The following is a 57,671-nucleotide window of genomic DNA, read 5'->3' on the forward strand; positions in this document are numbered from 1 at the left end:
GTCCAAGTCTCGGGGGTCACTTCACCTTGGGGGCTTGGCCGCGGCATCCATGCCGCGGACACCCCGCAACCCGACACCGCCCCGCCCCTGACAGTTCCCCGATGACGGTGGGTCAGCTGCGGTTGCTGTAGGTGTCGACCTTGGTCGACACGCTTGATCCACGCCATGCGTGGATGCGAGCGAAGCGACCGGCGTTTGCTTTTGATTTTCTTTTTCTTCTCCGTGGCTGGACAGCACACGGAAACTGTCAGAGGTCGGGCGGGTGGGTGGCGCAGGGGCGTGAGCCGCATGGATGCGGCGATCGAGCTTACATGGGTGAGGGCGCTTTGCTTGCGAAGCACTGCTTCGCGAGCGACCGAACGCACAGCCGCCAGCGGCTGGGCTGGGCCCCGGAGGGGGACTTGCAGCGTCCCCTGCGCCACCCACCCGCCCGGCCAATCGCGGCTTTTGATCTTGCTTCTGCCTTCAGCGACCAACCCCACAGCCACGAGGGGCTGCGCCGTTGGCTGGAACAACGTGTTACCCATACGGGGCATGTACCCGTCACAGCTGCATGCGATGCTCACCACCTGATCCCTGCCAGCGAGAACGCCCGCATGACCACCATCATCGCCCCGCGCGTGCACGACATCGGCGGCCTCGAAGTCCGTCGCGCCGTCCCCACCCTGCAGGCGCGCAGCATCGGCTCGTTCGTGTTCGTCGACCAGATGGGCCCGGCACTCATGCACCCCGGCACCGCCATCGACGTGCGCCCGCATCCACATATCGGCCTGGCCACCGTGACCTACCTGTGGTCGGGCGCGATCGGCCACCGCGACACGCTGGGGTCGGACCAGGTGATCCGTCCCGGCGACGTCAACTGGATGACCGCTGGTCGCGGCATTGCCCATTCCGAGCGGACACCGCAACCGGACCGCGCCCACGACAACCCGATCCACGGCATGCAGACCTGGGTGGCGCTGCCGAAATCGCACGAGGAAATCGAACCGGCCTTCTACCACCATGCCGCGGCTACGCTGCCCGAGCAGCGCCGCAACGGTGCCTGGCTGCGGGTGATCGCCGGCCGCGCCTATGGCGAGGAATCGCCGGTGAAGGTGTTCGCCGATACCCTCAACGTGGCGATCGATCTCGACCCGGATGCGGAGATCGATATCGATGACGGCCACCGCGAGCGCGCGCTGTACATCCTCGAAGGCGACGCACAGCTGGATGGCGTGGACATCCCTGCACAGCATCTGGTGATTCCCGAGGCCGGCGCACGCGGCCGCCTGCGCGCGAAGACGCCGGTGAAGGCGATGCTGTTCGGTGGCGAGCCGCTGGATGGCCCGCGCCACCTCTGGTGGAACTTCGTATCCAGCTCGAAGGAGCGCATCGAGCAGGCCAAGCACGATTGGGAGGCCGGCCGATTCGGCACCATTCCGGGCGACGACAAGGAGTTCATTCCGCTGCCGCAGTATTGAACATCGCGTGTTGCACACATCCGAGGGTGTATCCCTGCACCCGGCGTTGACGCTACAGTCACCCGCTGATCACTGAAATGTGACATAAATCACACTTTCGCCCTCAAAGGAGTGCAACACATGAGCATGGGTAAACGCTTGTCCGCCGAATTCCTCGGCACGTTCTGGCTGGTGTTGGGCGGCTGTGGCAGCGCGGTGCTGGCCGCCAAGTTCGGTGGCGACGGCAATCCGCTGGGTATCGGGTTCCTCGGCGTCGCCCTGGCCTTTGGCCTGACCGTGGTGACCGGCGCCTATGCGTTCGGCCATATCTCCGGCGCGCACTTCAATCCGGCAGTCAGCGTCGGCCTGTGGGCCGGCGGCCGCTTCCCGACCAAGGACCTCGTGCCGTACATCATCGCCCAGGTGGCTGGCGGCCTGCTGGCCGGCTTCATCCTGCTGCAGATCGCGTCGGGGGCCAGCGGCTTCGCCAACGATGGCAGCCAGGCCGGTGCGTTCGCCAGCAATGGGTATGGCGCGCTGTCGCCTGGCGGTTACAGCGTGGCAGCGGCCTTCCTGTGCGAAGTGGTGCTGACCGCCGTGTTCCTGATCGTGATCATGGGCGCCACCCATGGCAAGGCGCCGGCTGGCTTTGCGCCACTGGCGATCGGCCTGTCGCTGACCCTGATCCACCTGATCAGCATCCCGGTCACCAACACCTCGGTGAACCCGGCCCGTTCCACCGCCGTGGCCTTCTTCGCCGGCAGCGGCGCAGTAAGCCAGTTGTGGCTGTTCTGGGTCGCCCCGCTGCTGGGCGGCGCGATCGGCGGCATCATCTACAAGTGGATCGGCAACGACCGCTGAGGCCTGTGCGCACCATTGCGGCCGACCATCGGCCGCAATGGTTACGTCTGCAACTTCGATTTGTGCGATCGCTCACGTTCCGTTAAGGTTGAGTTGACCGTCCGTGCACACGCCGGGCGGGGCGGCATCCGGGGATGGGATGCCACGGCCGCCAGTCCATCTGGTGGAGCCACACGACCGACCACCTTGGGGGATGCATGAAGTTCGCGCCTGTAGTGTTGTCGAGCCTGCTGTTCGCCGCGGCCCAGGCTGCCGCGCAGGCTCCCGCGGAATGTCCTTCGTTGCCGGCCAGCAGTGGCCTGCAGTGGCAGCAGCAGGTGTTGGCCGACCTTCTGGTCTGCCGCGCCAGCACCGGGGATGGACGCGAGGTACTGAGCCTGATGCTCAGCGCGCGTGACCCTGATATTCCGTTGAACCGGGCACTGCGCCAGGAAAAAGGCAGCTTCGGCGGTGAACCGCTTTACTGGTACCAGCCCGATCTCGGTGGCCAGCAGCCGCCCGGCTATGCCGAGCGCCGCATCAGCGTGGTCAAGCTGGACAAGAAGCGCTACGCGCAGATTTCGCTGTACCCGGACAGCGCCCAGGAGCTGGGCTCGCTGCAGCAGTTGGCGCAGGGCATGAGCCTGACCCCGTCAGCCGTGGCCGCGGGGCGCTGAAGGTGACGGGGATGACTGCCTGGCAGCATCCCCGCAGGATCCGACTCGCGGGACGTCCGCCGGGCGTGGCCCGGCGGCGTTGCCGGCTTCTTTCGACGGGCCATGCCCGGCGCAATCCATCAGAACTTGCCTTCCTGGAAGTCGACGAAGGCCTGCATCAGTTCCTGCCGCGTGTTCATCACGAAGGGGCCATGGCGCATCACCGGTTCGCGCAGCGGACGGCCGGCAACCAGGATCAACCGCGCGCCTTCACTGCCCGCCGAGAGGTGCAGTTGCTCGCCTCCGCCCAACACCGCCAGTTCCTGGCGTGCAACGTCGCGCGCAGCGTCCTGCTCGCCCACCGTCAGCCCGCCCTCGAACACGTAGGCAAAGGCGTTGTGCCCTTCCGGCAGCGTGTAGGTCCAGGCCCGATCAGGCACCAAGGTGATGTCGAGGTAGAGCGGATTGGTGGCCGGTTGCACGATCGGACCCCGGGTGCCGTCCACGCTGCCGGCAATCACCTTCACTGTCACACCCGGCTCCGGCTGCACCACCGGAATCCGCTCGGGCGCGAATTCCTGGTACTTCGGGTCAGTCATCTTCTCCTTTGCCGGCAGGTTCACCCACAGCTGGAAGCCGCGCATCTGCCCGCTTTCCTGCTCGGGCATCTCCGAATGCACCAGGCCACGCCCAGCGGTCATCCACTGCACGCTGCCCGGGGTCAGCAGGCCTTCGTTGCCGTGGTTGTCGCGATGCCGCATGCGCCCGTCGAGCATGTAGGTGACGGTCTCGAAACCGCGGTGCGGATGTTCCGGGAAGCCGGCGATGTAATCCTCGGCGCGGTCGGTTCCGAATTCATCGAGCAGCAGGAACGGATCCAGATCGGGCAGCGTGGGGCCGCCGATGACGCGGGTCAGGCGCACGCCAGCACCGTCGGAGGTGGGCAGGCCGCGGATGGTGCGCAGCACGCGGGCCGGTTCGGGAAGGCTCATGGCGACTCCTGTTGGATGGATGCCAGTGAAGATGGACGCCATACGGCCGTACGCCAATGGATGGCGCCGCAACCGATTGTTCCATCCCTGATGTTCGCTGCACGTCAGCACAACGAACGTACGACCAAAGTACTACCGCCGATTCGTCCTGCGCCAATTGACCCTGTCGAAGGCAAGCGGGACTCTTTGACTGTCTTTCCGGGAGAGAGCACCTCATGAAAGGGTTTTCAAAACTGGGCTGGGCGGTACTCGCCCTGCTCGGCGCATTCTGTCTGGGCACCGTGGCACTGCGCCGCGGCGAGCACATCAATGCGCTGTGGATCGTCGTCGCCGCGGTTTCGCTGTACCTGGTCGCCTACCGCTTCTACAGCCTGTTCATCGCCAACAAGGTGATGCAGCTGGATCCGACCCGGGCCACCCCGGCGGTGATCAACAACGATGGCCTGGACTACGTGCCGACCAACAAGCACGTGCTGTTCGGCCACCACTTCGCCGCCATTGCCGGCGCCGGCCCGTTGGTCGGCCCGGTGCTGGCCGCGCAGATGGGCTACCTGCCCGGCCTGCTGTGGCTGGTGGTGGGCGTGGTGCTGGCCGGCGCAGTGCAGGACTTCATGGTGCTGTTCCTGTCCAGCCGTCGCAACGGCCGCTCGCTGGGTGACCTGGTGCGCGAGGAGATGGGCCAGGTACCCGGCACCATCGCCCTGTTCGGTGCGTTCCTGATCATGATCATCATCCTGGCGGTGCTGGCGATGGTGGTGGTCAAGGCGCTGGCCGAAAGCCCGTGGGGCATGTTCACGGTGATCGCGACGATGCCCATCGCGATCCTGATGGGCGTCTACATGCGCTATATCCGCCCTGGCAGGATCGGCGAGATCTCGGTGGTCGGCCTGATCCTGCTGCTGGCCGCAATCTGGTACGGCGGCAAGGTCGCCGCCGACCCGGTGTGGGGCCCGGCGTTCACCTTCACCGGCACCCAGATCACCTGGATGCTGATCGGCTACGGCTTCGTCGCCTCGGTGCTGCCGGTGTGGCTGCTGCTGGCCCCGCGCGACTACCTGTCGACCTTCCTCAAGATCGGTACCATCATCGCGCTGGCCGTCGGCATCCTGATCGTGATGCCGGAACTGAAGATGCCGGCGCTGAGCCAGTTCGCCGCCAGCGGTGATGGCCCAGTGTGGAAGGGCGGCATGTTCCCGTTCCTGTTCATCACCATCGCCTGCGGTGCGGTGTCGGGCTTCCATGCGCTGATTTCGTCCGGCACCACGCCGAAGCTGCTGGCCAATGAAGCGCACATGCGCTACATCGGCTACGGCGGCATGCTGATGGAATCGTTCGTGGCGGTGATGGCGCTGGTCGCGGCCTCGATCATCGATCCGGGCATCTACTTCGCGATGAACAGCCCGGCGGCGGTGATCGGTGCCGATGCGGCCTCGGCGGCGCACTACATCACCAACACCTGGGGCTTCACCATCACGCCCGAACAACTGACCGCGACCGCGGCGGCGATCGGTGAACCGACCATCCTGCATCGCGCCGGTGGTGCGCCAACGCTGGCGGTGGGCATCGCGCAGATCCTGCACGAAGCGATTCCCAGTGGCAGCGACGCGATGATGGCGTTCTGGTACCACTTCGCGATCCTGTTCGAAGCACTGTTCATCCTGACCGCAGTGGACGCCGGCACCCGTGCCGGACGCTTCATGCTGCAGGACCTGCTGGGCAATTTCGTGCCTGCCCTGAAGAAGACCGAATCGTGGACCGCCAACATCATCGGCACTGCGGGTTGCGTGGCACTGTGGGGCTACCTGCTCTATACCGGCGTGGTCGATCCGTTCGGCGGCATCCAGACGCTGTGGCCGCTGTTCGGCATCTCCAACCAGATGCTGGCGGGTATCGCACTGATGCTGGGCACCGTGGTGCTGTTCAAGATGAAGCGTGACCGCTACGCATGGGTCACTGCGGTACCGGCAGTGTGGCTGCTGATCTGCACCACCTATGCCGGCTTCATCAAGATCTTCGACAGCAACCCGGCACAGGGGTTCCTGGCCCAGGCACACAAGTTCCAGGCTGCCATTGCCAGCGACACCATCACCGCACCGGCCAAATCGGTGGCGCAGATGAAGCAGATCGTGGTCAACGCCTACGTCAACACCGGCCTGACCGCGCTGTTCCTGCTGGTGGTGGGCGCTGTGCTGGTGTATTCGATCAAGACCATCCTGGCGGCACGCCGCAATCCGCAGCGCAGCGACCGCGAGACCCCTTACGTGGCACTGAAGCCGCACGAAATGGTGGATCTGTGATGAGCACGCAACTGGTTCCCGCCGGCCAGTACCAGGCGCACCGCCGCATCTGGCGGCGCCTGGTGCAGACCGCACGTCTGTGCTGTGGCATTCCCGATTACGACAACTATGTCCGGCACATGCTGGAAAAGCACCCGGACCAGGAGCCAATGGACTACAAGACGTTCTTCCGCGAACGCCAGGAAGCGCGCTACGGTGGGCGCAATGGTGGCCGCTGCTGTTGAGGGTTGGGTGTGGGTGCCGGGCTTGCCGCCCGGCGCCCGCAGAGGCCGGAGCAACGGCAACAGCTGAGGCGTCGGCTCTGGGTTTCTGTGTGCTTGGCGAGGTGGTGTCGGATGGCGGGGACGCCGTAAACCCATCCCTGGGGGCTTGGCCGCGGCATCCATGCCGCGGACACCCCGCCATCCGACACCACCCCACCTTCGACAGATTTCCGGTGACGGCGAGATGCATCAGGGGTCAGATCCGTTTCCTCCGGGAAACGGGTCTGACCCCTTCCATGTTCATGGAGGCCCATGAAATGCATCCACGCATGGCGTGGATCTACGCAAGCATGACGCCGGGGCGGCCCGGACTCAGCCGTTGGCCATCCACTTCAGGATCAGGCCAGTGACATAGGCCAGCCCGGTGCCGGTGGCGTAGCCCACCGTGCCCAGCAGCACGCCCACCGGAGCCAGCGTCGGATGGAACGCTGCGGCCACCACGGGGGCCGAAGCGGCTGCGCCGATGTTGCCCTGCGAACCGATCGCGAAGAAGAACAGCGGCGCGCGCAGCAGCTTGGCCACCACCCACAGCACCAGCACATGCGTGGCCATCCAGATCGCGCCGAGCAGGAACAGCCACGGCCGGTCCAGCAGCGACAGCAGGTTCATCTGCATGCCGATGCAGGCGATCAGGAAGTACAGGAACACAGTGCCCAGCCGCGAAGCGCCTGCGGCTTCCAGCCGGCGCGCACGAGTGAAGCTCAGGCCCAGGCCCATCGCTGTCGACAGCAGGATCACCCACACGAACTGGCTATCCAGGCTGAACTGGCTGGCCCAGCTGACATTGGTCTTGAACCAGCCCGCCAGCGGCGCGGCGATGGCATGGGCCAGGCCGACGCCGCCCAGTGCCACGCCGACGATCACCATCAGGTCGGTCATGCTGGGAATGCGCGCGTTCTGCGCCTCGTAGGCACTGATGCGCGCCTTCATCTCGTCGATGGCGCGGGTGTCGGCCCCGTTGCGGGTATCGATCTGCTGCGCGCGGTTGGCCAGGAACAGCAGGATCGCCATCCACAGGCTGGCACAGGCCACGTCGACCACGGCGAACTGGCCGAAGGTGGTGGCGTCGGTGCCGAACACCTCGCGCATGGCCACCATGTTGGCGCCGCCACCGATCCAGCTGCCTGCCAGCGCGGCCATGCCGGCCCAGGTATCACCGGCCACGGTTTCCGGGTGGATCAGCTTCATCAGCTGGAACGAGACGATTGCGCCGAGCATGATGCCAGCGGTACCGGCACAGAACACGAGCAACAGCTTCGGGCCGAGCTTGATGACGCCTTTCAGATCGATCGACAGGGTCAGCAAGACCAGTGCAGCCGGCAGCAGCACGTCACGCGCGACCGGGTTGTACAGCGAGGTGTTGTGGCCATCGATGACACCGGCGGTGTTGTAGATGGCGGGAATGAAGTAGCACAGCAGCAGCGCCGGCACCCAGGCGAAGATCTTCTTCAACAAGGGGGTCGGACCACTGGCAGCCCAGAAGATCAGGGCCAGGGTGGCGGCGATCAGGCCCAGTCCAACGATATCGTTGCTGATCAGGGCGGTAGCGGGTTCGGTCGGCATGGGATCCTCTGTCGATCGAAAGAGCGGAAAAAAAAGCGCCGCATAAAGCGGCGCAGGTCCAGATTAACACTGTCTTCACGCCGGGTCATGCCGCAGCGCGGAGCAGGTCGGCCGCTTGATCAGGCGGGGCGCGAAGCGCCAAAGTCCAGGGTGACGCGTGTCCCGCGCGGCTCGCAGGGCTGCAACTGCAGTGTCCAGCCCAGGTGTTCACACAGCCGCGCGATCAGGTCCAGGCCGATGCCGCTGCCACGGTCGGCACGCCCGCCGCGGGCCATGCGTGCATGGATCGCCGCGATCTCCTCCGGGCTCATGCCGTGCCCGGGGTCCTGCAGGGTCAGCACCGCCGACGGACTCAGCTGCAGTTCGATATGGCCGCGACCGCTGTTCTCGATGGCATTGCGCAGCAGGTTGCCGATCGCCGCCTGCACCACCGCCATCGGCGCGACGATATCCACCGGCGCGGCCTGGATACCGATGCTCAGGTCCTTGTCGCCGAGGAGGTGGCGATGGTCGTCGACGATCTCCGGCAGCAGCTGGTCCAGCGCGATGCGCTCGGCACGCGCCGCCAGGCGCGCCGGATCGCGCGCCAGCACCAACAGCAGCTCGATCAACTGCTCCACGCTCTGCGCCGTGCGCAACACCCGCTGCATCTGCTGGCGGGCGCGCTCGGGCAGGCCCGGTTGCTCCAGTGCCAGTTCGGCGGCACCGGTCATCACGGCGATCGGCGTGCGCAGTTCGTGGCTGGCGGTGCTGATGAAGACCCGCTCACGCTCGACGAACTGCTCATTGCGGTCAAGGTAATCGTTCAGTGCATCGGCGATGGTATGCAGTTCGGAACTGCCGCGTGGATCGACCTCGATGCGCTGGCCCTGCACGCCCGGCCGCAACGCGGCGATGTGCTGTGCCAGCAGGCTCAGCGGGCGCACCATGCGTTCCATGCCGAACGACGCCATCAGTACGGTGACGAAGATCATGATCACCCCGGCCAGCATCACCCAGCGCGTGGCGAACTGTTCCAGATCATGAAAATCGGAAATGTCCAGAACCAGCGCGACCCGGCCCATCGACTCGGTTTCGCGCACCATCACCGCCGTCTCACGGCCCTTGATCATTACGCCGTCATGCAGCCCCGGATGCAACGTACGCAAAGCGTCGGGCAGGTTGACCGCATCGAAGCGATACAGGCTGAGCGTGTCCGAATCCTGCCAGCGGTAATGCGGCTCATGCTCGACGTGCTCGACGATGCTGTCCAGTTCGGAGTTGAGCAGTGCGCGCCAGGCGGCGTGCTCGGCATGCTCGTGCACATAGTTGCCAACGCTGAACACCGCCAGTGAAAGCAGCGCCAGATAGCCCAGCAACCACCACACGACCCGACGGTACAACGGGCCCGGCTTACGCGCCTTCATCGTCATCCTTGCCGGCATCGCTGGTGGAACTCACCGCCAACCGGTAGCCCACCCGCGGCAGCGTGTGGATCAGTTTCTTGGCGAACGGGCCGTCGACGCTGCGACGCAACTCGTAGACGTGCGAGCGCAGCAGGTCACCATCCGGCGGCTCATCGCCCCACAGGGCGAACTCCAGCTGCTGTCGTGTCACCGCCCCCGGGCTGGCCCGCATCAGCACTTCCAGCAATTTGCGGCAGGCCGGGTACAGGTGCAGCAGCTGGCCCCCACGCTGGGCCTCCAGCGTTGCCAGATCCAGTACCAGGTCGCCCACCTGCAGGCGCTTGCGCGGGTTGCGGCCCTGCGCACGCAGCAACAGCGCCTCCAGCCGCACCTCCAGTTCTGGCAGCGCGAACGGCTTGGTCAGGTAGTCGTCGGCACCGGCGCGGAAGCCGGCAATCTTGTCCGGCAGCTCGTCACGCGCGGTCAGCATGATCACCGGCACTTCCGATGCTCGCTCGGCGCGCAGCCGGCGCAGCACCTCCGGGCCCTCCATGCGCGGCAGCATCCAGTCCAGGATCACGGCGTCGTAAGGGTGGCTGCCGGCCAGGTGCAGGCCGGTGATGCCATCCGGGGCCACGTCAAGCACATGCCCGCGCGACTCGAAATAGTCGAACAGGTTGGCTACCAGCTGGCGGTTGTCCTCGATCACCAACAGACGCATGCACGAAACACCCACGGAAGTTCGTACCATGGTAGCGCCGCGCATGTCGGAATGCGGTCGCCCCGGCCCCGCTCTGACGCTTTTCCCACCCCTGCCACCTCAGAATGGCCGTTTTGCTCCCGGAGCCTGCCGTGCCCGTAGCCCTGCCCCGCCGTTGGCGCCTGCCCCTGTTGTGGCTGTTGATCGTTGCTGCGCTGGCAGCGGGGATCGGCCTTCGGCAGCCGCAGCCACCGGACGAGCCGCGCTTCGTGCTGGCGGCCCGGACCATGGTCGAAAGCGGGCAATGGCTGCTGCCGCACCGGGGAGTGGAGCTGTATGCGGAGAAGCCGCCGGTCTTCATGTGGCTGCAGGCGGCGGCCTACGAGATCGTCGGCAGCTGGCAGTGGTCGTTCCTGCTGCCGTCGCTGCTGGGCGCCCTGCTCAGCCTGTGGCTGGCGTCGGATCTCGCACGCCGGCTGTGGTCACCACGGCATTCCCTGTATGCCTTGGCGGCGCTGTTCTGCACCCTGCAGTTCGGGCTGATGGCCAAGCGCGCGCAGATCGACATGGTGCTGGTGGGCATGACCACGGTGGCCCTGTGGGGCCTGATGCGCCATCTCTGCGAGCGCTGCAACCTGCCCGCACTGTGGCTGGCGGGTTTCGCGGCCGGCCTGGGGACAGTGACCAAGGGTGTGGGTTTCCTGCCGCTGTTGATGGTGCTGCCATGGTTCGGCTGGTGGCTGTACCAGCGTTGCCGCGGCCTCAGGGGGGATGGTCCGCACCCGGCAACGCTGCTGTGGCTGATCCCGGCCTTCCTGCTGGGCGTGTCGGTGTGGCTTGCGCCGCTGGGCTGGGCCCTGCTGCACACGCCCAGCGCCGAACTGCAGGCCTACGCGCATGAGCTGTTGTTCAAGCAGACCGGTACCCGCTATGCCAACGCCTGGCACCACCGCCAACCGGTCTGGTACTACCTGCAGGTGATCCTGACCCTGTGGCTGCCCGGCAGCCTGTTGCTGCCGATGCTGTTCAGACCCTGGTGGCGCCGCCTCCGCCGAGGCGACCGCCGGCAGTGGCTGCTGCTCGGCTGGGCCATTCTGGTGCTGGTGTTCTTCAGCGCCAGCCCGGGCAAGCGCGAGGTGTATGTGCTGCCGATGCTGCCGGCAATGGCACTGGCGGCGGCGCCACTGCTGCCGGGCCTGCTGCGCCGGCTGTGCGTGCGCCGCTACCTGTTCGGCTACAGCGTGGTGCTGATGCTGGCCACCGGCGTGCTCGGCGTCATGCTGTTGACCGAGCACCCCTGGGCCCTTGCGCAGCTTGAGCGCCGGGCAATGCCCGATACGCTGCTGCCGGTGCTGGGCGATGGCCTGCTGACCTTCGCCATCGCCCTGGCCACGCTGATCGTGTGGCTGCGGGTGCGCCGCGCCGCAACGCTGGTGCTGCTGACCCACGGCATGCTGTGGATGCTCTACGGCCTGGTGTTGATTCCGGCGCTGGATCCCTACGCTTCGGCGTCGGCGCTGATGCGCCGGGTCGGCGCACGGATCGGGCCGGACGCCGAACTGGCGCTGGTCGCCTGGCGCGAGCAGAACCTGCTGCAGGCCGACCGCGCGGTGCGCGAGTTCGGCTTCAAGCGGCCTTGGGCCGAGCAATGGCACGATGCCGGCCCTTGGCTCGCCGAAGCGCCGGACAAGCGCTGGCTGCTGGTGCTGGACGATGCAATGAGTCCCTGCGTGGACCCGGCCAAAGTGATCGACATCGGCATGGCCAACAGGAATCGTTGGCAACTGCTTCCCGGTACGGCCTGGGACCCGCAATGCCACGCCGAACGGGCCGGCTCGACCGCCGAAGAAGACTGAACGTTGACTCGTGCCGGGGAATCATTAACCCGGTGCGAACGGGCGTCCGACCCTTCTCCGACATGCAGGTGACGAGCATGACTGCGGATTCCCAAACCGCCCTCCCCCAGCATGCCCGTCCGTCCCCTTGATGCGGTAGCGCCGCTTGCGACACCACTGGCGTCTCGATTTGCCGTAACTCACCTCTGGCTGCCTGTCGCAATCGGTCTGCCATTGTTTACGCTGCTGATGGACTTCGGCGGTGATCAATGGGTGGCCGATCACCTGTTCCGTCTTGAAGGCAGCCACTGGGCGCTGCAGGACGCCTGGATCACCCGCAGCGTCGTGCACAAGGCCGGCAAATGGTTGAGCACGGCGGCGGCGCTGGTCGTGATCCTGCTGTGCTTCCACCACTGGCGTAAGGGTCGCGATCGCACCCTGCAATGGGCGCTGCTTTATGTCGTGATTGCCATGGCATTGGGCACCGGCGCGATCTCCCTGCTGAAGTCGCTGGTGCCGATGGAATGCCCGTGGGACCTGCTGCGCTACGGTGGCCACCAGCCTTTTATCGGGCTTTTCACGGCGCGCCCCGCTGGCATGGCCGCGCAGGCCTGCTTCCCGGCCGGTCACGCCAGTGCTGGCTACGCCTGGCTGTGTCTGTACTATTTCGCCCTGCTATGGCGCCCGTCGTGGCGCTGGACCGGGTTGTGGATCGGCCTCGGCGCCGGCCTGGTGTTCGGCATCAGCCAGCAGCTGCGCGGTGCACATTTCCTTTCGCATGACGTTGCCACTGCATTGATCTGCTGGTTGCTTTCGCTGGGCCTGTATCTCATCGTCAAGTGCGTCCTGACACACCGTCAACCGAACCATGCCAACCGCCAGGAGGCAAACGCATGAGCGCATCGGTCCAACGGCCCGCCCGCCTCCCCGCCCTTGCGGGTCTACGCCACTGGCGGCCGCAGCTGTCCACCGAAGCGCTGATCGCGCTGACCAGCCTGTTCTTCGCGGTGGCCGGCAATGGCCTGTTCTGGCACAGCGCGATGGCCAGCCATCCAGGCAACCTGCGCTACGCGCTTTCACTGCTGCTGTTGCTGCTGGGCGCTCACGGCGTGCTGCTGGGCATCCTGGTCTGGCGCTGGAACGCCAAGGTGGTGATCAGCCTGTTGCTGCTGGTGACCGCATTCGCCGCGCACTACATGAGCCGCTACCACATCTACCTGGATGCGGACATGCTGCGCAACGTGCTGGCGACCGACCCCAAGGAAAGCCGCGAGCTGATGACCGTGTCGCTGCTGTGGCCGGTGCTGTTGCTTGCGGTGCTGCCGATGATCGTGCTGTGGCGCGTGCAGCTGCGCCGCCGCAGCTGGGGCCGCAGCCTGATGTCGCGGCTGGGCTTCCTGGCGGTGGCCGCAGTGACCGCCATCGGCGGTGCCCTGATCTCGTTCCAGGATGTCTCGGCACTGATGCGCAACCAGCGTGAAGTGCGCTATCTCGCGACACCGGCCAATGTCCTGTTGGGCATGCCGCGTGCATTGCGTAGCGACAATCCGGTGCAGCGCGCGCCGAAGCTGCCGATCGGTACCGATGCCAAGGCCACCCCGCGCGCGCCGGCCAGCAAGCCGCGCCTGCTGGTGATCGTCATGGGCGAGACCGTGCGTGCGCAGAACTGGGGGCTCAACGGTGGCCGCAACACCACCCCGGAACTGGCGCAGGCCAGCGTGATCAATTTCCCGGACATGCACTCGTGCGGCACCAGCACCGAGGTTTCGCTGCCGTGCCTGTTCTCGCCGTGGGGGCGCCACGATTACGACGAGAAGAAGATCCGCGCACACCAGTCGCTGCTGCACGTGCTGAACCGCGCCGGCATCGCGCCGTTGTGGCGTGACAACCAGTCCGGCTGCAAGGGCGTGTGCGAGGGCCTGGACTTCCAGTCGCTGTCCGATGCCACCACGCCGGGCCTGTGCGCCGATGGCCGCTGCATGGACGAGATCCTGCTGCAGGACCTGGCCACCCAGGTACGGGCCAGGCCCGGCGACCGGGTGGTGGTGCTGCACCAGCTGGGCAACCACGGACCGGCCTACTTCGAGCGCTATCCGCCTGCATTCCGTCGCTTCACCCCGACCTGCGATACCCGTGACATCGGCCGCTGCTCGCGCGAAGAGATCACCAACAGCTACGACAATGCCGTGCTGTACACCGATCACTTCCTGAGCAAGACCATCGGCACGCTGCAGGGCATGCAGGACTACGACACGGCGATGATCTACCTGTCCGACCATGGCGAGTCGCTGGGCGAGAAGGGCCTGTTCCTGCACGGCGTGCCCTACGCCATCGCCCCGGCCGAACAGACCCGGGTACCGATGACGATGTGGTTCTCCCCGGGTTTTGCCAGCAGCCGCGGGTTGGACCTGCAGTGCGTGCGCAAGCGCTCGGCGGCCTATACCGACCACGACAATCTGTTCCCGTCGGTGCTGGGCCTGATGCAGGTGAAGACCTCGCTGTACGAGCGCGACCGCGACGTGTTCGCCAACTGCGAAGGTTGAGGGTTGTTCGGCAGGGCTTGCAGCCCTGCACCCGCGGTAGTGCCGGCCGCTGGCCGGCAGCCTCGACAGCAACAGCAACAACAAAAGCTGGCATTCCGTGGATTGGCGGGGTGGGTCCGGTTGCGGGGGACGCTGCAAGTACGTCCATGTAAGCTCGGTCGCCGCATCCATGCGGCTCACGCCCCCGCAACCGGACCCACCCCGCCTTCGACAGATTTCCGCGATCTGTCGGAACGACGCATTGCCTGGTGGGTGTCGACCTTGGTCGACACAGTAGATCCACGCCATGCGTGGATGACTCATTCGATATCTGACAGATGTGTCGACCAAGGTCGACACCTACCGACAGCACACGGAATCTGTCAGAGGTGGGGCGGTGTCGGAGTGCGGGGTGTCAGCCGCATGGGCCCGAGGCATGCCTCGGGCGGGTTGGGCAGGACGCCCAACCCCGGTCTTGCCGTGTGCGCAGGAAAGCGCACACGAGCAAGCGGCTGCCAAGCCTACACGGACGTACTTGCGGCGTCCCCGCACTCCGACACCGCCCCGCCAAACCAAGAATAGTCCGCTGTTGCTGTTGCTTCTGCCTTTGCCCTTGCTTGAAAGCCTCTGCGGGTGCCGGGCGCGGCCCGGCCGACTTCCGCCACTTGCGGTGGCAGCGACGGCCCACTAGCCTTCGGCCGTCGTTCACCACCCAAGGACCGCCCGTGAAACACCGTCATCTCCTGCTGGCCTCGGCAATCGCCGCCGCCACGCTGGCCCTGGCCGCCTGCAAGAAGGAAGCTGCCCCAGGCACCGATACCGCCAGCAGCAGCGCCCCGGCCGGCGAAACCGCCGACCAGTTCGTGGCCCGCATCAATGCCGAGTTCAAGGCCGCCTACCCGGAGATGACCTCGGCGCAGTGGCTGTCCTCCACCTACATCAACAGTGATTCGGAACGCATCGCGGCCAAGGCCAACGAGCGCTCGCTGACCCAGCTCAACAGCTGGATCGAACAGGCCGCCAAGTTCGACGGCCAGCCGATGAGCGAGGACAGCAAGCGCGCGATCCACCTGCTGAAGCTGATGTCGTCGATGCCGGCGCCGCGCGACCCGGCCAAACTGGCCGAGCTGACGCAGATCGCCACCCGCATGGAAGGCAGCTATGGCGCCGGCAAGTACTGCACCGATGCCAACGACCCGAACTCCTGCCGCCAGCTGGGCGAGCTGGAGCAGGTGCTGGCACGCAGCCGCGACTACGACAAGCAGCTCGACGCCTGGCAGGGCTGGCACAGCACCACCAAGAACATGCGCGGCGACTATCAGAAGTTCGTCGGCCTGGTGAACGAAGGCGCCAAGGGCATGGGCTTCACCGATGCCGGCCAGATGTGGCGCAGCGGCTATGACATGCCGCCGGAGCAGATCGGCCCGGAAACCGATCGCCTGTGGGAACAGGTCAAGCCGATGTACGAACAGCTGCACTGCTACGCGCGCGCCAAGCTGGACAAGACCTACGGCAAGGACAAGGCCGAAGTGGGCAATGGCCTGATCGCCGCGCACCTGCTGGGCAACATGTGGCAGCAGGACTGGTCCAACCTGTGGGACCAGCTGGAACCATACCCGGGTGCCGGCAGCCTGGACATCACCGCTGCACTGGAAAAGCAGTACCAGACCAACCTGAGCGCGGCGCTGGCCAAGGCCGGCAAGGACGCCAGTGTGGCGGCCCAGTACAAGGCGCAGCGCGAAGCCGAACTGCGCACCGCCAAGCAGATGACCGAGCGCGCGCAGGACTTCTACGTGTCGCTGGGCATGCCGTCACTGCCGCAGTCGTATTGGGAAAAAACCCAGTTCATCAAGCCTGACGACCGCGACGTGGTCTGCCACGCCAGCGCCTGGGACATGAACATGGAAGGCGACGTGCGCACAAAGATGTGCATCAAGCCGAACGAAGAGAATTTCACCACCATCTACCACGAGCTGGGCCACATCTATTACGACCTGGCCTACAACCCGCTGCCGCCGCTGTTCCAGGGCGGTGCCAACGACGGCTTCCATGAAGCGATCGGCGACACCATCGTGCTGGCGATGACGCCCAAGTACCTCAGCTCGATCGGCCTGGTCGATGCGCCGACCGAAAGCCGCGAAGCAGTCATCAACAACCAGATGCGCATGGCGCTGTCGGGCGTGTCGTTCCTGCCGTTCGGGCTGATGATCGACCGCTGGCGCTGGGGCGTGTTCGATGGCTCGATCACCGCCGACAACTACAACAAGGCATGGTGGGACCTGAAGGCCAAGTACCAGGGCGTGGCCCCGGCCAGCAGCCGTGGCGAAGAATTCTTCGATCCGGGCGCGAAGTACCACGTGCCGGGCAACACCCCGTACACCCGTTACTTCCTGGCGCGCATCCTGCAGTTCCAGTTCTACAAGGGCCTGTGCGACGCCTCGGGGTACAAGGGCCCGCTGCATGAGTGCACCTTCTACGGCAACAAGGAAGCCGGCCAGAAGTACTGGGCGATGCTGAGCAAGGGTGCCAGCCAGCCGTGGCAGGCTACGCTGAAGGAGCTGACCGGCACCGACAAGCTCGATGCCGGCCCGATGATCGAGTACTTCACCCCGGTCAACGAGTGGCTGAAGCAGCAGAACGAAGGCCAGATGTGCGGCTGGCAGGCCAACGCGGCCCCGGCGGCGAAATGAGAAAAGGGGCGGGTCCGCGAGGATCCGCCCCTTTCTGGTAGTGCCGGCCGCTGGCCGGCAACTGCACGGTGGAAATCCGTCTGGCAGCCGGCCAGCGGCCGGCTCTACCGCAACAGCGATCAGCTGTTCTTCTTCGCCGCCATCGCCGCGGCCAGCTCGGCCTTGAACTCCTCGAAGGTCTGGCCCTTCTCCTTTGCTTCGGCCTGTGCGGCATCACGCAGCGCATCGGAGTACATCAGGCGCACCGGCGTGCCCTTGCGTTCGTGCAGCTCACCGGCCTGCATGATCAGCGCCAGCACCTGCGCAGCGCTCTCGCTGTGGCCGGCGATGCGGCCGTCCATGCCCAGCACCCATTCGCCGTCGCGGCGCACGACACCGGCCAGCAGGGTGCGCTGAGCATCGCGCAGTTCGGCATGCGGTTCCACCGGCGACGCCTGCGCGGCGGCCTTGTTGGCGGCCTGCTTTTCCTGGCGACGGCGCTGGTCGCGGCGGGTCTTGGAACTGGTGGACATGGTGCGGTACCGCTGCGAAGGGGGGCGCAAGGATAGCGCACCCCGCCCGCAGCGCTGCTTCACGCGTGCTCGATCCAGTCCGGTCAGTCCAGCACCTTGCCATGCCGCCAGTAGCCCATGAAGGTGATCGCGCGGCGGTCCAGCCCGCAATCGCGCACGAGGTGGCGGCGGATCGCCATCACCGCCCCCGCCTCACCCGCCACCCAGGCATACAGCGGCCCGGCCACACCGGTTTCGGCCTGCTCCCAGAGGATCTGCGTATCGACGTCGATCTCCTCCAGCGCATCGCCGGCAGCCACGCCCGAGGTCGCTGCCAACCGCGCCTGGACCGCCTGCAGCAACCGCTGTCCGTAGGCGGCCTGCCCGCGCGGCAGCCAGACCAGCTCGGCGCTGGAGGGCGCCTTCAGGTGCACCGCATCACCGGCCTGCGCCACCTCCAGCAGCGCCAGCGTGCGCGGTGGGTCGACCATGGCCGCCAGTTCCTCAAGAATTCCGGCCACCGCCGGCAGCGCGGTTTCATCCGCCACCAGCAGCACCTGGCCGACTCCCGCCGGCGGTTTCCATTCCCAGCCTTCGCTGCTGTCAGCACAGTCGGCATCGGGGGCCAGCAGCACTACGCGGTCGCCCGGTCGCGCGTGGATGGCCCAGCGCGAGGCGGGGCCGGTCTCGCCATGGATGACGAAATCGATATCGACCTCGCCCTGCTCGGCGCGCAACTGGCGGATGGTGTAGGTACGCATCGGCGGGCGCTTGTCGTCCGGCAGGGCCCGGTAGCGTGGGTACCAGTCTTCACCGCTGGGGACCTGCGGTACCTCCTGGCCGGGCAAGGGGAAGAACACCTTGATGCGCTGGTCAGGGCCTTCGGTCTTCATCCGCGCCACGTCGGCACCGGTGAACACCATGCGGTCCAGAGAAGGGGAAAGAACGCGGCGCTCCTTCAGCGCCACCTCGAACAGGCGGTAGGTCTGCTGCGCAGCCATGGGGGAACCTCATGCAACGACATCGGATCGGCTGGCTGTCGTGCATCCACGCACCGGCTGGCTGGAGTGCCCAGCCTAGTCCGGTCGTTCCTCGCCGCAAGCGTTGCGGGCATCGCGGCCTGCCCTACCCCTGCGCGCTGCTCAATGGCCCGTGCAGGCTGCCTGCGCCGCGCGTTCACGCTGGTGTTCCCAGTACCAGAACACGAATCCGGCGCCGAAGAACGCGGCCTGGCCCAGCGCCAGGTGCAGCGGGCTGGCACTGAGCAGCGGCGACACCACGCCGGCCACCACGGTGCTGATCATCAGCTGCACGAAGGCCTGCAGCGACGAGGCCAGGCCGCGCTGGTGCGGGTACATGTCCAGCACCGCCAGCGCCAGGATCGGGAAGATCAGTGCCATGCCCATGCCGCCCAGGAAGATCGGCAGCACCGCCCACGGCAGCACGAACTGCGGCGACAGCGCCACGTAGCCGACATTCAGCAGCACCGACAGCGCACACAGGCCGAAACCAATGGACACCTGGCGGGTGGGCGTGGTGTGCCCGGCCATGCGCCCGGACAGGAACGAGCCGGTGGTCATGCCGCCGATGGTGGGGATGAACAACCAGGCGAAACCGCCCTCGCCCAGGTGCAGGTGCTGCATCACGAACACCGGTGCCGACGAGATGTACAGGAAGATGCCGCCGAAACCGATGCTACCGGCCAGCGCCAGGCGCAGGAACCGCGGGTTGAAACCGATGCGCACGTAATCACGCAGCAGCACGCGCGGCGACAACGGCACCCGTGCCTCCACCGGATGGGTTTCCGGCAGGTAGCGTGCGGTGGCCGCCAGCAGGAGCAGCGCAAACACCACCAGGAACCAGAAAATCAGTGGCCAGCCGGCGCCACTGAGCAGGATCCAGCCGCCAATGATCGGTGCGATGGCCGGAGCGATGCCGAACAGCATCGATACCTGGCTCATCAGGCGCTGCGCGTCGTGTCCGTGGTACAGGTCGCGGATCACCGCGCGGCCGACGATCATGCCGACACCCGCCGACAGGCCCTGCAGCGCGCGGAACGCCAGCAGCGTGGACAGGTCGGTGGACAGCGCGCAGCCGACCGAGGCGCCGACGAACACCACCAGACCGCCGAGGATCACCCGCTTGCGGCCCCAGGCATCGGACAGCGGGCCGTGCGCCAGACTCATCAGGCCGTAGAACAGCAGGTACACGCTGATGGTCTGCTGCACCGCCACCTCGTCCACCGCCAGGCGCTGGGCCAGCTGCGGGAACGCCGGGAAGATGGTGTCGATCGAGAACGGGCCGAACATGGCCAGGCCGGCGAGCAGCAGGGCCATGCGGCGGGTGGAGGGAGCAACGGCGGCGGTCATGAAGGAAGCGTCCGGCAGGGCCATGCGCGGCACGCACGGCGGGCGCCGGTCCCGCTGCAACGGGGACGGCGCCAGATGAATTCGGGTATCCGCCCATCATAGGTGGGGATTGCGCCCGATGCCATGCAACGGTGCACAAAACGCACGGCCGGGCCATCGGCCATTCAGCCGCGGGCCCGCGCCGGGGCGCGGCCAGCGGGCCCGCAACGGGCTATAATCGGCGGGCAACACGGTGGGAGAAGCGGAACACCGCTGCCGAAGGCGCAACGCCCGTAATCGCTCAGGCCCGATACCACCCGTAACAGAACTCTGGAGAGACCGGTTCGATCCGGCGCCGAAGGGGCACGAAGCCGCGGTTTTCCGCGCTTCCAAACTCTCAGGCAAAAGGACAGAGGGGCGCCCCGCAGACCGCCGACCGGCGGCTTGTGCCCGTGCGTGTGCCCTTTCCTGACGGATCCTTCGCCATGTCCCAGAACACCCCTTCCCTGCGTGAGCTCGAGCACCACAATGCGTTCGTCGAGCGCCACATCGGCCCCAACGATGCCGAGATCGCGCAGATGCTCGACGTCGTCGGCCACGCGTCGCTGGATGCGATGACCGATGCCATCGTGCCGGCCAAGATCAAGTCGCCGGCGCCGCTGGCGCTGCCGGAGTCGATGACCGAAGTGCAGGCACTGGCGAAGATCCGTGCGATCGCCGACAAGAACACCGTGCTGCGCAGCTTCATCGGTCAGGGTTACTACGGTACCCACACGCCGAACGTGATCCTGCGCAACATCCTGGAAAACCCGGCCTGGTACACCGCCTACACCCCGTACCAGGCGGAAATCTCGCAGGGCCGCATGGAAGCGCTGATCAACTTCCAGACACTGTGCGCCGACCTGACCGGCATGGAAATCGCCAACGCCTCGCTGCTGGACGAAGCCACCGCCGCCGCCGAAGCGATGACCCTGGCCAAGCGTTCGGCCAAGTCGAAGTCGGACACCTTCTTCGTGCACGATGCCGTGCACCCGCAGACCCTGGAACTGCTGCGCACCCGCGCCGAGCCCATGGGCATCGTGCTGCGCGTCGGCACCCCGGCCGAGGCACTGGAAGCAGAAGCCTTCGGCCTGCTGCTGCAGTATCCGGACACCTTCGGCCAGGTCGGCGACTACAAGGCGCTGGTCGATGCCGTGCACGCACGCGGCGGCCTGGTGGCCGTGGCCACCGACCTGCTGGCCCTGACCCTCCTGGCTGCCCCGGGCGAATGGGGCGCGGACATCGTGGTCGGCAACAGCCAGCGTTTCGGCGTGCCGTTCGGCTTCGGTGGCCCGCACGCCGCCTTCATGGCCTGCCGTGACGCCTACAAGCGCTCGATGCCGGGCCGCCTGATCGGCGTTTCGGTCGATGCCCAGGGCAACCCGGCATACCGCCTGACCCTGCAGACTCGTGAGCAGCACATCCGCCGCGAGAAGGCCACCTCCAACATCTGTACCGCACAGGTGCTGCTGGCAGTGATGGCCTCGATGTATGCGGTCTACCATGGCCCGGAAGGCCTGACCCGCATCGCCCGCCGCACCCACCGCCTGGCCGCCATCCTGGCAGCGGCACTGCGCAACGCCGGCGTACAGGTCGGTGGCGACTTCTTCGACACCCTGCACGTCACCGGCGTGCACGCCGATGAGATCCATGCCAAGGCACGCGCCGCCGGTTACAACCTGCGCACGATCGACAGCGACTCGGTCGGCATCAGCCTGGACGAGACCGCCACCCGCGCCGACGTGGTCGCGCTGGCCGCCGTGTTCGGCGCGCAGGCCGACATCGATGCGCTGGACGCAAGCACCGCCGACGCGCTGCCGGCCGGCCTGCTGCGCCAGTCTGCGTTCCTGACCCATCCGGTGTTCAACACCCACCACAGCGAGCACGAACTGCTGCGCTACCTGCGTTCGCTGGCCGACAAGGACCTGGCGATGGACCGCACGATGATCCCGCTGGGTTCGTGCACCATGAAGCTCAACGCCACCGCCGAGATGATCCCGGTGACCTGGCCGGAGTTCTCGCAGATCCATCCGCTGGTGCCGGCTGACCAGGCGCTGGGCTATAAGGAACTGATCGACACGCTGGAAGCGATGCTGGTCGAATGCACCGGCTACGACGCGGTCAGCCTGCAGCCGAACTCCGGCGCGCAGGGTGAGTACGCCGGCCTGCTGGCGATCCGTGCCTACCACCGCTCGCGCGGCGAGGGCCATCGCGACATCTGCCTGATCCCGGATTCGGCGCACGGCACCAACCCGGCCTCGGCGCAGATGTGCGGCATGAAGGTGGTGGTCACCAAGACCGATGCCAACGGCAATGTCGATGTGGAAGACATCCGCCTCAACGCCGAGAAGTACAGCGACCGCCTGGCCGCGATCATGATGACCTACCCGTCCACGCACGGCGTGTTCGAGGAAGAGGTGGTGGAGATCTGCGAGATCATCCACCAGCACGGCGGCCAGGTGTACACCGACGGCGCCAACATGAACGCCCTGGTCGGCGTGGCCAAGCCGGGCAAGTGGGGTTCGGACGTTTCGCACCTGAACCTGCACAAGACCTTCTGCATCCCGCACGGCGGTGGCGGCCCGGGCGTCGGCCCGTGCGCGGTCAAGGAGCACCTGGCCCCGTTCCTGCCGGGCAAGCTGGGTGACAACGGCCCGGTCGGCATGGTCAGCGCGGCCAGCTTCGGCAGCGCCTCGATCCTGCCGATCAGCTGGATGTACATCGCGATGATGGGCCGCGAAGGCCTGCGCAAGGCCACCCAGGTCGCGCAGCTCAACGCCAACTACATCGCCAAGCGCCTGGCGCCGCACTTCAAGACGCTGTACACCGGCCGCAACGGCCTGGTGGCGCACGAGTGCATCCTCGACGTGCGCCCGCTGGAGAAGACCAGCGGCATCGGCGCCGAGGACGTGGCCAAGCGCCTGATCGACTTCGGCTTCCACGCCCCGACCCTGAGCTTCCCGGTGGCCGGCACGCTGATGGTCGAACCGACCGAGAGCGAATCGCTGCACGAGCTGGACCGCTTCATCGACGCGATGATCCAGATCCGCGAGGAGATCACCGCGATCGAAGACGGCCGCCTGGACCGCGAGGACAACCCGCTGAAGAACGCGCCGCACACCGCCACCGCGGTGACCGCCAGCGAGTGGACCCACGCCTATCCGCGCGAGCTGGCCGCCTTCCCGCTGGCCAGCCTGAAGCAGAGCAAGTACTGGCCGCCGGTGGCGCGCGTGGACAACGTGTACGGCGACAAGAACGTGATGTGCGCCTGCATCCCGGTCGATGCCTACAAGGATGATGAAGTCGAGGCTTGATTCCTCGCGGCATCGGTAAGTGAACGGCCCGCGCAAGCGGGCCGTTTTCATGAGGGTGTGTGGACCAGGGCCCACACGCACAAACATCCGATCACGGGTCCGGCATCTGCCCCAGGCTCAACTGCCACGACACCCCGAAGCGGTCCTGCACCCAGCCGTAGCGGTTGCTGAAATCGTACTCGCCCACCGGCATCAGCCAATGGCCGCCCTCGCCCAGCACGCGTGCCGCGCGCTCGAACTGTTCGGTGCCGGAACACTCGACGAACAGCGAGATCGACGGGCTGAAGGTGAAATCGTGCACGTCCAGGCTGTCGAAGCACAGGTAGTGGGTGCCACCGAGCAGGAAGATGGCCTGGCGGACCTGCCCGGGCACGCCGGCACCGGCGCCGTCCGGATGGCGCTGCATTGCCAGCAGGCGGAAATCGGCGAAGGCCTCGGCGTACAGGGCCAGGGCGGCCTCGGCCTGGCCCGTGAACATCAGGAAGGGACGGCTGCGCAGCATGCGGTACTCCCGGTCGACGGGCCGCTGGCGGCCCACCTGCGCACAGTGCCACGCGGAGTGTGTGCCTGTTGTAGAGCCGAGCCCATGCTCGGCTGGCGATCGCGCAAACAGCAGCCTCGACCATAGGGTCGGCTCTACAGAATCAGGCCTCGCGCATGCGCCGCGCGATGGCGCTGCCGGCGGCGATGGTGGCGGTCAGCGCCACCATCGACAGGAACTGCAGGCGGGTGTGCGACTCGCTCAGCAGCAGGCCGAAGATCAGCGCCAGGATCGCCAGCGCGCAGCAGGTCAGCCACGGGAAGCCCGCCATGCGGAACGGCAGCCGGATACCCAGGCGATCCGCGCGGCGGCGCAACACCAGTTGTGAGACCAGCGACAGCGTCCACACCAGCAGGCAGGTCGAACCGACGATGTTCAGCAGCACCGGCAGCACCCGGTCCGGGAACAGCAGTTCCATCACCGTGGCGGCGAAACCGAACAGCACGCTGGCCAGCACGGCAATCACCGGCACCTGGCGCGGATCGGTCCAGCCCAGCACGGCCGGGGCTTCACGTCGCTGCGCCAGTGAATACATCATGCGCGAGGCGCCGTAGAGGTTGGCATTGAGTGCCGACAGCAGCGCGATCACCGCGATCAGGGTGATGCCGGTGCCTGCACCCGGAATACGGGCAATGTCCAGCACCGCGGCGAAGGGCGACTTCAGCGCCTCGCTGGTCCACGGCACGACGGCGATGATCACGCTCAGCGAGCCGATGTAGAACACCAGGATGCGCCACGCCACGGTGCGGATGGCACGGGCGATGCTGCGCTCCGGATCTTCGGTCTCCGCCGCCGCAACGGCCACGATCTCGGTGCCACCGAAGGCAAAAACGACAACCAGCAGTGCAGCGCCAATACCGGCCAGGCCCTTCGGCGCGAAGCCACCATGCTCGGTGAAGTTGCTCAGGCCCGGCGAGGTCACCTGCGGCAGCCAGCCCATCAGCAGCGCCACGCCGATGGCGATGAAGGCCAGGATCGCCGCCACTTTCAGGATGGCGAACCAGAATTCGAACTCGCCGAAGTTCTTCACCCCGAGCAGGTTGATCGCAGTAAAGAACAGCATGAAGGCCAATGCAGCCATCGGCACCGGCACCGCGGGCCAGACCGTGGCCAACAGCCCGGCCGCGCCTACCGCTTCGGCGGCGATCACGATCACCAGCTGCACCCACCACAGCCAGCCGACCGTGGCACCGGCGGTGGCGCCCATGGCGTCGGCCGCGTACACCGAAAACGCGCCGCTGGTCGGTTTGGCCGCCGCCATCTCGCCCAGTGCGTTCATGACGATGATCACCAGCGCGCCAGCGACCAAGTACGAGACCAGAACGGCCGGACCGGCCGCCTGCACACCCACGCCCGAACCGAGGAACAGCCCGGCGCCGATGGCGCTGCCCAAGCCCATCATGATCAGCTGGCGGGGCTTGAGCGAATGTCCGAGGCGGGACGGCGAAGCGGTCGGAATCGAGTTGGGCATCGGCAGGGCTGGCGGCGGGCTACAGGGGCGACACCTTACCCTGTCCCATGCCCGCGCGGATAGGCACAGCGCAGCAGGCGGCTCAGGCCAGTGCCGGCTCGCCGACACCACCGCCGATACGGGCACGATAGGCACGCGGCGAGAAACCGGTTTCAGCCTTGAACTTGCGGGTAAAGGCGCTCTGGTCGCTGAAACCGCAGGCCTGGCCGATGCAGGCGATGCTGTCATCGCCATGCAGCAGGTGCATGGCCATCTGGATCCGCAGCCGGGTCAGCACCTGCTGCGGGGTCATCTGGAACACCTTGCGGAAGCTGCGCTCCAGCTTGGACAGCGAGAAGCCGGTGATGTCCAGCAGGGTCTGCATGCGCACGTTCTCGGCGTAGTGCGCGTTGAGGTGGGCCAGCGCCAGCCGCAGCTGCTCATACTGGGTGCCGAGGCTGTCCTTCTGGCCCAGGTCGCGGGAAATGCCGATCAGGCCCTCGATGGCGCCATCAACCAGCAGCGGACGCTTGCAGGTCAGGCACCAGCCCGGTTCGCGGTTGGCGAACAGGTGCAGCTCCATCAGGTTCTCGATCACCTCGCCGGACAGCACACGGGCATCCTGGTCGACATAGTCCGCGCTGAGGCCGGTCGGGTAGATCTCGGCCGCGGTCCGCCCGATGACGTCCTTGCGCGCGCGCAGGCCCAGCCGCCGCAGCATGGTCTGGTTGACGTGGGTATACCGTCCCTGGCGGTCCTTGATGAAGAACAGCACGTCCGGGATGGCGTCGAACAGGGCTTCGATGTCGGCGGGCTCGACTCGCATGCGGCAAGCATACCCGAGCCCGCTTTTGCCCGTACGTTCACCTTTGCCGGACCTCGGTTTAACGGGCCCGGTTCCAGTGTCGTGGTTCTCTTTGAGCATCCGGAGCCAACGTCAATGGCCGCCAGCAAGCCGACCGGCAAGCGCGCAACCACCCACGCCGAGAACCACCACCGCGGCAACGGCGATGAACTGCACCAGCAGGCCGGGGGCAGTCATCCGGCGATGACCACCGATCAGGGCATCCCGGTGGCAGACAACCAGAACTCCCTGCGGCAGGGACCTCGGGGGCCTACGCTGCTGGAGGACTTCATCCTGCGCGAGAAGATCACCCACTTCGACCATGAGCGCATTCCCGAGCGCATCGTGCACGCACGTGGCAGCGCGGCACATGGCTACTTCGAGTTGACCCGGTCACTGGCCGCCCATACCCGCGCGCGCATCCTGACCGAGGTGGGGGTGAAAACACCCGTATTCACCCGTTTCTCGACCGTGGCCGGTGGCGCAGGCTCGGTGGATACCCCGCGCGACGTGCGCGGCTTCGCGGTCAAGTTCTATACCAGGGAGGGCAACTGGGACCTGGTCGGCAACAACATTCCGGTGTTCTTCATCCAGGACGCCATGAAATTCCCGGACCTGGTGCACGCAGTGAAGATGGAACCGGACCGTGCCTTCCCGCAGGCCGCCTCGGCCCACGACACCTTCTGGGACTTCATTTCGCTGATGCCCGAATCGATGCACATGATCATGTGGGCGATGAGCGACCGCGCCATACCGCGTTCGCTGCGGATGATCGAAGGCTTCGGTGTGCACAGCTTCCGCCTGCTGAACGAGGCCGGCGAGTCAACGTTCGTCAAGTTCCACTGGCGGCCCAAGCTGGGTATCCAGTCCACGGTCTGGGACGAAGCGCTGAAGCTGCAGTCGGCCGACAATGACTTCCATCGCCGTGACCTGTTCGAGGCCATCCAGCGCGGCGACTTCCCGGAATGGGAACTGGCGGTGCAGTTGTTCACCGAAGAAGACGCCGACGCATTCCCGTTCGATCATCTGGACCCGACCAAGATCATTCCCGAATCGCTGGTGCCGTTGCAGGTCATCGGGCGCATGGTGCTGGACCGCTGGCCGGACAACTTCTTCGCCGAGACCGAGCAGGTGGCTTTCTGCCCGGCCAACGTGCCACCGGGCATCGACTTCAGCAACGACCCGCTGCTGCAGGGGCGCCTGTTCTCCTACCTGGACACCCAGCTGCTGCGCCTGGGCGGCCCGAACTTCCACCAGATCCCGGTGAATGCGCCCAAGTGCCCGTTTGCCAATCATCAGCGCGACGGCCACATGCAGATGCAGGTGCCCAAGGGCCGGGTGGCCTACGATCCCAGTTCGCTGCAGGAGGACACCCCGCGCGAGACGCCTGCCGGATTCCGCAGCCATGCCAGCGCCGACGATGGCCGCAAGGGTCGCACCCGCGCGGAGAGTTTCGCCGACCACTACAGCCAGGCCCGCATGTTCTTCCGCAGCCTCGAAAAGCCGGAGCAGGCGCATCTGGCATCGGCGCTGGTGTTCGAGTTGTCCAAGGTGGAAACGCTGAAGGTGCGGGTACGCACCGTCAGTCACCTGCGCAACATCGATGACTCACTGGCGCAGCGCGTGGCCGATGGTCTGGCGTTGCCTGCACTGCCCGACCCGGCGCCGACCGCTACCCCAGTGCGGGACATGCCCCCCGCCCCCGAAGTGCGGGTGATCGGTCGCAACAAACCCACCCTGCAAGGGCGCTGCATCGGCATCCTGTTCGATGAGGCTTCTGATGCCCGGATCATTGCCAGCCTGAGCAAGGCAGCCAGGAAAGCAGGTGCGGATGTGAAGCTGGTCGCCCCCAGAGTGGGTGGCGCCACGCTCAGCGATGGCGCGCTGCAGGCGGCGGATGGGCAACTGGCGGGCACCCCGTCGGCCGTGTTCGATGCAGTAGCCGTGGTGCTCAGCCCGGAAGCGGCGAAGGCCTTGTCGAAAGAGAGTGCAGCCATCGAATTCGTCAGCCAGGCGTGGGCGCACCTGAAGGCCATCGCCAGCGATGCGGGCGGCCAGACGCTGCTGAAGGCGGCAAGGGTCGGCAACGACGCCGGCATCGTCGAAGCGGAAGACGCCAAGGCATTCCTGGCGGCGGCCGCCACCCGCCAGTGGGCGCGCGAACCCAAGCTGCGCCTGCTGGCCTGACTACAACAACAGGAGAACTGTCATGCCCCGTGGTGACAAATCCGCATACTCCGATAAACAGAAGCGCCAGGCCGAGCACATCGAGGAAAGCGAGCGCGAGCGCGGTGCCAGCGAAGGCACGGCCGAGCGCATTGCCTGGGCGACCGTGAACAAGCAGGATGGTGGTGGCAAGCGTAGCGGCAGCGCGCGCAAGGGTACGAAGAAGGCGACCACCAAGAAGGCTGCCAAGAAGGCGCCTGCCAGAAAGTCGGGCACAAAGAAGGCCACGACCAAGACGACGGCGGCGAAGAAGGCACCTGCGAAGAAGACGACAGCCAGGAAGGCGGCGGCAAAGAAGGCACCGGCTCGCAAGACAGCCACAAAGAAAACCGCAAAGAAGACAGCGGCCAAGAAGGCCGGTACAGCCGCCTCGCGCAGTGCTGCAGCGAAGAAGGCGGCGAAGACACGTGCGGCGAAGAAGACCGTGCGCAAGGTGGCGGCGAAGAAGGCCGCGCGTACCCGCGCGCGCGGCTGAGTCCTTCGATCAGGGCGACAGCGTCCTCATCCACGCGGCAACTTCGGCTGCGGCTGCGTCAGCGCGTGCCTGCAGCAGCAGATGCGGCCCTTCCAGCGAAACATGCCGGGCATCCGGCAAAAGGGCCTGCAGTTCTGCCACGCTGGGCGGCCACAGCAGGCGGTCATGGCACGCGTGCAGGCACAGCGTCGGCACGTCGATTGCCGGCAGCAATGCGCGTACGTCGACGCGCAGGGTCGCTGCGGCGCGTCGCCGCAGTGTGGCCGCCGGAATCCGGGCCAGCGCATCGCGCAGCATCGACAGGTGCTCGCGGGTGCGCCACCGCCCCAGCAGCAGGCGCGCCAGCAACGCCACGGGAGGCAGAGGCCAGGCCGGCGTCAGCAGGGCTGCGCTGGCTGCCGGCAATGGCACCGGCCGACGCGCAAAGGTCGCGGCAAGCACCAGTCCGCGCAGCCCGGCGGGCAGTCGCGTGGCCAGTTCAACCGCCAACGGGCCCGAGAAGGACTCGGCAAGCAGGATGAAGGGATGGCCGGGCAGCTGCGACCACAGCCGTTGGGCCAGCGTGGCGTGATCCTGCCCTCCCTGCGCAGGCAGCGTAATCGCCTGCGTCGTCAGCCCATGAGCCTGGAGTGCTGACAGAAACGGGATCGACAGCCTGCCGGAGCCATCCAGCCCGGGCAGCATCAGCACGTGCTGCGGCGGGGGTGATGCTGAATCACAGCCCGGCTTTTCCTCGCGCCCGATTCCCATGTCACCTCCTTTGCTGGCAAGCATCGCCCACATCGGCAGGCAACGGTAGCTCTGCTCCGGCTCTCCTGCTGCTTTGCCGGTCAAGGTTGAGCGATACTGCCCGCTCTGCCGTGGGACGCGGCTGCCAAGGAGAGCCTCTGATGCGATGGACCTACGCGCTGGCCATGATGGCCATGATGCTGCCACTGAACAGTTCCGCCAACGATGGCTGGATAAACGGGGCAGGCAAGGCGATGCCGGAGACCGATGCCATGAAATCCAGCGGTGGCTTTGCGGCATCGCTGCTGGTCACCTCCGATGCCGACTGGCAGGCCAAGTGGGAGACCCCGCCAGAGACCACTCCCGGTTTTACCCAGGCCGACGAAGTCCACCCGGGCGGTGAATTGTTCCTGCTGACATTCCTGTCCAACCCGCAACTGGATGAGAACCGCGTACCCAAGGTGCACTGCGATCTGCGCATGCTGCGCCCGGACGGCACTACCAGCATCGACGAACGCGATGTTCCCTGTTTCACCGCTGCCCTGCCCGGCCCGCCAACCCTGTTGTACATGACCAACCTGCACCTGAAGTTCGTGGCCGAGGCCAGTGATCCGAAAGGCACGTGGACTGCGCAGGTGGTGGTCAGGGATCTGCTGCGGAATGTGAGCCTGCCTCTGCAGGCTCACTTCGACGTCCGTTGAACGGAGGCATGCGGATGAAGATGCGGCGATTACTGAGCTGGACCGGTCTTGCGCTTTGCGTGGTCTACCTGCTGTTGACCGCATGGCTGGTTCACGGCGCGCAGTCGGATGCGGACCCGAAGGGGGCCTATATCCTGATGTCGCTCCCCATCACCCTGCAGTCTGCTGCACTCGATGCCATCGGCGCAGGCAGCCTGCTGTACGGCAAACCCTGGTCGACCGCGTATGCAGTACTGGTTCCGCCAACACTGCTGTTGCTGTACGCAGCCGGCTGGCTGATCGAACGCGCCGCGGGCGGCCGCTAGCCAGCGGCACCGACCGGTTGCGTGCATGCGGTGCCCTGCATGCGGGGCATCGCATGCAGGGCGTCATCCAACATCCAGTCGCAGGTTGCTTACGCCGCCTGCGCAGGCACGATGGGCATGCGCGCGCCCTGCTCCACCTTGAACACCGCCACCGACGTGGTCAGCGCATGCGCCTGTTCCTCCAGCGCGCGGCTGGCGGCAGTGGCTTCTTCCACCAGCGCAGCGTTCTGCTGGGTTACCTGGTCCATCTGCACCACCACCTGGTTGACCTGCTCGATACCGGCGGCCTGTTCCTTGCTGGCCGCTGCGATGTCGCTCATCAGCTGCGTGGTGCGCGAGCTGGCCTGGGCCACGCGGGCGATCGCGGCTTCCGATTCAACGGTCACCGCCAGGCCGCTCTTCACCTTGGCAGCGGCGTCTTCGATCAGTTCCTTGATCTCCTTGGCGGCGACACCGGCACGCTGTGCGAGCGTGCGTACCTCGCTGGCGACCACGGCAAAACCACGGCCCTGCTCACCTGCACGCGCGGCTTCAACCGCAGCATTCAGCGCCAGGATGTTGGTCTGGAACGCGATGCCGTCGATCACGGTGGAGATTTCCGAGATGCGTGCCGAGGACTGATCGATCTCACCCATCACCGACGCCATCTGCGCCATCGCCTGCTCGGTTTCGCGTACGGCGGCACCGGCGGCATGCGCTTCACTGTCGGCCTGACGAGCGAGCTCGGCATTCTGGCGCACAGTCGAGGTCAGTTCCTCCATCGATGCGGCGGCTTCTTCCAGGTTGGCGGCCTGCTGCTCGGTGCGGCGCGACAGGTCGTTGTTGCCGGCAGCCAGTTCCTGCGCCGCGTTGTTGATGCTGTCGGCGGCCACCTGGATGCCACGCACGATGCCGGTCAGCTGCGCGGTGGTGGTGTTGGCGTCGTCACGCATGCGGGCGAATACACCGTCGTACTCGCCGTCCATGCGTGCAGTCAGGTCGCCGTGCGAGATCGCACGCAGCACATCGGAGACATCAGCGATGCTGGCCTGCGAACTGGCCATCATGCCGTTGAGGTGCTCGACCATCGCCTTGAACTGGAACTGGAACGCAGCGGCGTCGCCACGCATGCTGAAATCACCGGCGCGCGCGGCCCGGGCCAGTGCATCGATCTGCGCGTTGATCGCCATCAGGCTCTGCTTCACTGCGGCCAGGGTGCGGGTCAGCGTACCCTTCTCGCCCGGGTAGTCCGGCAGGTCGCGGCTGAGGTCACCGATCGCGTAACGCTGCATCACTTCGGCCATCAGCAGTTCCACCTGCACGTGCGATTCGACCAGGCTGTTGGTGGCCTGCACCATGCGGCCGAAATCACCGGGGAAGGCGCTGGCGTCCATGCGGTAACGGATCGCACCCGCCTCGTGCTGTTCGGCCATCTGCAGCTGCGCGCCGATCGCCGCCTGCACACTCTGGCGCACGCTGGCCATGGCTTCACCCAGCTGGGTCAGTTCATCGCGGCCGCCAAGGCGGAACTCCTGGTCCAGCTGGCCCTTGGACAGGCGTTCGGCCAGGTTCACCGCGCGGGCCAGCGGGCCGGTCAGGCTGCGGCCGATCATCACCGAGGCACCGATGCCAGCAAGCAGCGCAACGCCGCCCAGCACCAGCAACTGCAGCAGGCTGCGCTCGCCCAGGCGGATCGCCTCGGCGGCCGCCTCACGGCTTTCCTTCTCCTCGAAGTCCACGCCATCGGACAGCGCCTTGTTCCAGCCGTTGGCGGCTTCCTGCACCGGGCCCAGGGTCAGCGCCACGGCGCCCGGGTAGTCGCCCTGCTCCATCAGTTCGCTGGTCTGCTTGTTGAGCGGGCGAGCAACGGCTCGCTTGGCGGCGATGGTTTCAGCGATGGCCTTGCCTTCGGCGTCACTGGGAAGCGCCTGGTAGGCGCTCCAGCTGGCCTCGTAGCGCTTGACCAGATCAGCAATGCGCTTCTCGTCGCCGGTGCGGTGATCACCCTGGCGGATCAGCATCTCGCGGCGCACCACCATCATCTGGTTGTTGGCATCAAGCATCTGCGACAACAGGCGCACCTTGGCCACGCTGACGTCGACCACCTGCTGCATCGCGCGCTTCTGCACGACACTGGCAGTGGCGCCGGTGGCCACCACGGCGGCAACCAGCAGCAGCAACAGGCCAAAGCCCAGCCCAAGACGCCAGGCAACCCTGACGTTCCTCAAGTAGTTCATGGGGGTATCCAAAACGGGGGGATGCGCCCTTATCGGCGGCACGGCAGGCAATCTTGATCGCCATCCACCAATGGCGTCGGCCACTGTTCACCTTGGTGAGTCCCCGTCCCAGTGGCACCTGCCGGTGCAAACCGGCCGCAATGACATGCCTGCTCATGCGGGCATCAGATCCCTTTCACGGTGGCTCGGCGCCGTCTGCGGGCAAGGTGGTGGCGTTCCCTGCTGGAGTCCCCGATGCCGTTACCCATGCCCCGATCCGCCCTGCTCGCTCTCTCGCTGCTGGCATCACCTGCCTTCGCGCAGGCGCCGCCGCCTGGCCTGCCTGCCCCCATTGCCGAGAAGGCAGGACCGGACACCGCACCCCGCTCTGTCCTGCACGCCCAGGTGCTGCTGGATCGCGCGAATTTTTCCCCCGGCCAGATCGATGGCGAAGTGGGCAGCAACCAGCGGCGCGCGGTGTCGGGCTTCCAGGCGGCGCATGGGTTGAGCGTAACGGGTGAACTGGATGACGCTACCTGGAAGGCCCTGCAGGCCGATACGATCACGCCGCTGGCAAGCTATACGCTCACGGCTGAAGATGTTGCCGGCCCGTTCCAGGCCATACCGAAAGGGCCCGCCGCACAGGCCAAGCTGAAGTCGCTGGGCTTCAGCAGCGTGGAAGAAGGCCTGGGCGAGCGCTTCCACGCCTCCCCTGAGCTGCTGAAGGCACTCAATCCCGGCGTCGATCTGGCCAAGGCCGGCAGCCGCATCCAGGTGCCGAACATCGCCCCGGCCCCGCTGCCGAAGGCGGCCAAAGTGGTGGTCGACAAATCCGATTCCACGCTGCAGCTGCTGGATGCGCAGGGCAAGGTGATTGCGCAGGTACCAGTGTCCTCCGGCAGCCAGCATGACCCGCTGCCGATCGGTGAATGGAAGATCCTCGGCGTGTATCGCGATCCGCCCTTCCACTACAACCCGAAACTGTTCTGGGATGCGCGCAAGGGCGAGAAAAAGGCAACGCTGCCGCCGGGCCCGAACAATCCGGTGGGGCGGGTCTGGATCGACCTTTCCAAGCCGCACTATGGCCTGCACGGTACGCCTGAACCCGGCCATGTCGGCAAGACCGAATCGCATGGCTGCGTGCGCATGACCAACTGGGATGCGTTGCGCGTAGCCGATGCAGTGGATACCTCGGTACCCGTGGTGATGCAGGAGTGAGCCGATGCGTCTTTCGCAGCTGATTGTGCTGGGCGTGCTGCTGGGCCTGGGTGCAGGTTGGTGGTTGCGCCGGGATGTGGCTCAACCGGTGGCCGTTGCCCAGCCTGCCCCGCAACCCACAGTGGCTGCAACGCCGGTGAAGGCGCCTGCAGCTCCGCAGGTGGATGCAGCGCCTTCCGCATCGGTGGCACCGTCGGCCAACGCGAGCGGCACGCCAACCGGCCTGTTGCTGCCCGTACAGGGCATCGAAGCCTCGCAGCTGCGCGACACCTTCACCGATGCACGCAGCGAAGGGCGCGTACACGATGCCATCGACATCATGGCCGACGCCGGTACGCCGGTGCTGGCCGTGGCTGATGGCACCGTGGAAAAGCTGTTCGACAGCGAGCGCGGTGGCCTGACGATCTACCAGTTCGAACCCAGCGGACGCTGGTGCTACTACTACGCCCACCTGCAACGCTATGCCGATGGGCTGGCGGAAAAGAAGGTGATCAAGCGCGGGGAGGTGATCGGCTACGTCGGCAGCACCGGTAACGCCAGCGCCGACGCGCCGCACCTGCACTTCGAGGTGCACGTGCTGGGACCGGAAAAACAGTGGTGGAAGGGCGAATCCATCAACCCGTACCCGTTGCTGAAGCCGTCTGCTTCGCCGGCCGGCGCTGCCAGCGCCGCAAGGTGAAGGTGAACACCGCCAAGGCAGCCCCTGGGATCAGCACGAACAGAACCGTCTCGCCTTTCACGCTGGCATCCTGATCATCGCGTCGCGTCGCTTCCCCGCTGGCCTGCCCGCACGGTAACGAAGAAGCCCCGCTTTCGCGGGGCTTCTTCTTGCAGCGGTGCCAGGCATGGCCCGGCGCTACCGGTCTCTCACTCAGGCGAACGGATCCTGCAGCACCATCGTGTGGTCGCGGTCCGGGCCGGTGGAGACGATGCTGATCGGGCAGCCGGCCAGCTCTTCCAGCGAACGCAGGTAGGCGCGTGCGGCCGGCGGCAGGTCGTCCCACTGGGTGATGCCGTGGGTGTTCTCGCTCCAGCCCGGGAACTCCAGGTACACCGGGGTGCATTCTTCCCAGCCCTGCGCGTCCAGCGGCGCGTACTCGGTGCGCTTGCCGTTGTATTCGTAGGCGATGCAGACCTTCAGCTTTTCCATGCCGTCCAGCACGTCCAGCTTGGTGATGCACAGGCCGCTGATGCCGTTGATGGCCACGGCGCGCTTCAGCGCGACGATGTCCATCCAGCCGCAGCGACGCGGGCGGCCGGTCGAAGCGCCGTACTCGGCGCCGCGGTCACGGATGCCCTGGCCGACTTCGTCGTCCAGTTCGGTCGGGAACGGGCCGCCGCCGACGCGGGTGGCGTACGCCTTGGCAATGCCCAGCACGTAGTCGATCGAATCGGCGCCGACGCCGGAACCGGCCAGCGCACCACCGACGGTGGTGTTGGAGCTGGTGACGTACGGGTAGGTGCCATGATCGATGTCCAGCAGCGCACCCTGCGCGCCTTCGAACAGCACGCGCTTACCCTGCTTGCGCAGGTCGTGCAGGATGCCGGCCACGTCGGACTTCATCGGCTGCACGTATTCGCCGAAGGCCAGCGCCTCGTCGAAGGTCTTCTGGAAGTCGACCGCATCGGTGTTCAGATACTTGGTCAGCACGAAGTTGTGGTAGTCCAGCGCAGTGCGCAGCAGTTCTTCCAGCTGCTTCGGGTAGTGCAGGTCGGCGATGCGGATGCCGCGGCGCGCCACCTTGTCTTCGTAGGCCGGGCCGATGCCACGGCCGGTGGTGCCGATTGCCTTGCCACCGGCAGCGCGCTCGCGCGCCTGGTCCAGGGCGATGTGGTACGGCATGATCAGCGGCGCGGCCGGGGAGATCTTCAGGCGCGAACGCACTTCCACACCGGAGCCTTCCAGCTCGGCGATTTCCTTCTGCAGCGCGGCCGGCGAGATCACCACGCCATTGCCGATCAGGCACAGCGCGTCGTCACGCAGGATGCCCGACGGGATCAGGTGCAGGACGGTCTTCTTGCCGTTGATGACCAGGGTGTGGCCTGCATTGTGGCCGCCCTGGAAGCGCACGACGGCGCCGATTTCCTCAGTGAGCAGATCGACGATCTTGCCCTTGCCTTCATCGCCCCACTGGGCACCCAACACTACGACAGACTGACCCATGACGGGCTCCTCGATTTGTAGCGGCCATCGGGGCCGCGGACGGGTAAACCGTGGCGGGGCTGGCCAGCACCTGGAGGGCGGCTCCAAACGGGGAGCGGCCGGCGATGGAAGGCCCAGACACGGAAAAAGCCGAACGGGGAGGCCCGTCCGGCTTTTGTGCATTATCCGGGTTTCCGGGGTCGGGTGCCACCTTTCCGACGGACGGCTTCACCGGCCGGTCAGCCGCCCCGCCCGGTCGTGCCGGCCGCTCAGGCCCCGCCCGGTAGTGCCGGCCGCTGGCCGGCAATCCCAGGATGCCGGCCAGCGGCCGGCACTACCCTTTCAATGCCGCACCCACCACAGCAGGCTCAGGCCGGCCAGCAGCACCAGCCCGCCGAAGCTGCGCAGGGCCGGGCTGGGCAGGTCCAGCAGGCGTTCGGCCATGCGCTTCCAGGCGAACGGCGCCACGAACAGGAGCAGGCCTTCGAGCACCGCGACCAGGCAGACGGCGGCGAACAGATCTTTCATCGGGAACTCCGGAAAAAGCACGGGGCCCGGCGTCTGGCCGGGCCCCATGGGGTACTGCCCTGCGACCTCAGCGGTCGTTCTTCAGGTACTGCAGGAACGGGTCGTTCTTGTCGAGCACGATCACGCCATTGCCGTCGGTCATGGAGCCACGGTAGGCCTCCAGGCTGCGGTAGAAGGCATAGAACGACGGATCGGCCGAGCCGGCCTTGCCATAGATGCGGGCCGCCTCGGCATCGCCTTCACCGCGCAGGCGCTGCGCATCACGCTCGGCCTCGGCGATCAGCACGGTGCTGTCGCGGTCGGCCTGGGCACGGATGGTCAGCGACTGCTCCTCGCCCTCCGCACGCAGCTTGGCCGCTTCCTGCTTGCGCTGGGCGCGCATGCGCTCGTACACGTCGTTGATCACCTGGCTGTCGGTCGGCAGGTCCACCTGCTTGATGCGCAGGTCGATCATCTGCATGCCCAGGCCAGCCACCGCTTCGTTGATGCCCTTCAGCTGCTCGGCGATCAGCTCGCTGCGGTCGCCGGACACCAGCTGCTGCAGGGTGCGCGAGTTGATCTGGTTGCGCAGCGAGTCGGTGATGATCGGCGCCAAGCGGGCGTTGGCCACACGCGGGTCGCCGCCGGTGGCACGGAAGTAGTCACCCACGTTGGAGATGTAGCCGATGGCGAAGAAGTCGACGCTGACGTCCTTCTGCTCGGCGGTGAAGTAGCGCGCCGGCGCAGTGTCGAGCACCTGGAAGCGGCGGTCGAAGACCTTCACCGTTTCCACCACCGGCACCTTGAAGTGCAGGCCCGGTTTGATGTCCGAACGCACCACCTTGCCCAGGTTCAGCACCATGGCGGTCTGGTCCTCACGGACCACGTACACCGAGCCGAGCAGGCCCAGCACCACCGCCACGATCACGGCGATCCAGATAGGACTCTTCATCGGCTGCCCTCCTCACGGCCGCTCGGTCGCCCGGTCGGGCGGCCCACCGGCCGGCCCGGATCACGGGAAGCTTCCGCCGCTGCACCCGGCAGCGACGGCATCACCACGTCCGGGTTGGCCACTGCGGCCGGAGCCGACGTGCTGGGACGGGTATCGCCGGTCATCGGCACGTAGATCAGCTGGCGGCCATCGCCACCGATCACCTTGCGGTTCTCGCTCAGCACCTGCTGCACGGTCTCCAGCCACAGGCGCTTGCGGGTCACTTCCGGAGCGTCCTTGTACTGGGCCTGCAACAGGCTGAAGCGCTGCGCGTCACCCTCGGCCTTGGACACCACGGCCTGCTTGTAGCCTTCGGCAGTGGTACGGGCGCGCGAGGCCTGGCCCCGGGCTTCCGGCACGACCTTGGCGGCATAGGCCTGGGCCTCGTTGATCAGGCGTTCCTTGACCTGCTGGGCACCGTTGACCTCGTCGAAGGCCGGCTTCACTTCCTCCGGCGGACGGGCGTCCTGCAGGGTCAGGCCGGTCACGGTCAGGCCGGTCTTGAACGCCTTCAGCAGCGCCTGCAGGCGCTCCTCGGCGGCGACGGCCAGCGGACCACGGTTGTTCAGCACGGCGTTGAGGTCGGCGCGGCCAACTTCCTCGCGCACGGCGCTCTGCGCCGACTGCTCCAGCACCTGGTTGGCATCCACGGTGCCGAACAGGTATTGCTGCGGGTCGTCGATGCGGTACTGGACGTTCAGCGAGACGTTGACGATGTTCTCGTCGCGGGTCAGCACCGGCACCTGGATCGAGAACGTCTTGATCTCGGTGGCATTGACCTTGGTGACCGATTCGATCGGCCAGGGCAGCTTGAAGTTCGGGCCGGGCTGCAGAATGCGCGAGAACTGGCCGAAGCGCAGCACCACACCGCGCTGCTGTTCGCCGATCAGCTGGAAGCTGGAGAACAGCACCAGCAGCACCACGGCTGCCACCACCCAACGCACGATGCCGCCGTCGAACAGGTCCTTCAGCGGCCCGGGCAAACCGCCCCAGCCACCACCATTGCCACCGCCGCGTGACCCGAACGGCCCGCGTCGATTGTCCTCGGGGCCTTGTCCGCCCTTGTTGCCGCCGGGTGTATTCCAGGCCATGCACGCTCCATCAAGATGTGGGCTGCGGCGCGGGCCCTTCCCGCACCGCCAGCCGTGAAACCATCACCGATCATACAAGATGGGGCGGATCGGCAGGATCGAAAGGGGGGCAACGGGGTAAGGTGGCGTTTTCCTCGAAGTCAGGCAACGCCGATGGCCCCCACCACCCCGTTCACCGCCTTCCGCATCGAAAACGACGACGCCGGCTATCGCAGCGGCCTGGTCCGGCTCGGGGTCGACGACCTCAACCCCGGCCAGGTGCTGATCCGCGCCCACTGGTCCTCGGTCAACTACAAGGACGCGCTGGCCGGTACTGGAAAAGGGAAGATCCTGCGCCGCTTCCCGCTGGTGGGCGGCATCGATGTGGCCGGCACCGTGGTCGCCAGCACCGACCCGGACTGGCGTGAAGGCGACGCGGTGCTGGCCACCGGCTGCGGCCTCAGCGAGACCCGCGACGGCGGCTACAGCCAGTACGTGCGGCTGGAATCGCGCGCGGTGATCGCCCAGCCGGCCGGGCTGACCCCACGCGAGGCGATGGTGCTGGGCACCGCCGGCTTCACTGCGGCGCTGGCCCTGCTGCGCATGCAGGACAACCGGCAGACCCCGGAACTCGGCCCGCTGGCGGTCACTGGTGCCAGCGGCGGTGTCGGTGCGCTGGCGCTGTCCATCTTCAGCCGTGCCGGCTACAGCGTGCACGCGGTCAGCGGCAAGCCGGACCAGGCAGGATTCCTGCGCAGCATCGGCGCCACCGAGGTACTGCCGCGCGACGCGCTGGCCGACACCGGCGCGCTGCAGTCGGCCCGCTTCGGGGGCGGCCTCGATAATGCCGGAGGCGACATGCTGGCCAGCCTGCTGGCGCAGACCGTGCCCTACGGCAGCGTGGTCAGTGCCGGCCTGGCAGCCAATCCGGCGCTGGACATGACGGTGATGCCGTTCATCCTGCGCGGTGTCTCGCTGCTGGGCGTGTCCTCGGCCAATGCGCCACGCGGACTGCGTGAGGAAGTGTGGTCGCGGCTGGGTAGTGACTGGAAGCCGCAGCACCTGGACCGCATCTGCACCGCCGAAGTCGGCCTCGATGGCCTTCCTGCCGTATTCGAACGGATGCTGGCGGGCGGTTCGCTGGGTCGCACCGTGGTGCGGATCGACTGAACGTCGCAGGCAGGCGACGGACGGCAGACGCGGCCCTCCCGCCGGTAATGGGCCCGCACTACACTGCGGGCACTACATGGGGAACAACATGGCACGCATTCTGATCGTCGACGACTCACCGTCGCAGCTGTTGGGGATACAGCGCATCGTCGAGAAGCTCGGGCACCAGATCCTGACCGCCACCGATGGCGCCGCCGGGGTCGAAACCGCCAAGGCCGAGCTGCCCGACCTGGTCCTGATGGACGTGGTGATGCCCAACCTCAACGGCTTCCAGGCCACCCGTACCCTCGCCCGCGACGAGGCGACCCGGCATATCCCGGTGATCCTGGTGACCACCAAGGACCAGGACACCGACCGCATGTGGGGCATGCGCCAGGGCGCCAAGGCCTACATCACCAAGCCGTTCTCGGAGGACGAGCTGTCCGAGGTGCTGGAGCGCGTGTTCGCGGGCCAGGGCTGAGACGCGCGCGGTAGTGCCGGCCGCTGGCCGGCAATCACGCATCACCGTCCAGGGCAATGAAGTTGCCGGCCAGCGGCCGGCACCACCTTCAAATGGTCTCGCCGAACGCCTTGGCCAGATTGCGGTACGCCTTCTTCTGCGCCTCATCGGTCGCAGCCGGGGCCAAGATCTCGATCTCGACGATCTGGTCGCCATCCGGGTTGCCCGGCAGGCCACGCCCGCGCAGGCGCAGCTTGCGGCCGGCATCGGAATCGGCCGGAATCTTGAGTTCCACCGCACCACCCAGGGTCGGCACGCTGATGCTGGTGCCCAGCGCGGCCTGCCACGGCGTGAGCGGCAGCGTATAGAGGATGTTGCGACCATCGACCTCGAACTGCGGGTGGGCGGCGTATTCCACCTCCAGCAGCAGATTGCCGCCATGGTTGCCCTGCCCTGCCAAGCGGATCACCTGGCCCGGGCGGATGCCCTTGGGCACGCGCACGTCCAGCTGCTTGCCGTTGACGGTGATGCGCAGGCTGTCGCCGCTGTAGGCCGCTTCCAGTGGCACCGACAGCTTGGCGCGGGTATCGCGGTTGGGCGCATGGCCCTGGCTGCTGAAGCCCGGACCGGCCCCCGCGCCCGCTCCACCGCGCTGGCGCGCGAACAGGCTTTCGAAGAAGTCGCTGAAGCCGCCGTTGGGGCCGCCGCCGCCGAACACTTCCTCGAAATTGAAACCACCGGCGCCGCCGTAGTTCGGCGGCACGTTGAACTCCTCGCCCGGGCGATAGCCCTGCGCGCGCAGCTGGTCGTAGGCCGCGCGCTTTTCCGGATCACGCAGCGCCTCGTAGGCCTCGTTGACCGCCTTGAACTTGTCTTCGGCCCCAGCCTCCTTGCTGACGTCCGGGTGGTACTTGCGTGCCAGCCGGCGGTAGGCGGTCTTGATCTCCGCCTCGCCCGCGCTCGGTTCCACCCCCAGGGTGGCGTAGTAATCCTTGAATTCCATCCAGCTACCTCGATTCGCTTCGGCCGCGCCGGTGGCGCCGCCCCGGGTTCATTCTACGCGCCTGCGAGGCTACGCCGCCCCTCGTGCGGCCCCGGTGAGGCCGACTGATCCTGCGCAATGCGGTTGCCATCCCCATGCGTCACGCTGTGGCTGGAAGGCCTCGCCGCAAAACGTGAAGATGGGGCCTGCACACCGGGTTTCCAATGTCTTGACGCCCCTGTCCCATCCGGCCCACTAGCCTGCCCCAGCAAGGAGTTCCCATGACCATCCATGTCGGCGACCGCATCCCGGAAGTGACCCTCAAGCGCATCCGTGAGGGCATCGAAACACTCGACACGCATTCGCTGTTCGATGCGCGCAAGGTGGTGCTGTTCGCCGTGCCCGGCGCGTTCACCCCGACGTGCTCGGCGCGTCACCTTCCCGGCTACGTCGAAAAGTTCGAGGCCTTCCGCCAGCGCGGCATCGACGTCTACTGCATGGCCGTCAACGACCCATTCGTGATGAAGGCCTGGGCCGCCGACCAGAGCGTGCCCGACGGCCTTCTGATGCTGTCCGACGGCAATGCCGAGCTGACCCGCGCCTTGGGTCTGGAGCTTGATGCGAGCGCGTCGGGCATGGGAATCCGCTCGCGTCGTTTTGCCCTGTACGTCGACGACGGCGTAGTTCGAGAGGCCTGGGTTGAACAGCCCGGCCAGTTCGAAGTGTCTTCGGCCGAGTACGTGCTGGAGCATCTCCCCACCTGATTCCCCACCGCAGAAGGAAACGGCCAGCCATGTCCACGCAGCCAGCCAAAGCCAGCAAGCCCGCCGCGGAAATTGCCGGCATCAGCGACCGCAAGACCCTGCGCGAACGCGCCCGGCGCAACATCGAAGATGGTGCGATCACCGACAGCTACAATGCCGACCGCGAGGCAGTGATCAAGCTGCTCAACGACGCACTGGCCACCGAGTACGTCTGCGTTCTGCGCTACTACCGGCACTACTTCATGGCCAAGGGCATGCTGGCCGACGCGGTGAAAGCCGAGTTCCTCGAGCATGCACAGCAGGAGCAGGCGCATGCCGGCAAGCTGGCCGAGCGCATCGTCCAGCTGGGCGGCGAGCCGGATCTCAACCCGGATACGCTGACCGCGCGTTCGCACGCCGAATACAAGGAAGGCAGCGACCTGCGCGACATGGTGCGCGAGAACCTGGTGGCCGAGCGCATCGCCATCGACAGCTATCGCGAGATGATCAACTTCATCGGTGACCGCGATACCACCACCAAGCGCATCCTTGAAGAGATCCTGGCGCAGGAAGAAGAGCACGCCGACGAGTTCGCCGACCTGCTGGATGGGTGGATCGGGGAGTAGTCGCTACGCCACGCGATCGCTGCCATCTACGACGTTGTAGAGCCGAGCCCATGCTCGGCTGACCGCGGCACGCACGTCGCAGGAGCAGCCGAGCATGGGCTCGGCTCTACAGCAGCGTGACAACATGCGGGAAGTGCCATCCTAGGTCGGCATCTAGCGCAGGACGTTGAACCGCACCTGCGTCCAGGCGCCGTCGGCTGCCAACGCGGTCAGGGTGTGCGTGCCGGGTTCGGCGAACTCTCGCTGCATCAGCTGCGCGCCGTGGGTCTGCGCAATCCAGCGTCCATCCAGCAGCCACTCCACCGCCTGCTCGCTGCCCAGCGCGCGCAGCTGCAGGCGTACGCCATGTTCCGAATTCGGCGCGCGCGCCAGCGTGGCGCCATCGTTGAGCCCATCGATGTGTAGCGCAACGCTGGCCTCGCGGCCATCATCACGGCAGTCCGGCGACAGCGCCGGCAGCTGCGAGGCTTCGCGCGTGGCCTTGGACAGCCATGGCGACAGCAACGCTGGCCAGCGCGCGATCTCGCGCGCTACTTCTTCGTGCGGCAAGCGGCAATCGGCTGACACGCGCAGACCGGTACGCGCATCGGCAAGGTAGCGCTGCCGACCCGGTTGCCAGCGCCGTGCTTCGCGCTCGGGGAAGGTCGGCGGTGCGGCGCCATCAAGCAGGTAAGCCGGCATCCTGCGCTGGCAGAGTGCCGTGGGCAGCCCCTCGGCACGTTCGCCGGTGGGCCAGCAGACATCTTCCTGGCTGACACTGGCCGGCATCGGCGCGGCCGCCGAATCACCGCGCTGGCGCGGCAGGCTGTCCACCACCTCAAACATCAGCGGCAGCGCGGTCACCGCGCCGTACTGGCCCGGTAGCGGTGTGCCGTCCGGCCGGCCCACCCACACGCCCACGGTGTAGTGGCGGGTACTGCCGATCGCCCACGCATCGCGGTACCCGTAGCTGGTGCCGGTCTTCCACGCCACGCGCGGGCGGCCACCGACATCGAACGTCCCGACGCTGTACCCCGGCCGCGGATTCGATTCCAGCATCTCGCGCACGATCCAGCTGGCACCCGGCGAGGCCAGGCGCCGCTCGATCATCGGCTCGTCATCGGTGTAGCGCACGCGCCCGGCGATGCCATTGCGGTTGAGTGCAGCGAATGCGCCGACCAGGTCTTCCAGCCGCGCGCCGGTGCCGCCCAGGATCAGCGACAGATTGGGCGTACTGCCTGGCGGGAAACGCAGCTGGATGCCCGCGTGCGACAGACGTGCAGCGAAGCGCGCGGCGCCGACCCGCTGCAGCAGGTCCACCGAGGGCACGTTCAGTGACAACCGCAAAGCGCTTGACGCGCCGATCGGCCCGTTGAAGGCCATGTCGAAGTTGCCGGGGCGGTAGCTGCCGAAACTCTGCGGCGCATCGACCAGCAGGCTTTCCGAATGGATCAGGCCATCATCCAGCGCCATCGCATAAAGGAACGGCTTGAGCGTGGAGCCCGGCGAGCGCCAAGCCTGCACCATGTCCACGTGGCCGAGCCGCTGGCGGTCGCCGAAGGACAGGGTGCCGACATAGGCACGCGCCTGCAGGGTCTGGTTGTCGACCACCAGCAGCGCGGCCGAGGTGCGCTCGGGCAGCGTCGAGAAATAGCTGGCCACGCGTTCCTCCAGCGTGCGCTGCAGGCCGATGTCGATGCTGCTCTGGATGCGTGCCCGGCCCGGATGCGCCGAATGCAGGCGCTGCGCCAGCAACGCGGCGTGCAGCGGCGGCCGCAGCGAGCGCGCCACCACGTTCTCGATGCGCGCATCGTCCACCTCTTCGGCTGTCCACACGCCCAGCTCGGCCATGCGTGATAACACCTTGTCGCGTGCCTTCTGTGCCGCTTCCGGGTGGCGGTCCGGGCGCAGCCGGCTCGGCGCCTGCGGCAGCACCGCCAGCAACGCGGCCTCGGCATGTGACAGCTGCGCCGCCGGCTTGCCCAGATAGGCCCAGCTGGCCGCTTCCACGCCTTCGATGGTGCCGCCGTAGGGCGCGCGCTCCAGATACAGGGCCAGGATCTGCTGCTTGCTCAGGTGCACTTCCAGCTGCACCGCGCGCAGCATCTGCTTGAGTTTGCCCCAAGGCGTGCGCGAGTGCGGGTCGAGAATGCGCGCCACCTGCATGGTCAGGGTCGAACCGCCGGACACGATGCGGCCGCCGCGCAGCAGCTGGCCGCTGGCACGCAGCATCGCCACCGGGTTGATCCCCGGATGGCGCCAGAACCAGCGGTCTTCGTAGGTCAGCAACGCCTGCAGGTACAGCGGCGAGACGCTGTCGATCGAGGCAGGATAACGCCACACGCCCTCGGCATCGGCGAACGCACGCAGTGGCGTGCCGTCGGCGGCCACCACCAGAGTGCTGGTTTCGCGCTGCTTCGGCAGCGGGGGCGGGAAGGCGAAATCCAGCACCAGCAGCAGTGCCAGCGTGGCGGCCATGCCCCAGCGCAGCCACGGCCACAGAGGCTGCAGCCGGCGGCGCAGGGCTGCCAGCCGGGTCGTCATCCTGTTCTTCATTGCAGCGTGCCGCATTGGAGCTTGCCAGCTGGACGGGCCGCGCCGTCGCGGCCCATCCGTGGGATCAAGGCTGCACCACCGTGATCGTGGTCGGGTTGCTGCGGCCAACGCCACGCAGCTGCGGCCGGTACATGTCCTCCACCAGCGGTGGCGGCACCGAGTAGGTACCCGGGGTCACCGCGCGCACCAGGTAGAACACGTTGGCCTTGCTGCCACGCGAGAGCTTCAGCGCAGCCACGTAGCGGTCGTCGCGGAACTCCTCGTGCTTGGTATCGGCCGCTTCACCGCGGTCGCTGATGGTGATGCCATCGACCACCACATCGGCCCACTGCTTGGCGTCGCCCAGGTTGAAGTTCTCGATCTCCAGGCCCGCCGGCAGCAGGTCGGTCAGCAGCGCATCGGGCATCGTGGTGTCGGCGGTGACGGTGACGCGCACGATCAGTGCTTCGCCTTCCTTCAGCGGTCGCGGCGACCACGGTTTGCCATCGGTACCGAAGTAGCTCCGTTCAATACCCAGCACGCTGTTGTCCGGCGCCGGTGCGCTGCGCGGGATGCCGGCCACGTCGATGCTGGCGAACATCGGCGGCTGCCCCTGCGGAGTGAAGCGCACACCGCTGGCCAGCTCACTGGCGCTGAAGTTGCGGCCGAACAGCTTGCGCTCGCCGATGGCTTCGCTGTTGCCACCGATCACCAGTTCACCGGCCACCAGCGCCTTCTGGTTGGCGGCGAGCGCCTTGCCGAGACGTGCAATCGCCACCTGTTCCTGCGTGCTCAGCCACATCCAGCCGGCATTGCGGCGCGCATCCAGGCCGCGGCCGAGGTCAACCGCACGTGCATCCCAGGCCGGCTTGGCCAGCTTGTTTTCGTGGGTCAGCGCGATCATCAGCGCGTCATCACGGATCGCACTGCCGTAGTCGCCGAAGTACGAGAGGCGCTCGCTGCTGGACTTGGCAAAGGCCGCCGCCAGCGCGGCCTGGCCACGCTTGGCATCGCCCTGCAGTGACAGCGCCACGCCCAGGTGGACCAGCGACAGGCCGCCCACCGCCTTGCTGCGCTCGTTGTCGTACAGCGTGCGCAGGGTACCGAGCGGTGCACGGTTGACCCGGGCCAGCACGTAGCCCGAATAGGCCTGGTTGGCGAACTTCAGCTTCTCGCGGTCGTCCTGCCCGTAGAACTGGTTGCCGCCGGACAGCAGATCCTCGCTAAGCCGGTTGAGCGCCTTCTGCAGCACGTTGTCGGGCACCGCGAAACCGGCATCCTTGGCGTCGAGCAGGAACTCGGTGATGTACGGGGTCAGCCACGGGTTCACGTAGCCGTCGTCACCCCACATCGAGAAGTTGCCGTTGGCCACCTGCATCGACGCCAGGCGACCGAACGCACCTTCCATGCGCTCGCGACGGGTCTTGGCATCCAGGCCGTCGGCACCGAGCATCGACGACGTCGCCTGGTCCAGGATCAGTGCGGCGTAGCCCTTGCTGGTGGTCTGCTCGGCGCAGCCGTAGGGGTAGTTCAACGCGCCCTGCAGGGCACTGGCGAACGGGATTGGCGGCAGCGGGCTGACCAGCAGGCGCGCGTTCACCGACTCGGCCATCAGGCCGTCGGTCAGGCTGTTGTCGAGGCTGACCGCGGCCAGTGGATCCAGCGTGCGTACCTGCGAGCGCAGCACCTGCGGCCACGCCGCACGCACCGGCAGGTCGTAACGGCGATCGGCCTTGAAGCCGTTGCCGTCCACCCGCACCCGCACCTTGGCCACGCTGTGGCCCTCGCGTGCCGAAAGCGGGAAGCTCAACGTGGTCTTGGCGTCGGCATTCAACTGCACGCTGCGGCTGCCCTCGCCCAGGTTCAGCGGGCCCTCGCTTTCCACCTTCACGTTGAACTGGCCCGGCTTGCCGGTGAAGTTCTGCACGTCCAGGGTCACGGTGCTGCGGTCGCCCGGGGCCAGCACGCGCGGCATGCTGGCTTCGGCCAGGATCGGTGCGCGTACTATGGTTTCCACGTCGCGCTTGCCGTACTGGTCATCGCTGTAGACCAGCGCCGACACGCGCAGGGTACCGTTGAAGTCCGGCACCTTCAGGCGGATGCGGGCATTGCCCTTGGCATCGAGCTGCACCGGGCCGGAGAACAGGTCCACGGTCTGCACGCGCGCAGTCGGGCGCTTGGCCTGCGGCAATGCCTGCAGTGCCATGTCGCCACCGAACTTCAGCTTGCCGCTGCCACCATCGAAGCTCTCGATCACCCGGCTGTAGATGTCATAGGCATCGATGCCGAGGCGACGCTGGGCGAAGAAGTGCGCGCCGGCGTCGGGCACCGGGAAACGGGTGATGTTGAGGATGCCCACGTCCACCGCCGAGACGGTGACGTGCGCCATCTTGCCGGCCAACTGTGGTGCGCTGACCGTCACCGGCAGGTCCTGCTCCGGGCGCATCTGCTTGGGCGCGGCCAGGCCGACGGCCACGGTGCGGCCCTTGCGGTCCATCGGCACATGCACCACGCCCACGGCACGGGCCGGAGTGATCTTGCTCGGCGCACTGCCGCCACGGAACACCAGCGCGGTGATGTAGACGTCGTGGCGTTCCCAGTCAGCGGTGACCGGAATCTTGAAGGTCGAACCCGGCTTGGCCTCGATGTCCTGCACGTACAGCATGCGGTCGGTCTCGACCATCAGGATGCCCTTGCCGGCATGCGGCGGGGTCACCGTCACTTCCAGGGTGTCGCCGGCCTTGTAGCCGGTCTTGTCCAGGCCCAGCTTGACCTTGTCCGGGCGCGCGTCCAGGCCGCGGTTGTCATCGCCCCAGCTCCAGCCGGCGCGGAACGGGTAGCGGCTGGTCAGGCCGGTGGACGGATCGAACACGTCCACGCGGTACTCGCCCCACTCCACCCGGAAATCGAAGGCGACCGCGCTGCCGCCGGCATCGACGGTGCGCGTTTCCTTGTTCTCGAAACGGCGGGTGAAATCGTAGTCCCAACGGTTGTCGTTGAAGGTCCAGTGGTAGTCGCGCAGTTCCCGCACCAGGGTGATCTTCAGGCCCTTGGCCGGCTGCGGCGCGCCGGTGGCATCCACGCGCATCAGCTCGAAGCGCGCGTTGCCGTTGGAGTCGGCACCGTCCTCGGGGTTGAACAGCGGGCGAACGCCGACCAGCGCGTTGGCCGGCCACATCACCCGCTTCAGGGTACGGGTGACCGTGCGGCCACCGGTTTCATACAGGCTGCCGGACAGCACCACGGCAATCGGTGCCTTGGCCTTGGCCGCCTCTTCCGGCAATGCCACGTCCTCGCGCAGCTGGCCGTTGGCCGGCAGCGTGGTGTCGATCACGTCCTTGGCTTCGCGCGGCAGCTGCAGGGTCGGGTCACCGAAGAAGTAGCCCGGCAGGCCTTCCACCGGCTGCTGCTCGGCGGCCACCGCCATGCGCGCGGTGAAGCGGTTGCCATCGGCCGGTGCCCCGTACAGATAGGCACCATTGGCCTGCAGGCGCAGGTCCTCACCCGGCTTCAGCGTCTTCTGCGCGCTGTCCAGGTCCAGTTTCATGCGCTCGGGCAGGAACTCCTCGATGCGCAGGGTCATGCCCTGGATCGCTTCCTTGCTGGCCGGGTCGGTGCGGAACTCGACCTGCCAGCGCCCGGTCGGCGCCTCGGCGGGGATCACCTGCTCGAAATTGATGTAGCCCTGTTCACCCGGCTGCAGGCGGGTCTCGCGGAACGTCTTGCCGTCGGGCTGCTTCAGGCGCAGGAACACCGGTTGCGCCTTGACCGGCTTGCCATCGTTGTCACGCAGCAGCGCGGACAGGCGCACGGTCTCGCCCGGGCGGTACAGGTCGCGGCCGGACCAGGCATAGACATCGAACCATGCGTTGTCGCGGCCGGCCACGGCGAATTCGCTCAGGTCCAGCGCTGGCTGGTTGAACGGCAGGAAGCTGGTGTCCTTGCCGCTGCTGGCGACCAGCACGTGGGTGGCATCCAGGGTGTAGTTCAGCAGCGCATTGCCGTTGCCGTCGGTGCTGCCCTTCAGCACCACCTCGCCCTTGGCGTCGAGCACGCGCAGGTCGATGCCCTTCAGCGGCGCGCCGTCCTTGAGACCGGCGGTATGCACGAACAGCTTGTCCTTGTAGGCCCGGGTGTGCAGGCCGATGTCACTGACCGAGAAGAACGCGGTATCGAATTCGCCCTCATAGTCGCCGGTGCGCTTGAGCAGTGCGAAGTACAGGCCCGGCTCCTGCAGTTCCTTGATGTCCTGGGTCGGCAGGTAGGTCAGCACCCGCTCGTTCTGCTTGCCGCCAAGGATGAAGCGGTTGACGTAGACCGGCTCGGCCAGCTTGTTGATCGGGCTGCGCTCGTAGTCGCTGCTGAGCTCCCAGCTGCCACGGCGGCCACCGCGCTGGTACTGGCTGAAGAAGGTCGGCAGGTCCTTCTCGCGCACGCGCAGGAACTCGACGTCCACTTCCGGCACGTTCACCGAGACCACCGGCAGGCCACGGCTGTCCTTGGCCGGCAGCACGCTGCCCTGCGAGGCGAACCCAACCACCGGCTTCAGCTCGCCACTGAACACCTTCTGCTTCAGTTCCTTGCCCAGCCGGCTGCCATCGGCGGCCAGCAGGTCCGGCGAGACCACCAGGCTGAATTCCTTGCCGGCCTCGACGAACGGGTAGCGCAGGGTCAGGCCGTCATCGGACAGCGTCCAGCTGCTGTCGTCGGTGCCGACCTTCTCCTCGAAGCGCACCAGCGTGTCGAAATCCTGGGTGCCGACCAGCGGGCGCGAGAACTCCAGCGCCAGCGACAGGCCGTCATTCTTCTGGTCCGGGTAGGCACGCAGCAGGGTGAATTCCTTCACCTGCTCGGCCTTGGTGGTGATGGCTTCACCGCTGGCCTTGGGCAGCTGCCCGCTGTCATTGCGGCAGCCGGCCAGGCCCAGCAACAGGCCTCCTGCCAGTACCGCCGCCGCCCATCCCCACCGCTTCCGCCGTGCCGGACCGCTCATGTCGTCACTCCTTGATCGAGGTGGCCATTATAGGCAGGCCGCGTCAAGGTGTTGACGCGATTTCGGCAATTGCCGCGGGTGCGGGTGGTGCCGGCCGCTGGCCGGCAACCGGCATGGCAGGTTGGATGGGATTGCCGGCCAGCGGCCGGCACTACCGATCGCCCTAGCCCGGCAGATACAGGTCCACGTAGTCGGTCACCGGCATTGCCGCCAGGGCCACCGGGTCCAGCGATGCGGCCAGGATGCGCTGCTGCTGGCTGGTCGGGAAGCGGCGGGCCAAGTGCCGGCGGAACTTGTCCATCAGCAACGGAATGCCTTCCTCGCGACGGCGCGCGTGGCCCAGCGGGTACTCCACCAGCACCTCCGGCAGCGCGGTGCCATCGGTGAAGCGCACGCTCAGGCCATTGGCGATGCTGCGCTTCTCAGGGTCCAGGTAATCGGCGCTGAGCTGCGGGTCTTCATGGCAGGTCATCTTCGCGCGCAGCGCATCGATGCGCGGATCCGCCGCCACATCGTCCTCGTAGTCCTCGGCCGTCAACCGCCCGTGCAGCAGCGCGATCGCGACCATGTACTGCACGCAGTGGTCACGGTCAGCGGGATTGTGCAACGGGCCCTGCTTGTCGATGATGCGGATGCAGGCTTCTTGGGTCCGGATCGCGATGTGCGCGATGTCCTCGACCCGCCGCCCCATCGCACGCAAGTGCTGGTGCAGCATGACCGCGGCCTCCACTGCGGTCTGGCCGTGGAACTCGGCCGGGTAGCTGATCTTGAACAGCACGTTCTCCATCACATAGCTGCCCAGCGGTCGCCCCAGCGTCAGTGCCTGACCGCGCATGGACACGGCCTCGAAGCCCCAGGTTGGCGCGCTCAGCACGCTGGGATAGCCCATCTCACCACTGGCCGCCATCAAGGCCAGGCGCACGCCACGGCTGGTCGCATCGCCGGCCGCCCAGCTCTTGCGCGAGCCGGTGTTGGGAGCGTGCCGGTAGGTGCGCAGCGCTTGGCCATCGACCCAGGCCAGTGACAGCGCATTGAGCATGCGCTCGCGGTCCAGCCCGAGCAGTTGGGCGACCACGGCCGTGGTGGCCACCTTGACCAGCACCACGTGGTCGAGCCCCACCCGGTTGAAGGAGTTCTGCAGCGCCAGCACGCCCTGGATCTCGTGCGCCTTGATCATCGCCAGCAGCACGTCGTGCACCGTGGGCGCCAGGCGGCGCAGGGCCTGCGCGTTGCGCCCCAGCCAATCGCAGACGGCGAGGATGCCGCCCAGGTTGTCCGAGGGATGGCCCCATTCCGCGGCCAGCCAGGTGTCGTTGAAATCCAGCCAGCGCACCATTGCGCCGAGGTTGAAAGCCGCCTGCACGGGGTCCAGCACGTAATGCGTACCCGGCACGCGCGCACCGTTGACCACGCTGATGCCCGGCACCAGGGGACCGAGCAGCTTGCTGCAGGCCGGGAAGGACAGTGCTTCCAGGCCGCAGCCGAGCGTGTCGAGCAGGCAGTGGTGTGCGGTCTGGAAGGCCAATGGCGAGTCGATCCGCGCGTCCCGCACGTAGTCGACGATGTCCACAAGCAGCGCATCCCACGCTGCACGCTCGTTGGATCGGGTGTGGCTGCCGGACATCGTGGGCCTCCTCGTGGGAGTGCACGGTTGCCCGTGCACCATGCCAACCCCGGTTGGCGGTTACCCGAGCATCACTCGGCCGGCACCCGCACCTTGCCTTCCATCAGCACGCGGGCGCTGCGGCTCATGATGGCCTTGGTCACTGTCCACTGGCCGTCAACGAGACCGGCTTGCGCACCCACGCGCAACGTACCGGAGGGATGGCCGAAGGTCACCGATTCGCGTTCGCCACCACCGGCCGCGCGATTGACCAGCGTGCCCGGGATCGCCGCTGCGGTACCGATTGCAACCGCGGCAGTGCCCATCATCGCGTGGTGCAGCTTGCCCATCGACAGCGCCCGCGCGTGCAGGTCGATGGCCGAGGCCGGAATGGCCTTGCCGCTGGAGGATACGTAATCCTGCGCTGGAGCCACGAACGCCACCTTCGGCGTGTGCTGGCGGGTGGCGGCGTCTTCCAGTTTCGGGATCAGGCCCATGCGCAGCGCGCCGTAAGCACGAATGGCCTCGAATTTCTGCAGCGCCGCCTTGTCTTCGTTGATTGCAGGCTGCAGCTCGGTGCCGGTGTAGCCCAGGTCGGCCGCATTGAGGAAGATGGTCGGAATGCCGGCGGTGATCATGGTCACCTCGAAACTGCCAACGCCCGGCACGTCCAGGGTATCGACCAGGTTGCCGGTCGGGAACATCGCGCCCGCATCGCCGTCATCGGATGGATCGATGAATTCCAGCTGGATCTCGGCGGCCGGGAAGGTCACGCCATCCAGCTCGAAATCGCCGGTCTCCTGCACTTCGCCATCGCGCATCGGCACGTGGGCGATGATGGTCTTGCCGATGTTGGCCTGCCAGATGCGCACGGTGCACAGGCCATCGCGCGGCACGCGGGACGGATCGATCAGGCCGTTGGCGATCGCGAACGGACCCACTGCAGTACTGAGGTTGCCGCAGTTGCCGCTCCAGTCGACGAAGGCGGTGTCGATCGAGACCTGCCCGTACAGGTAGTCCACATCGTGGTCCGGCACCGAGGCGGTGGAGATGATCACGCACTTGCTGGTGCTGGAGGTGGCGCCCCCCATGCCGTCAGTCTGCTTGCCATACGGATCGGGCGAGCCGATCACGCGCATCAGCAGCGCATCGCGTGCGGCGCCCGGCACCTGCGCGGCTTCGGGCAGGTCCTGCAGGCGGAAGAACACGCCCTTGCTGGTGCCGCCGCGCATGTAGGTGGCGGGAATACGGAGTTGCGGGAGGAAGGTCATGGATGTGTTCCTTGCAAAGAAAGACGGCCCGTTGCCGGGCCGTCGGATGTCTTACGCCACCTTGGCGCCTTCCAGGAAGTCCTGGGCGAAGCGCTGCAGCACGCCACCGGCTTCGTAGATCGCCACTTCCTCGTCGCTGTCCAGGCGGCAGGTCACTGGCACGATCACGTCCTGGCCGTCGCGGCGGTGGATGACCAGGGTCAGGTCGGCGCGCGGGGTGCGCTCGCCGATCACGTCGAAGGTCTCGGTGCCGTCGATGCCCAGGGTCAGGCGGGTGGTGCCCGGCTTGAACTCCAGCGGCAGCACACCCATGCCGATCAGGTTGGTGCGGTGGATGCGTTCAAAGCCTTCGGCCACGATCGCTTCCACACCTGCCAGGCGCACGCCCTTGGCGGCCCAGTCACGCGAGCTGCCCTGGCCGTAGTCGGCACCGGCGATGATGATCAGCGGCTGCTTGCGCTCCATGTAGGTCTCGATCGCTTCCCACATGCGCATCACCTTGCCTTCCGGCTCCACGCGCGCCAGCGAACCCTGCTTCACGCTGCCATCGTCGTTGCGCACCATTTCGTTGAACAGCTTCGGGTTGGCGAAGGTGGCGCGCTGTGCGGTCAGGTGGTCACCGCGGTGGGTAGCGTAGGAATTGAAGTCCTCTTCCGGCAGGCCCATCTTCGCCAGGTATTCGCCGGCGGCACTCGACGCCAGGATCGCGTTGGACGGCGACAGGTGATCGGTGGTGATGTTATCCGGCAGCACCGCCAGCGCGCGCATGCCTGCCAGCGTGCGCTCGCCGGCCAGTGCGCCCTCCCAGTACGGAGGACGACGGATGTAGGTGCTCTGCGGGCGCCAGTCGTACAGCGGGCTGACTGCGGCACCGTTCTCCACGCGCACGTTGAACATCGGGTTGTAGACCTTGCGGAACTGCTCGGGCTTCACCGAGGCCTTCACCACCGCGTCGATCTCGGCATCGCTCGGCCAGATATCCTTCAGGCGCACCTCGTTGCCATCGGCGTCCACGCCCAGCACGTCCTTCTCGATATCAAAGCGCACGGTGCCGGCGATGGCATAGGCGATCACCAGCGGCGGCGAGGCCAGGAAGGCCTGCTTGGCGTACGGGTGGATGCGGCCATCGAAGTTGCGGTTACCCGACAGCACAGCCGTTGCGTACAGGTCACGGTCGATGATTTCCTGCTGGATCTTCGGGTCCAGCGCACCACTCATGCCATTGCAGGTAGTGCACGCGAAGGCGACGATGCCGAAGCCGAGCTGTTCCAGGTCCGGCAGCAGACCGGATTCTTCCAGGTACAGCTGCACGGCCTTGGAACCCGGCGCCAGCGAGGACTTCACCCACGGCTTGCGCAGCAGGCCACGTTCGTTGGCCTTGCGCGCCAACAGTGCTGCGGCGATCACGTTGCGCGGGTTGGAGGTGTTGGTGCAGCTGGTGATGGCGGCGATGATCACCGCGCCATCGGGCATCAGGCCCTGCGCCTGCTCGGCCTTGCCCGCTGCCAGCTTGGCCTCGTCGGCGATGCCGCGCTCGGCCAGCTCGGCGGTCGCCACGCGCTTGTGCGGGTTGGACGGGCCGGCCATGTTGCGCACTACGCTGGACAGGTCGAAGCGCAGCACGCGCTCGTACTGCGCGGTGGCCAGGTCGTCAGCCCACAGGCCAGTGGTGCGGGCGTAGTTCTCCACCAGCGCCACCTGCGATTCCTCGCGGCCGGTCAGGCGCAGGTAATCGATGGTCTGCCCGTCGATGTAGAACATCGCGGCGGTCGCGCCGTATTCGGGGCACATGTTGGAGATGGTGGCGCGGTCACCGATGGTCAGTGCCGCCGCCCCCTCGCCGAAGAATTCAAGGTACGCGCCGACCACGCGCTCCCTGCGCAGGAATTCGGTCAGCGCCAGCACCACGTCGGTGGCGGTGATGCCCGGCTGCGGCCTGCCGGTCAGCTCGACGCCGATGATGTCCGGCAGCCGCATCCACGAGGCACGACCGAGCATCACGTTCTCCGCTTCCAGACCGCCCACACCAATGGCGATCACACCCAGCGCATCCACGTGCGGGGTGTGGCTGTCGGTGCCCACGCAGGTATCCGGGAAGGCCACGCCGTCCTGCACGTAGACCACCGGCGACATCTTCTCCAGGTTGATCTGGTGCATGATGCCGTTGCCCGGCGGAATCACGTCCACGTTCTGGAACGCCTGCTTGGTCCAGTCGATGAAGTGGAAACGGTCTTCGTTGCGGCGATCCTCGATGGCGCGGTTCTTCTCGAAGGCCTGCGGATCGTAGCCACCGCATTCCACCGCCAGCGAGTGATCGACGATCAACTGCACCGGCACCACCGGATTGACCTTGGCCGGGTCACCGCCCTTGTCAGCAATCGCATCACGCAGGCCGGCCAGGTCCACCAGAGCAGTCTGGCCGAGGATGTCGTGGCAGACCACGCGTGCGGGGAACCATGGGAAATCGAGGTCGCGGCGGCGCTCGATCAGCTGCTTCAGCGAATCGCCGAGCGTGGCCGGATCGCAGCGGCGCACCAGGTTCTCGGCCAGCACGCGCGAGGTGTACGGCAGAGTGGCGTAGGCGCCGGGCTGGATCGCATCGACGGCGGCACGCGCGTCGAAATAGTCCAGCGCGCTGCCGGGGAGGTTCTTGCGGTAATCGGTATTCATGGGCTGGCGGAATGCTTGGGGCGGGCCGGGTGCCGGCGGTGCGGCGGCGAGAGCATCCGGCCGGCACGCGGCCGGCCGGATGAATACAGCAGGTGGATCAGACGCGCTTGTCGATGGCGACGAAGTCGCGGTCTTCCGGACCGATGTAGTTGGCGCTCGGGCGGATGATCTTGCCGTCGATGCGCTGCTCGATGATGTGCGCGCTCCAGCCGGCGGTGCGGGCGATCACGAACAGCGGAGTGAACATCGCGGTCGGCACGCCCATCATGTGGTAGCTGACGGCGCTGAACCAGTCCAGGTTCGGGAACATCTTCTTGATGTCCCACATCACCGATTCCAGGCGCTCGGCGATGTCGTACATCTTCATGCTCGACTGCTCTTCAGACAGCTCGCGGGCCACGTCCTTGATCACCTTGTTGCGCGGGTCGGACACGGTATAGACCGGGTGGCCGAAGCCGATCACCACTTCCTTGCGCTCGACACGGGCCTTGATGTCTTCCTCGGCTTCATCCGGGTTGTCGTAGCGCTTCTGCACTTCGAACGCCACTTCGTTGGCACCGCCATGCTTGGGACCGCGCAGCGCGCCGATGCCACCGCAAATCGCGCTGTACATGTCGCTGCCGGTGCCGGCGATGACCCGGCAGGTGAACGTCGAGGCGTTGAACTCGTGCTCGGCGTACAGGATCAGCGAGGTGTGCATCGCCTTCACCCACGAGTCCTGCGGCTTCTCGCCGTGCAGCAGGTGCAGGAAGTGGCCACCAATCGAGTCATCGTCGGTTTCCACGTCGATGGCACGGCCGTTGTGGCTCCAGTGGTACCAGTACAGCAGCATCGAGCCGAGGCAGGCCATCAGCTTGTCGGCAATGTCGCGCGCGCCCGGGTGGTTGTGGTCGTCCTTCTCCGGCGCCACGCAGCCGAGCACGGAGACACCAGTGCGCATCACGTCCATCGGGTGTGCCGACGGCGGCAGTTCTTCCAGCGCGGCCTTCACCGCCGCCGGGATGCCACGCAGCGACTTCAGCTTGGCCTTGTACGAAACCAGCTCGGCGCGGGTCGGCAGCTTGCCGTGCACCAGCAGGTAGGCGATCTCCTCGAATTCGCTGGTGTTGGCCAGGTCCAGGATGTCATAGCCACGGTAGTGCAGGTCGTTGCCGCTGCGGCCCACGCTGCACAGCGCGGTGTTGCCGGCAGCGGTGCCGGACAGGGCGACGGACTTCTTCGGCTTGAAGGTGGGGGTTGCGGTCGTATCGTTCATGTTTCCCTCCGAAACTTGATGGTGCAGGGTACTGCTTATTTCTTGGCGGCGAACAGCGCATCGAGCTGCTGCTCGAAGGCGTGATAGCCGATGCGGTCGTACAGCTCTTCGCGGGTCTGCATGGTCTCCACCACGTTGCGCTGATGGCCATCGCGGCGCACCGCCTGGTACACGTTCTCGGCCGCCTTGTTGGCCGCGCGGAACGCCGACAGCGGGAACAGCTGGATGGCGACGCCGGCCGAGGCCAGTTCATCGCGACTGAACAGCGGGGTGGCACCGAATTCGGTGATGTTGGCCAGCACCGGCACCTTCACCGCGTCCACGAAGCGGCGGTAGGTGTCCAGATCGTAGGCGGCCTCGGCGAAGATGCCGTCGGCACCGGCCTCGACGCAGGCGATGGCGCGCTCGATCGCCTTGTCCACGCCGTCCACCTGGATGGCATCGGTACGCGCGATCAGGAAGAAGTCCGGGTCGGTCTTGGCATCGGCAGCGGCCTTCACGCGGTCGACCATTTCACCCTGCGAGACGATTTCCTTGCCCGGGCGGTGACCGCAGCGCTTGGCGCCGACCTGGTCTTCGATGTGGCAGGCGGCCGCGCCGGCCTTGATCAGCGACTTCACGGTGCGCGCGATGTTG

At 66.7% G+C, this 57,671-nt stretch carries 44 protein-coding genes and 1 riboswitch (1 of these 45 running past the window's edge); of the genes, 20 read left to right on the forward strand and 24 right to left on the reverse strand.

What is annotated here, in order from left to right:
• Positions 1 to 596 precede the first annotated feature (596 nt).
• The 3 genes from N5C25_RS06740 (at position 597) to N5C25_RS06750 (ending at position 2,956) form a co-directional block, all read left to right on the forward strand.
• The gene (locus tag N5C25_RS06740; protein ID WP_021203180.1) at positions 597 to 1,460 is read left to right on the forward strand and encodes a pirin family protein; all 864 of its coding nucleotides are present in this window, start codon (positions 597 to 599) and stop codon (positions 1,458 to 1,460) included.
• 120 nt (positions 1,461 to 1,580) lie between these two features.
• A complete protein-coding gene (gene aqpZ, locus N5C25_RS06745; RefSeq protein WP_262212675.1) occupies positions 1,581 to 2,300 on the forward strand; it encodes an aquaporin Z in 720 nt (239 codons plus the stop codon).
• A gap of 197 nt (positions 2,301 to 2,497) precedes the next feature.
• Positions 2,498 to 2,956: a hypothetical protein gene (locus tag N5C25_RS06750; RefSeq protein ID WP_019662176.1), complete on the forward strand. Its 459-nt coding sequence runs from the start codon at positions 2,498 to 2,500 to the stop codon at positions 2,954 to 2,956.
• Between the two features lie 119 nt (positions 2,957 to 3,075).
• On the opposite strand, the gene N5C25_RS06755 is transcribed toward N5C25_RS06750, so the two are convergent.
• Positions 3,076 to 3,927: a pirin family protein gene (locus N5C25_RS06755; RefSeq protein WP_164144787.1), complete on the reverse strand. Its 852-nt coding sequence runs from the start codon at positions 3,925 to 3,927 to the stop codon at positions 3,076 to 3,078.
• A gap of 215 nt (positions 3,928 to 4,142) precedes the next feature.
• Between N5C25_RS06755 and N5C25_RS06760 the strand changes: the two genes are divergently transcribed.
• Both N5C25_RS06760 and N5C25_RS06765 read left to right on the forward strand, forming a co-directional pair.
• Positions 4,143 to 6,224, forward strand: a complete 2,082-nt coding sequence (locus tag N5C25_RS06760; protein ID WP_279936663.1) for a carbon starvation CstA family protein — start codon at positions 4,143 to 4,145, stop codon at positions 6,222 to 6,224.
• Complete coding sequence (locus N5C25_RS06765) at positions 6,224 to 6,448, forward strand: CstA-like transporter-associated (seleno)protein (protein WP_005410613.1); 225 nt, start codon at positions 6,224 to 6,226, stop codon at positions 6,446 to 6,448. The genes N5C25_RS06760 and N5C25_RS06765 overlap by 1 nt, the downstream gene beginning before the upstream one ends.
• A gap of 351 nt (positions 6,449 to 6,799) precedes the next feature.
• Here N5C25_RS06765 and N5C25_RS06770 read toward each other — a convergent pair whose 3' ends face one another.
• From N5C25_RS06770 to N5C25_RS06780, 3 genes are all read right to left on the reverse strand, one after another.
• A complete protein-coding gene (locus tag N5C25_RS06770; protein WP_262212671.1) occupies positions 6,800 to 8,050 on the reverse strand; it encodes a DUF819 family protein in 1,251 nt (416 codons plus the stop codon).
• A 119-nt stretch (positions 8,051 to 8,169) separates the two neighbouring features.
• The gene (locus N5C25_RS06775) at positions 8,170 to 9,456 is read right to left on the reverse strand and encodes a HAMP domain-containing sensor histidine kinase (RefSeq protein WP_019662180.1); all 1,287 of its coding nucleotides are present in this window, start codon (positions 9,454 to 9,456) and stop codon (positions 8,170 to 8,172) included.
• Positions 9,443 to 10,156, reverse strand: a complete 714-nt coding sequence (locus tag N5C25_RS06780) for a response regulator transcription factor (RefSeq protein ID WP_058981001.1) — start codon at positions 10,154 to 10,156, stop codon at positions 9,443 to 9,445. The genes N5C25_RS06775 and N5C25_RS06780 overlap by 14 nt, the downstream gene beginning before the upstream one ends.
• A gap of 131 nt (positions 10,157 to 10,287) precedes the next feature.
• On the opposite strand from N5C25_RS06780, the gene N5C25_RS06785 reads away from it, so the two are divergent.
• The 4 genes from N5C25_RS06785 to N5C25_RS06800 all read left to right on the forward strand — a co-directional run bounded on the left by N5C25_RS06785 (position 10,288) and on the right by N5C25_RS06800 (position 17,182).
• On the forward strand, positions 10,288 to 11,991 hold the full coding sequence (locus tag N5C25_RS06785; RefSeq protein WP_279936664.1) for a glycosyltransferase family 39 protein: 1,704 nt from the start codon (positions 10,288 to 10,290) through the stop codon (positions 11,989 to 11,991).
• 111 nt (positions 11,992 to 12,102) lie between these two features.
• Positions 12,103 to 12,867 (forward strand): phosphatase PAP2 family protein, encoded by a 765-nt coding sequence (locus tag N5C25_RS06790; RefSeq protein WP_058980997.1) that lies wholly within the window; start codon positions 12,103 to 12,105, stop codon positions 12,865 to 12,867.
• Complete coding sequence (locus N5C25_RS06795) at positions 12,864 to 14,513, forward strand: phosphoethanolamine transferase (RefSeq protein WP_262212669.1); 1,650 nt, start codon at positions 12,864 to 12,866, stop codon at positions 14,511 to 14,513. The genes N5C25_RS06790 and N5C25_RS06795 overlap by 4 nt, the downstream gene beginning before the upstream one ends.
• Positions 14,514 to 15,217: 704 nt before the next feature.
• Positions 15,218 to 17,182 (forward strand): M2 family metallopeptidase, encoded by a 1,965-nt coding sequence (locus tag N5C25_RS06800; protein ID WP_180877969.1) that lies wholly within the window; start codon positions 15,218 to 15,220, stop codon positions 17,180 to 17,182.
• A gap of 119 nt (positions 17,183 to 17,301) precedes the next feature.
• Here N5C25_RS06800 and N5C25_RS06805 read toward each other — a convergent pair whose 3' ends face one another.
• From N5C25_RS06805 to N5C25_RS06815, 3 genes are all read right to left on the reverse strand, one after another.
• Complete coding sequence (locus N5C25_RS06805) at positions 17,302 to 17,694, reverse strand: hypothetical protein (RefSeq protein WP_014038106.1); 393 nt, start codon at positions 17,692 to 17,694, stop codon at positions 17,302 to 17,304.
• Between the two features lie 83 nt (positions 17,695 to 17,777).
• Positions 17,778 to 18,674, reverse strand: coding sequence for a siderophore-interacting protein (locus N5C25_RS06810; RefSeq protein WP_262212668.1), 897 nt, complete (start codon positions 18,672 to 18,674; stop codon positions 17,778 to 17,780).
• 141 nt (positions 18,675 to 18,815) lie between these two features.
• Complete coding sequence (locus N5C25_RS06815) at positions 18,816 to 20,042, reverse strand: multidrug effflux MFS transporter (RefSeq protein ID WP_058981019.1); 1,227 nt, start codon at positions 20,040 to 20,042, stop codon at positions 18,816 to 18,818.
• A gap of 299 nt (positions 20,043 to 20,341) precedes the next feature.
• Positions 20,342 to 20,444, forward strand: a riboswitch (glycine riboswitch).
• Between the two features lie 62 nt (positions 20,445 to 20,506).
• Here N5C25_RS06815 and gcvP point away from each other — a divergent pair.
• Positions 20,507 to 23,374, forward strand: coding sequence for an aminomethyl-transferring glycine dehydrogenase (gene gcvP / locus N5C25_RS06820; protein ID WP_262212665.1), 2,868 nt, complete (start codon positions 20,507 to 20,509; stop codon positions 23,372 to 23,374).
• 91 nt (positions 23,375 to 23,465) lie between these two features.
• Here gcvP and N5C25_RS06825 read toward each other — a convergent pair whose 3' ends face one another.
• From N5C25_RS06825 to N5C25_RS06835, 3 genes are all read right to left on the reverse strand, one after another.
• A complete protein-coding gene (locus N5C25_RS06825; RefSeq protein WP_262212663.1) occupies positions 23,466 to 23,876 on the reverse strand; it encodes a VOC family protein in 411 nt (136 codons plus the stop codon).
• A gap of 142 nt (positions 23,877 to 24,018) precedes the next feature.
• Positions 24,019 to 25,386, reverse strand: coding sequence for an amino acid permease (locus N5C25_RS06830; protein WP_262212662.1), 1,368 nt, complete (start codon positions 25,384 to 25,386; stop codon positions 24,019 to 24,021).
• Positions 25,387 to 25,468: 82 nt separating this feature from the next.
• On the reverse strand, positions 25,469 to 26,191 hold the full coding sequence (locus N5C25_RS06835; protein ID WP_251103289.1) for an AraC family transcriptional regulator: 723 nt from the start codon (positions 26,189 to 26,191) through the stop codon (positions 25,469 to 25,471).
• A gap of 114 nt (positions 26,192 to 26,305) precedes the next feature.
• Between N5C25_RS06835 and N5C25_RS06840 the strand changes: the two genes are divergently transcribed.
• Together N5C25_RS06840 and N5C25_RS06845 are read left to right on the forward strand one after the other, a co-directional pair.
• Entirely contained in the window at positions 26,306 to 28,396 is a 2,091-nt protein-coding gene (locus N5C25_RS06840; RefSeq protein ID WP_279936665.1) for a catalase, read from the forward strand.
• Between the two features lie 22 nt (positions 28,397 to 28,418).
• On the forward strand, positions 28,419 to 28,910 hold the full coding sequence (locus N5C25_RS06845; protein ID WP_049404556.1) for a hypothetical protein: 492 nt from the start codon (positions 28,419 to 28,421) through the stop codon (positions 28,908 to 28,910).
• Between the two features lie 9 nt (positions 28,911 to 28,919).
• Here the strand turns inward: N5C25_RS06845 and N5C25_RS06850 are convergent, their stop codons facing one another.
• Complete coding sequence (locus tag N5C25_RS06850; RefSeq protein ID WP_251103291.1) at positions 28,920 to 29,660, reverse strand: alpha/beta hydrolase; 741 nt, start codon at positions 29,658 to 29,660, stop codon at positions 28,920 to 28,922.
• 140 nt (positions 29,661 to 29,800) lie between these two features.
• Between N5C25_RS06850 and N5C25_RS06855 the strand changes: the two genes are divergently transcribed.
• Positions 29,801 to 30,340: a hypothetical protein gene (locus tag N5C25_RS06855; protein WP_005414174.1), complete on the forward strand. Its 540-nt coding sequence runs from the start codon at positions 29,801 to 29,803 to the stop codon at positions 30,338 to 30,340.
• A gap of 14 nt (positions 30,341 to 30,354) precedes the next feature.
• The gene (locus N5C25_RS06860) at positions 30,355 to 30,645 is read left to right on the forward strand and encodes a hypothetical protein (RefSeq protein ID WP_044570698.1); all 291 of its coding nucleotides are present in this window, start codon (positions 30,355 to 30,357) and stop codon (positions 30,643 to 30,645) included.
• An 89-nt stretch (positions 30,646 to 30,734) separates the two neighbouring features.
• Here N5C25_RS06860 and N5C25_RS06865 read toward each other — a convergent pair whose 3' ends face one another.
• Complete coding sequence (locus N5C25_RS06865; RefSeq protein WP_058980977.1) at positions 30,735 to 32,861, reverse strand: methyl-accepting chemotaxis protein; 2,127 nt, start codon at positions 32,859 to 32,861, stop codon at positions 30,735 to 30,737.
• A 234-nt stretch (positions 32,862 to 33,095) separates the two neighbouring features.
• On the opposite strand from N5C25_RS06865, the gene N5C25_RS06870 reads away from it, so the two are divergent.
• Entirely contained in the window at positions 33,096 to 34,058 is a 963-nt protein-coding gene (locus N5C25_RS06870) for a L,D-transpeptidase family protein (RefSeq protein WP_279936666.1), read from the forward strand.
• A gap of 4 nt (positions 34,059 to 34,062) precedes the next feature.
• Positions 34,063 to 34,737, forward strand: a complete 675-nt coding sequence (locus N5C25_RS06875; protein ID WP_058980973.1) for a M23 family metallopeptidase — start codon at positions 34,063 to 34,065, stop codon at positions 34,735 to 34,737.
• 192 nt (positions 34,738 to 34,929) lie between these two features.
• On the opposite strand, the gene N5C25_RS06880 is transcribed toward N5C25_RS06875, so the two are convergent.
• The 4 genes from N5C25_RS06880 to hflK form a co-directional block, all read right to left on the reverse strand.
• Entirely contained in the window at positions 34,930 to 36,222 is a 1,293-nt protein-coding gene (locus tag N5C25_RS06880; RefSeq protein ID WP_019660036.1) for an adenylosuccinate synthase, read from the reverse strand.
• A 321-nt stretch (positions 36,223 to 36,543) separates the two neighbouring features.
• A complete protein-coding gene (locus tag N5C25_RS06885) occupies positions 36,544 to 36,729 on the reverse strand; it encodes a DUF2065 family protein (protein WP_058980970.1) in 186 nt (61 codons plus the stop codon).
• Between the two features lie 67 nt (positions 36,730 to 36,796).
• Positions 36,797 to 37,660, reverse strand: a complete 864-nt coding sequence (locus tag N5C25_RS06890) for a protease modulator HflC (protein WP_019660037.1) — start codon at positions 37,658 to 37,660, stop codon at positions 36,797 to 36,799.
• On the reverse strand, positions 37,657 to 38,790 hold the full coding sequence (gene hflK / locus N5C25_RS06895; RefSeq protein WP_005410642.1) for an FtsH protease activity modulator HflK: 1,134 nt from the start codon (positions 38,788 to 38,790) through the stop codon (positions 37,657 to 37,659). The genes N5C25_RS06890 and hflK overlap by 4 nt, the downstream gene beginning before the upstream one ends.
• Positions 38,791 to 38,943: 153 nt before the next feature.
• On the opposite strand from hflK, the gene N5C25_RS06900 reads away from it, so the two are divergent.
• Positions 38,944 to 39,939 carry a YhdH/YhfP family quinone oxidoreductase gene (locus tag N5C25_RS06900; protein WP_279936667.1) on the forward strand — a complete coding sequence of 332 codons (996 nt, stop codon included), beginning with the start codon at positions 38,944 to 38,946 and terminating at the stop codon, positions 39,937 to 39,939.
• An 88-nt stretch (positions 39,940 to 40,027) separates the two neighbouring features.
• Positions 40,028 to 40,399, forward strand: a complete 372-nt coding sequence (pilH, locus tag N5C25_RS06905) for a twitching motility response regulator PilH (protein WP_005410644.1) — start codon at positions 40,028 to 40,030, stop codon at positions 40,397 to 40,399.
• Positions 40,400 to 40,487: 88 nt separating this feature from the next.
• Here pilH and N5C25_RS06910 read toward each other — a convergent pair whose 3' ends face one another.
• Positions 40,488 to 41,381: a DnaJ C-terminal domain-containing protein gene (locus tag N5C25_RS06910; protein WP_058980965.1), complete on the reverse strand. Its 894-nt coding sequence runs from the start codon at positions 41,379 to 41,381 to the stop codon at positions 40,488 to 40,490.
• Between the two features lie 260 nt (positions 41,382 to 41,641).
• Between N5C25_RS06910 and N5C25_RS06915 the strand changes: the two genes are divergently transcribed.
• Together N5C25_RS06915 and N5C25_RS06920 are read left to right on the forward strand one after the other, a co-directional pair.
• The gene (locus tag N5C25_RS06915) at positions 41,642 to 42,124 is read left to right on the forward strand and encodes a peroxiredoxin (RefSeq protein ID WP_005410646.1); all 483 of its coding nucleotides are present in this window, start codon (positions 41,642 to 41,644) and stop codon (positions 42,122 to 42,124) included.
• A gap of 29 nt (positions 42,125 to 42,153) precedes the next feature.
• Entirely contained in the window at positions 42,154 to 42,729 is a 576-nt protein-coding gene (locus tag N5C25_RS06920; protein WP_058980963.1) for a ferritin-like domain-containing protein, read from the forward strand.
• A gap of 153 nt (positions 42,730 to 42,882) precedes the next feature.
• Here the strand turns inward: N5C25_RS06920 and pbpC are convergent, their stop codons facing one another.
• The 7 genes from pbpC to prpB all read right to left on the reverse strand — a co-directional run.
• Positions 42,883 to 45,264 carry a penicillin-binding protein 1C gene (gene pbpC / locus N5C25_RS06925; protein ID WP_279936668.1) on the reverse strand — a complete coding sequence of 794 codons (2,382 nt, stop codon included), beginning with the start codon at positions 45,262 to 45,264 and terminating at the stop codon, positions 42,883 to 42,885.
• Between the two features lie 64 nt (positions 45,265 to 45,328).
• On the reverse strand, positions 45,329 to 50,236 hold the full coding sequence (locus N5C25_RS06930; protein ID WP_262212653.1) for an alpha-2-macroglobulin: 4,908 nt from the start codon (positions 50,234 to 50,236) through the stop codon (positions 45,329 to 45,331).
• Positions 50,237 to 50,399: 163 nt separating this feature from the next.
• Complete coding sequence (locus N5C25_RS06935; RefSeq protein WP_279936669.1) at positions 50,400 to 51,860, reverse strand: bifunctional 2-methylcitrate dehydratase/aconitate hydratase; 1,461 nt, start codon at positions 51,858 to 51,860, stop codon at positions 50,400 to 50,402.
• A 71-nt stretch (positions 51,861 to 51,931) separates the two neighbouring features.
• On the reverse strand, positions 51,932 to 53,110 hold the full coding sequence (prpF, locus tag N5C25_RS06940; RefSeq protein ID WP_262212651.1) for a 2-methylaconitate cis-trans isomerase PrpF: 1,179 nt from the start codon (positions 53,108 to 53,110) through the stop codon (positions 51,932 to 51,934).
• Between the two features lie 51 nt (positions 53,111 to 53,161).
• Positions 53,162 to 55,780, reverse strand: a complete 2,619-nt coding sequence (gene acnD / locus N5C25_RS06945; protein WP_251103190.1) for a Fe/S-dependent 2-methylisocitrate dehydratase AcnD — start codon at positions 55,778 to 55,780, stop codon at positions 53,162 to 53,164.
• Between the two features lie 97 nt (positions 55,781 to 55,877).
• Positions 55,878 to 57,035, reverse strand: coding sequence for a 2-methylcitrate synthase (prpC, locus tag N5C25_RS06950; protein WP_005418357.1), 1,158 nt, complete (start codon positions 57,033 to 57,035; stop codon positions 55,878 to 55,880).
• Positions 57,036 to 57,070: 35 nt separating this feature from the next.
• A protein-coding gene (gene prpB / locus N5C25_RS06955) for a methylisocitrate lyase (RefSeq protein WP_005418360.1) crosses the window boundary here: on the reverse strand, positions 57,071 to 57,671 show its 3' portion. Its footprint extends 293 nt past the window's final position; only the last 601 of its 894 coding nucleotides appear in the window; its start codon lies off the right edge, out of view; its stop codon occupies positions 57,071 to 57,073.

Source organism: Stenotrophomonas sp. GD03958 (assembly GCF_029839005.1).
GTDB classification, from domain to species: domain Bacteria; phylum Pseudomonadota; class Gammaproteobacteria; order Xanthomonadales; family Xanthomonadaceae; genus Stenotrophomonas; species Stenotrophomonas hibiscicola.

Bases quoted from the DNA above. Each gene is read 5' to 3' on its own strand.
- N5C25_RS06740 (WP_021203180.1), top strand. From the start codon at position 597: ATGACCACCATCATCGCCCCGCGCGTGCACGACATCGGCGGCCTCGAA.
- aqpZ (WP_262212675.1), top strand. From the start codon at position 1,581: ATGAGCATGGGTAAACGCTTGTCCGCCGAATTCCTCGGCACGTTCTGG.
- N5C25_RS06750 (WP_019662176.1), top strand. From the start codon at position 2,498: ATGAAGTTCGCGCCTGTAGTGTTGTCGAGCCTGCTGTTCGCCGCGGCC.
- N5C25_RS06755 (WP_164144787.1), bottom strand. From the start codon at position 3,927: ATGAGCCTTCCCGAACCGGCCCGCGTGCTGCGCACCATCCGCGGCCTG.
- N5C25_RS06760 (WP_279936663.1), top strand. From the start codon at position 4,143: ATGAAAGGGTTTTCAAAACTGGGCTGGGCGGTACTCGCCCTGCTCGGC.
- N5C25_RS06765 (WP_005410613.1), top strand. From the start codon at position 6,224: ATGAGCACGCAACTGGTTCCCGCCGGCCAGTACCAGGCGCACCGCCGC.
- N5C25_RS06770 (WP_262212671.1), bottom strand. From the start codon at position 8,050: ATGCCGACCGAACCCGCTACCGCCCTGATCAGCAACGATATCGTTGGA.
- N5C25_RS06775 (WP_019662180.1), bottom strand. From the start codon at position 9,456: ATGAAGGCGCGTAAGCCGGGCCCGTTGTACCGTCGGGTCGTGTGGTGG.
- N5C25_RS06780 (WP_058981001.1), bottom strand. From the start codon at position 10,156: ATGCGTCTGTTGGTGATCGAGGACAACCGCCAGCTGGTAGCCAACCTG.
- N5C25_RS06790 (WP_058980997.1), top strand. From the start codon at position 12,103: ATGCCCGTCCGTCCCCTTGATGCGGTAGCGCCGCTTGCGACACCACTG.
- N5C25_RS06795 (WP_262212669.1), top strand. From the start codon at position 12,864: ATGAGCGCATCGGTCCAACGGCCCGCCCGCCTCCCCGCCCTTGCGGGT.
- N5C25_RS06805 (WP_014038106.1), bottom strand. From the start codon at position 17,694: ATGTCCACCAGTTCCAAGACCCGCCGCGACCAGCGCCGTCGCCAGGAA.
- N5C25_RS06810 (WP_262212668.1), bottom strand. From the start codon at position 18,674: ATGGCTGCGCAGCAGACCTACCGCCTGTTCGAGGTGGCGCTGAAGGAG.
- N5C25_RS06815 (WP_058981019.1), bottom strand. From the start codon at position 20,042: ATGACCGCCGCCGTTGCTCCCTCCACCCGCCGCATGGCCCTGCTGCTC.
- gcvP (WP_262212665.1), top strand. From the start codon at position 20,507: ATGTCCCAGAACACCCCTTCCCTGCGTGAGCTCGAGCACCACAATGCG.
- N5C25_RS06825 (WP_262212663.1), bottom strand. From the start codon at position 23,876: ATGCTGCGCAGCCGTCCCTTCCTGATGTTCACGGGCCAGGCCGAGGCC.
- N5C25_RS06830 (WP_262212662.1), bottom strand. From the start codon at position 25,386: ATGCCCAACTCGATTCCGACCGCTTCGCCGTCCCGCCTCGGACATTCG.
- N5C25_RS06835 (WP_251103289.1), bottom strand. From the start codon at position 26,191: ATGCGAGTCGAGCCCGCCGACATCGAAGCCCTGTTCGACGCCATCCCG.
- N5C25_RS06840 (WP_279936665.1), top strand. From the start codon at position 26,306: ATGGCCGCCAGCAAGCCGACCGGCAAGCGCGCAACCACCCACGCCGAG.
- N5C25_RS06845 (WP_049404556.1), top strand. From the start codon at position 28,419: ATGCCCCGTGGTGACAAATCCGCATACTCCGATAAACAGAAGCGCCAG.
- N5C25_RS06850 (WP_251103291.1), bottom strand. From the start codon at position 29,660: ATGGGAATCGGGCGCGAGGAAAAGCCGGGCTGTGATTCAGCATCACCC.
- N5C25_RS06855 (WP_005414174.1), top strand. From the start codon at position 29,801: ATGCGATGGACCTACGCGCTGGCCATGATGGCCATGATGCTGCCACTG.
- N5C25_RS06860 (WP_044570698.1), top strand. From the start codon at position 30,355: ATGAAGATGCGGCGATTACTGAGCTGGACCGGTCTTGCGCTTTGCGTG.
- N5C25_RS06865 (WP_058980977.1), bottom strand. From the start codon at position 32,861: ATGAACTACTTGAGGAACGTCAGGGTTGCCTGGCGTCTTGGGCTGGGC.
- N5C25_RS06870 (WP_279936666.1), top strand. From the start codon at position 33,096: ATGCCGTTACCCATGCCCCGATCCGCCCTGCTCGCTCTCTCGCTGCTG.
- N5C25_RS06875 (WP_058980973.1), top strand. From the start codon at position 34,063: ATGCGTCTTTCGCAGCTGATTGTGCTGGGCGTGCTGCTGGGCCTGGGT.
- N5C25_RS06880 (WP_019660036.1), bottom strand. From the start codon at position 36,222: ATGGGTCAGTCTGTCGTAGTGTTGGGTGCCCAGTGGGGCGATGAAGGC.
- N5C25_RS06885 (WP_058980970.1), bottom strand. From the start codon at position 36,729: ATGAAAGATCTGTTCGCCGCCGTCTGCCTGGTCGCGGTGCTCGAAGGC.
- N5C25_RS06890 (WP_019660037.1), bottom strand. From the start codon at position 37,660: ATGAAGAGTCCTATCTGGATCGCCGTGATCGTGGCGGTGGTGCTGGGC.
- hflK (WP_005410642.1), bottom strand. From the start codon at position 38,790: ATGGCCTGGAATACACCCGGCGGCAACAAGGGCGGACAAGGCCCCGAG.
- N5C25_RS06900 (WP_279936667.1), top strand. From the start codon at position 38,944: ATGGCCCCCACCACCCCGTTCACCGCCTTCCGCATCGAAAACGACGAC.
- pilH (WP_005410644.1), top strand. From the start codon at position 40,028: ATGGCACGCATTCTGATCGTCGACGACTCACCGTCGCAGCTGTTGGGG.
- N5C25_RS06910 (WP_058980965.1), bottom strand. From the start codon at position 41,381: ATGGAATTCAAGGATTACTACGCCACCCTGGGGGTGGAACCGAGCGCG.
- N5C25_RS06915 (WP_005410646.1), top strand. From the start codon at position 41,642: ATGACCATCCATGTCGGCGACCGCATCCCGGAAGTGACCCTCAAGCGC.
- N5C25_RS06920 (WP_058980963.1), top strand. From the start codon at position 42,154: ATGTCCACGCAGCCAGCCAAAGCCAGCAAGCCCGCCGCGGAAATTGCC.
- pbpC (WP_279936668.1), bottom strand. From the start codon at position 45,264: ATGAAGAACAGGATGACGACCCGGCTGGCAGCCCTGCGCCGCCGGCTG.
- N5C25_RS06930 (WP_262212653.1), bottom strand. From the start codon at position 50,236: ATGAGCGGTCCGGCACGGCGGAAGCGGTGGGGATGGGCGGCGGCGGTA.
- N5C25_RS06935 (WP_279936669.1), bottom strand. From the start codon at position 51,860: ATGTCCGGCAGCCACACCCGATCCAACGAGCGTGCAGCGTGGGATGCG.
- prpF (WP_262212651.1), bottom strand. From the start codon at position 53,110: ATGACCTTCCTCCCGCAACTCCGTATTCCCGCCACCTACATGCGCGGC.
- acnD (WP_251103190.1), bottom strand. From the start codon at position 55,780: ATGAATACCGATTACCGCAAGAACCTCCCCGGCAGCGCGCTGGACTAT.
- prpC (WP_005418357.1), bottom strand. From the start codon at position 57,035: ATGAACGATACGACCGCAACCCCCACCTTCAAGCCGAAGAAGTCCGTC.